The 54,541-nt window shown below is 72.5% G+C and carries 55 protein-coding genes and 1 other RNA gene (2 of these 56 only partly in view); 33 read left to right on the forward strand and 23 right to left on the reverse strand.

Going from position 1 to position 54,541, the window contains the following annotated elements:
• From pyrC to ACLBYG_RS06145, 11 genes are all read left to right on the forward strand, one after another.
• Positions 1 to 207, forward strand: partial view of a dihydroorotase gene (pyrC, locus tag ACLBYG_RS06095; protein ID WP_447680889.1) — the final stretch only. The gene continues 873 nt to the left of window position 1, outside the view; 207 of the gene's 1,080 nt are visible here — the last part of the coding sequence; its start codon lies off the left edge, out of view; it ends in the stop codon at positions 205 to 207.
• Positions 208 to 380: 173 nt separating this feature from the next.
• On the forward strand, positions 381 to 1,826 hold the full coding sequence (locus ACLBYG_RS06100) for an amidase (protein ID WP_091977794.1): 1,446 nt from the start codon (positions 381 to 383) through the stop codon (positions 1,824 to 1,826).
• A 435-nt stretch (positions 1,827 to 2,261) separates the two neighbouring features.
• Positions 2,262 to 4,037: an acetolactate synthase 3 large subunit gene (locus ACLBYG_RS06105; RefSeq protein WP_100250623.1), complete on the forward strand. Its 1,776-nt coding sequence runs from the start codon at positions 2,262 to 2,264 to the stop codon at positions 4,035 to 4,037.
• 82 nt (positions 4,038 to 4,119) lie between these two features.
• A complete protein-coding gene (ilvN, locus tag ACLBYG_RS06110) occupies positions 4,120 to 4,662 on the forward strand; it encodes an acetolactate synthase small subunit (protein ID WP_020090724.1) in 543 nt (180 codons plus the stop codon).
• A 53-nt stretch (positions 4,663 to 4,715) separates the two neighbouring features.
• Positions 4,716 to 5,012, forward strand: a complete 297-nt coding sequence (locus ACLBYG_RS06115; RefSeq protein ID WP_447680890.1) for an AbrB/MazE/SpoVT family DNA-binding domain-containing protein — start codon at positions 4,716 to 4,718, stop codon at positions 5,010 to 5,012.
• Positions 4,990 to 5,349: a type II toxin-antitoxin system PemK/MazF family toxin gene (locus ACLBYG_RS06120; RefSeq protein WP_447680891.1), complete on the forward strand. Its 360-nt coding sequence runs from the start codon at positions 4,990 to 4,992 to the stop codon at positions 5,347 to 5,349. Before ACLBYG_RS06115 ends, ACLBYG_RS06120 begins: the two co-directional genes overlap by 23 nt.
• Positions 5,350 to 5,393: 44 nt before the next feature.
• Positions 5,394 to 6,038: a glutathione S-transferase family protein gene (locus ACLBYG_RS06125; RefSeq protein WP_447680892.1), complete on the forward strand. Its 645-nt coding sequence runs from the start codon at positions 5,394 to 5,396 to the stop codon at positions 6,036 to 6,038.
• Positions 6,039 to 6,120: 82 nt separating this feature from the next.
• Positions 6,121 to 6,777: a TetR/AcrR family transcriptional regulator C-terminal domain-containing protein gene (locus ACLBYG_RS06130; RefSeq protein ID WP_091977791.1), complete on the forward strand. Its 657-nt coding sequence runs from the start codon at positions 6,121 to 6,123 to the stop codon at positions 6,775 to 6,777.
• A 12-nt stretch (positions 6,778 to 6,789) separates the two neighbouring features.
• Positions 6,790 to 7,809: a ketol-acid reductoisomerase gene (gene ilvC, locus ACLBYG_RS06135; protein ID WP_056531609.1), complete on the forward strand. Its 1,020-nt coding sequence runs from the start codon at positions 6,790 to 6,792 to the stop codon at positions 7,807 to 7,809.
• A gap of 166 nt (positions 7,810 to 7,975) precedes the next feature.
• Positions 7,976 to 8,629, forward strand: a complete 654-nt coding sequence (locus tag ACLBYG_RS06140; RefSeq protein ID WP_020090721.1) for a pyridoxamine 5'-phosphate oxidase family protein — start codon at positions 7,976 to 7,978, stop codon at positions 8,627 to 8,629.
• Positions 8,630 to 8,850: 221 nt separating this feature from the next.
• On the forward strand, positions 8,851 to 10,926 hold the full coding sequence (locus ACLBYG_RS06145; protein WP_447680893.1) for a methyl-accepting chemotaxis protein: 2,076 nt from the start codon (positions 8,851 to 8,853) through the stop codon (positions 10,924 to 10,926).
• A 21-nt stretch (positions 10,927 to 10,947) separates the two neighbouring features.
• Here ACLBYG_RS06145 and tam read toward each other — a convergent pair whose 3' ends face one another.
• The 5 genes from tam to ACLBYG_RS06170 form a co-directional block, all read right to left on the reverse strand.
• On the reverse strand, positions 10,948 to 11,730 hold the full coding sequence (gene tam, locus ACLBYG_RS06150) for a trans-aconitate 2-methyltransferase (protein WP_447680894.1): 783 nt from the start codon (positions 11,728 to 11,730) through the stop codon (positions 10,948 to 10,950).
• 22 nt (positions 11,731 to 11,752) lie between these two features.
• Positions 11,753 to 12,454, reverse strand: a complete 702-nt coding sequence (locus ACLBYG_RS06155; protein ID WP_447680895.1) for a haloacid dehalogenase type II — start codon at positions 12,452 to 12,454, stop codon at positions 11,753 to 11,755.
• Entirely contained in the window at positions 12,451 to 13,515 is a 1,065-nt protein-coding gene (gene trpS, locus ACLBYG_RS06160) for a tryptophan--tRNA ligase (protein WP_020090717.1), read from the reverse strand. The genes ACLBYG_RS06155 and trpS overlap by 4 nt, the downstream gene beginning before the upstream one ends.
• A gap of 93 nt (positions 13,516 to 13,608) precedes the next feature.
• Complete coding sequence (locus ACLBYG_RS06165; protein WP_447680896.1) at positions 13,609 to 14,370, reverse strand: endonuclease III domain-containing protein; 762 nt, start codon at positions 14,368 to 14,370, stop codon at positions 13,609 to 13,611.
• A 161-nt stretch (positions 14,371 to 14,531) separates the two neighbouring features.
• The gene (locus tag ACLBYG_RS06170; protein ID WP_447680897.1) at positions 14,532 to 15,299 is read right to left on the reverse strand and encodes a GyrI-like domain-containing protein; all 768 of its coding nucleotides are present in this window, start codon (positions 15,297 to 15,299) and stop codon (positions 14,532 to 14,534) included.
• Positions 15,300 to 15,494: 195 nt separating this feature from the next.
• On the opposite strand from ACLBYG_RS06170, the gene dapF reads away from it, so the two are divergent.
• Complete coding sequence (gene dapF / locus ACLBYG_RS06175) at positions 15,495 to 16,382, forward strand: diaminopimelate epimerase (RefSeq protein ID WP_091679253.1); 888 nt, start codon at positions 15,495 to 15,497, stop codon at positions 16,380 to 16,382.
• A complete protein-coding gene (gene mtaB, locus ACLBYG_RS06180; protein ID WP_447680898.1) occupies positions 16,382 to 17,608 on the forward strand; it encodes a tRNA (N(6)-L-threonylcarbamoyladenosine(37)-C(2))-methylthiotransferase MtaB in 1,227 nt (408 codons plus the stop codon). Before dapF ends, mtaB begins: the two co-directional genes overlap by 1 nt.
• 182 nt (positions 17,609 to 17,790) lie before the next feature.
• On the opposite strand, the gene ACLBYG_RS06185 is transcribed toward mtaB, so the two are convergent.
• Positions 17,791 to 18,465: an RluA family pseudouridine synthase gene (locus ACLBYG_RS06185; RefSeq protein WP_091679246.1), complete on the reverse strand. Its 675-nt coding sequence runs from the start codon at positions 18,463 to 18,465 to the stop codon at positions 17,791 to 17,793.
• A gap of 57 nt (positions 18,466 to 18,522) precedes the next feature.
• Between ACLBYG_RS06185 and ftsY the strand changes: the two genes are divergently transcribed.
• Positions 18,523 to 19,923 carry a signal recognition particle-docking protein FtsY gene (gene ftsY, locus ACLBYG_RS06190; RefSeq protein WP_447680899.1) on the forward strand — a complete coding sequence of 467 codons (1,401 nt, stop codon included), beginning with the start codon at positions 18,523 to 18,525 and terminating at the stop codon, positions 19,921 to 19,923.
• 131 nt (positions 19,924 to 20,054) lie between these two features.
• Entirely contained in the window at positions 20,055 to 20,669 is a 615-nt protein-coding gene (locus ACLBYG_RS06195; RefSeq protein ID WP_091679240.1) for a septation protein A, read from the forward strand.
• 3 nt (positions 20,670 to 20,672) lie between these two features.
• Here the strand turns inward: ACLBYG_RS06195 and ACLBYG_RS06200 are convergent, their stop codons facing one another.
• The 3 genes from ACLBYG_RS06200 to ACLBYG_RS06210 are packed head-to-tail and all read right to left on the reverse strand — an operon-like array spanning position 20,673 to position 22,235.
• On the reverse strand, positions 20,673 to 21,287 hold the full coding sequence (locus tag ACLBYG_RS06200; protein ID WP_447680900.1) for a DsbE family thiol:disulfide interchange protein: 615 nt from the start codon (positions 21,285 to 21,287) through the stop codon (positions 20,673 to 20,675).
• Positions 21,284 to 21,427 (reverse strand): heme exporter protein CcmD, encoded by a 144-nt coding sequence (gene ccmD / locus ACLBYG_RS06205; RefSeq protein WP_447680901.1) that lies wholly within the window; start codon positions 21,425 to 21,427, stop codon positions 21,284 to 21,286. Before ccmD ends, ACLBYG_RS06200 begins: the two co-directional genes overlap by 4 nt.
• Before the next feature lie 10 nt (positions 21,428 to 21,437).
• Entirely contained in the window at positions 21,438 to 22,235 is a 798-nt protein-coding gene (locus tag ACLBYG_RS06210; protein ID WP_026604551.1) for a heme ABC transporter permease, read from the reverse strand.
• Positions 22,236 to 22,640: 405 nt separating this feature from the next.
• Between ACLBYG_RS06210 and ACLBYG_RS06215 the strand changes: the two genes are divergently transcribed.
• Positions 22,641 to 23,315, forward strand: coding sequence for a trna delta -isopentenylpyrophosphate transferase (locus ACLBYG_RS06215; protein ID WP_091977781.1), 675 nt, complete (start codon positions 22,641 to 22,643; stop codon positions 23,313 to 23,315).
• Positions 23,316 to 23,347: 32 nt separating this feature from the next.
• Complete coding sequence (locus tag ACLBYG_RS06220) at positions 23,348 to 23,659, forward strand: hypothetical protein (RefSeq protein WP_056531638.1); 312 nt, start codon at positions 23,348 to 23,350, stop codon at positions 23,657 to 23,659.
• Positions 23,660 to 23,668: 9 nt separating this feature from the next.
• Here the strand turns inward: ACLBYG_RS06220 and ACLBYG_RS06225 are convergent, their stop codons facing one another.
• Positions 23,669 to 24,427, reverse strand: coding sequence for a tRNA1(Val) (adenine(37)-N6)-methyltransferase (locus ACLBYG_RS06225; protein ID WP_447680902.1), 759 nt, complete (start codon positions 24,425 to 24,427; stop codon positions 23,669 to 23,671).
• The gene (locus ACLBYG_RS06230) at positions 24,424 to 24,648 is read right to left on the reverse strand and encodes a putative signal transducing protein (RefSeq protein WP_026604550.1); all 225 of its coding nucleotides are present in this window, start codon (positions 24,646 to 24,648) and stop codon (positions 24,424 to 24,426) included. Before ACLBYG_RS06230 ends, ACLBYG_RS06225 begins: the two co-directional genes overlap by 4 nt.
• Before the next feature lie 168 nt (positions 24,649 to 24,816).
• On the opposite strand from ACLBYG_RS06230, the gene ACLBYG_RS06235 reads away from it, so the two are divergent.
• A complete protein-coding gene (locus tag ACLBYG_RS06235) occupies positions 24,817 to 25,836 on the forward strand; it encodes a polyprenyl synthetase family protein (protein WP_091679233.1) in 1,020 nt (339 codons plus the stop codon).
• Between the two features lie 74 nt (positions 25,837 to 25,910).
• On the opposite strand, the gene ACLBYG_RS06240 is transcribed toward ACLBYG_RS06235, so the two are convergent.
• Positions 25,911 to 26,339, reverse strand: a complete 429-nt coding sequence (locus ACLBYG_RS06240; RefSeq protein ID WP_020090701.1) for a MarR family winged helix-turn-helix transcriptional regulator — start codon at positions 26,337 to 26,339, stop codon at positions 25,911 to 25,913.
• 136 nt (positions 26,340 to 26,475) lie between these two features.
• On the opposite strand from ACLBYG_RS06240, the gene ACLBYG_RS06245 reads away from it, so the two are divergent.
• Together ACLBYG_RS06245 and ACLBYG_RS06250 are read left to right on the forward strand one after the other, a co-directional pair.
• Positions 26,476 to 28,293: a chloride channel protein gene (locus ACLBYG_RS06245; RefSeq protein ID WP_447680903.1), complete on the forward strand. Its 1,818-nt coding sequence runs from the start codon at positions 26,476 to 26,478 to the stop codon at positions 28,291 to 28,293.
• Positions 28,290 to 28,769 carry a hypothetical protein gene (locus ACLBYG_RS06250; protein WP_447680904.1) on the forward strand — a complete coding sequence of 160 codons (480 nt, stop codon included), beginning with the start codon at positions 28,290 to 28,292 and terminating at the stop codon, positions 28,767 to 28,769. The genes ACLBYG_RS06245 and ACLBYG_RS06250 overlap by 4 nt, the downstream gene beginning before the upstream one ends.
• A 19-nt stretch (positions 28,770 to 28,788) precedes the next feature.
• On the opposite strand, the gene ACLBYG_RS06255 is transcribed toward ACLBYG_RS06250, so the two are convergent.
• Positions 28,789 to 29,661 carry a 4-(cytidine 5'-diphospho)-2-C-methyl-D-erythritol kinase gene (locus ACLBYG_RS06255; protein ID WP_447680905.1) on the reverse strand — a complete coding sequence of 291 codons (873 nt, stop codon included), beginning with the start codon at positions 29,659 to 29,661 and terminating at the stop codon, positions 28,789 to 28,791.
• A gap of 344 nt (positions 29,662 to 30,005) precedes the next feature.
• Between ACLBYG_RS06255 and ACLBYG_RS06260 the strand changes: the two genes are divergently transcribed.
• A complete protein-coding gene (locus ACLBYG_RS06260) occupies positions 30,006 to 31,148 on the forward strand; it encodes an aminotransferase class V-fold PLP-dependent enzyme (RefSeq protein WP_447680906.1) in 1,143 nt (380 codons plus the stop codon).
• A gap of 132 nt (positions 31,149 to 31,280) precedes the next feature.
• Positions 31,281 to 32,618, forward strand: coding sequence for a hypothetical protein (locus tag ACLBYG_RS06265; RefSeq protein WP_447680907.1), 1,338 nt, complete (start codon positions 31,281 to 31,283; stop codon positions 32,616 to 32,618).
• Between the two features lie 12 nt (positions 32,619 to 32,630).
• Here the strand turns inward: ACLBYG_RS06265 and ACLBYG_RS06270 are convergent, their stop codons facing one another.
• Positions 32,631 to 33,629, reverse strand: coding sequence for a lipid II:glycine glycyltransferase FemX (locus ACLBYG_RS06270; RefSeq protein ID WP_447680908.1), 999 nt, complete (start codon positions 33,627 to 33,629; stop codon positions 32,631 to 32,633).
• Between the two features lie 359 nt (positions 33,630 to 33,988).
• Entirely contained in the window at positions 33,989 to 35,248 is a 1,260-nt protein-coding gene (locus ACLBYG_RS06275; RefSeq protein WP_447680909.1) for a glycosyltransferase family 4 protein, read from the reverse strand.
• Between the two features lie 106 nt (positions 35,249 to 35,354).
• On the opposite strand from ACLBYG_RS06275, the gene ACLBYG_RS06280 reads away from it, so the two are divergent.
• Both ACLBYG_RS06280 and ACLBYG_RS06285 read left to right on the forward strand, forming a co-directional pair.
• Complete coding sequence (locus ACLBYG_RS06280) at positions 35,355 to 36,539, forward strand: DUF1972 domain-containing protein (protein WP_447680910.1); 1,185 nt, start codon at positions 35,355 to 35,357, stop codon at positions 36,537 to 36,539.
• Positions 36,533 to 37,777 carry a glycoside hydrolase family 5 protein gene (locus ACLBYG_RS06285; RefSeq protein ID WP_447680911.1) on the forward strand — a complete coding sequence of 415 codons (1,245 nt, stop codon included), beginning with the start codon at positions 36,533 to 36,535 and terminating at the stop codon, positions 37,775 to 37,777. Before ACLBYG_RS06280 ends, ACLBYG_RS06285 begins: the two co-directional genes overlap by 7 nt.
• 35 nt (positions 37,778 to 37,812) lie before the next feature.
• Here the strand turns inward: ACLBYG_RS06285 and ACLBYG_RS06290 are convergent, their stop codons facing one another.
• A complete protein-coding gene (locus tag ACLBYG_RS06290) occupies positions 37,813 to 39,111 on the reverse strand; it encodes a VpsF family polysaccharide biosynthesis protein (RefSeq protein WP_447680912.1) in 1,299 nt (432 codons plus the stop codon).
• Positions 39,108 to 41,213, reverse strand: a complete 2,106-nt coding sequence (locus ACLBYG_RS06295) for a GumC family protein (RefSeq protein ID WP_447680913.1) — start codon at positions 41,211 to 41,213, stop codon at positions 39,108 to 39,110. The genes ACLBYG_RS06290 and ACLBYG_RS06295 overlap by 4 nt, the downstream gene beginning before the upstream one ends.
• Before the next feature lie 434 nt (positions 41,214 to 41,647).
• Between ACLBYG_RS06295 and ACLBYG_RS06300 the strand changes: the two genes are divergently transcribed.
• The 7 genes from ACLBYG_RS06300 (at position 41,648) to ACLBYG_RS06330 (ending at position 46,490) form a co-directional block, all read left to right on the forward strand.
• On the forward strand, positions 41,648 to 41,902 hold the full coding sequence (locus ACLBYG_RS06300) for a hypothetical protein (RefSeq protein ID WP_020090689.1): 255 nt from the start codon (positions 41,648 to 41,650) through the stop codon (positions 41,900 to 41,902).
• A gap of 69 nt (positions 41,903 to 41,971) precedes the next feature.
• Positions 41,972 to 42,128: non-coding RNA, 6S RNA (gene ssrS / locus ACLBYG_RS06305), on the forward strand.
• Entirely contained in the window at positions 42,118 to 42,735 is a 618-nt protein-coding gene (locus tag ACLBYG_RS06310; RefSeq protein WP_447680914.1) for a 5-formyltetrahydrofolate cyclo-ligase, read from the forward strand. The genes ssrS and ACLBYG_RS06310 overlap by 11 nt, the downstream gene beginning before the upstream one ends.
• Before the next feature lie 3 nt (positions 42,736 to 42,738).
• Entirely contained in the window at positions 42,739 to 43,557 is an 819-nt protein-coding gene (locus ACLBYG_RS06315) for a TIGR00282 family metallophosphoesterase (RefSeq protein ID WP_012322254.1), read from the forward strand.
• Between the two features lie 207 nt (positions 43,558 to 43,764).
• The gene (locus ACLBYG_RS06320; RefSeq protein WP_447680915.1) at positions 43,765 to 44,751 is read left to right on the forward strand and encodes a flagellar motor protein MotA; all 987 of its coding nucleotides are present in this window, start codon (positions 43,765 to 43,767) and stop codon (positions 44,749 to 44,751) included.
• On the forward strand, positions 44,751 to 45,764 hold the full coding sequence (locus ACLBYG_RS06325; protein WP_020090686.1) for a peptidoglycan -binding protein: 1,014 nt from the start codon (positions 44,751 to 44,753) through the stop codon (positions 45,762 to 45,764). The genes ACLBYG_RS06320 and ACLBYG_RS06325 overlap by 1 nt, the downstream gene beginning before the upstream one ends.
• Before the next feature lie 279 nt (positions 45,765 to 46,043).
• Positions 46,044 to 46,490: a methyl-accepting chemotaxis protein gene (locus ACLBYG_RS06330; protein WP_447680916.1), complete on the forward strand. Its 447-nt coding sequence runs from the start codon at positions 46,044 to 46,046 to the stop codon at positions 46,488 to 46,490.
• 72 nt (positions 46,491 to 46,562) lie between these two features.
• Here the strand turns inward: ACLBYG_RS06330 and ACLBYG_RS06335 are convergent, their stop codons facing one another.
• On the reverse strand, positions 46,563 to 48,407 hold the full coding sequence (locus ACLBYG_RS06335) for an ABC transporter transmembrane domain-containing protein (RefSeq protein ID WP_020090684.1): 1,845 nt from the start codon (positions 48,405 to 48,407) through the stop codon (positions 46,563 to 46,565).
• Between the two features lie 240 nt (positions 48,408 to 48,647).
• On the opposite strand from ACLBYG_RS06335, the gene rpmE reads away from it, so the two are divergent.
• Both rpmE and ACLBYG_RS06345 read left to right on the forward strand, forming a co-directional pair.
• Positions 48,648 to 48,896, forward strand: a complete 249-nt coding sequence (rpmE, locus tag ACLBYG_RS06340; RefSeq protein WP_012322259.1) for a 50S ribosomal protein L31 — start codon at positions 48,648 to 48,650, stop codon at positions 48,894 to 48,896.
• Positions 48,897 to 49,251: 355 nt separating this feature from the next.
• Complete coding sequence (locus ACLBYG_RS06345; protein ID WP_447680917.1) at positions 49,252 to 50,034, forward strand: MetQ/NlpA family ABC transporter substrate-binding protein; 783 nt, start codon at positions 49,252 to 49,254, stop codon at positions 50,032 to 50,034.
• A 55-nt stretch (positions 50,035 to 50,089) separates the two neighbouring features.
• On the opposite strand, the gene rcdA is transcribed toward ACLBYG_RS06345, so the two are convergent.
• The 5 genes from rcdA to ACLBYG_RS06370 all read right to left on the reverse strand — a co-directional run.
• Positions 50,090 to 50,620 (reverse strand): protease adaptor protein RcdA, encoded by a 531-nt coding sequence (gene rcdA / locus ACLBYG_RS06350; RefSeq protein WP_020090682.1) that lies wholly within the window; start codon positions 50,618 to 50,620, stop codon positions 50,090 to 50,092.
• Between the two features lie 179 nt (positions 50,621 to 50,799).
• Positions 50,800 to 52,935 (reverse strand): TonB-dependent receptor family protein, encoded by a 2,136-nt coding sequence (locus ACLBYG_RS06355; RefSeq protein WP_447680918.1) that lies wholly within the window; start codon positions 52,933 to 52,935, stop codon positions 50,800 to 50,802.
• Between the two features lie 44 nt (positions 52,936 to 52,979).
• Positions 52,980 to 53,312, reverse strand: a complete 333-nt coding sequence (locus tag ACLBYG_RS06360) for a hypothetical protein (protein WP_447680919.1) — start codon at positions 53,310 to 53,312, stop codon at positions 52,980 to 52,982.
• A 145-nt stretch (positions 53,313 to 53,457) separates the two neighbouring features.
• Entirely contained in the window at positions 53,458 to 54,432 is a 975-nt protein-coding gene (locus ACLBYG_RS06365) for a copper chaperone PCu(A)C (RefSeq protein ID WP_447680920.1), read from the reverse strand.
• A gap of 42 nt (positions 54,433 to 54,474) precedes the next feature.
• Positions 54,475 to 54,541: the end of a hypothetical protein gene (locus tag ACLBYG_RS06370; RefSeq protein WP_447680921.1), read on the reverse strand. It continues 311 nt past the right edge of the window; the window shows 67 of its 378 coding nt (coding positions 312-378); its start codon lies off the right edge, out of view — the gene reads right to left on this strand; it ends in the stop codon at positions 54,475 to 54,477.

Raw genomic sequence — 54,541 nt, forward strand, 5'->3', positions numbered from 1 at the left:
GTGCAGGTTTTTGACGAGGAGGGGGCGCTCGACAAGTTCGAGGCTTTCGCGTCGCTCAACGGCGCCCGCTTCCACGGGCTGGAGCCGAATGCCGGGACCGTCACTCTCGAGCGGCGGCCGGGCCGGATCGCAGAGGCGGTCGCGGTCGACGACACGGCAGTCGTCGTGTTTCGCGGCGAGGAGACGCTGCCCTGGTCGGTGGTGTGACCGCCTAGGCTGAGGTCAGCGCACCGTCATCGCGAGCGGCGCGAAGCGACCCAGGGCCGCGCGACTTCGCAAGACGTATCGCTGCTGGATTGCTTCGCTGCGCTCGCAAAGACGGTCTCGGATCCCGCATCGCGGTGTAGCGCTGCAGCCCGCCAGATCGAAGGAGTGGTACGATGCAGGACGCGCGACAGGACGGCATCACCGCCATGGGCGCGGTGGACCTCGCGGCCGCCATTCGCGGTCGGGTCGTCTCCTGCGCCGAGGTGATGCGCGCCTATCTGGAACGCATCCACAGGATCAACCCGCAGGTGAACGCCCTCGTGGGCCTCGCCGACGACGCCGCGCTCCTGCGGGAGGCCGAGGCCGCCGACGCCGCGCTGGCGCGGGGGGACGCCGTCGGGCCGCTGCACGGCTTCCCGCTGGCCGTGAAGGATCTCGATCCGGTCCGCGGCCTGCGGTTCACGCAGGGCTCCCCGATCTTCGCCGACCGGGTCGCCGACACCGACTCGATCATGGTGACGCGCCTGCGCGCCGCCGGGGCGATCTTCATCGGCAAGACCAACATCCCCGAGTTCGGCCTCGGCTCGCACAGCTTCAACCCGGTCTACGGCGCCACCGGCAACGCTTACGATCCGGCCAAGACCGGGGGCGGGTCGAGCGGCGGCGCCGCGGTCGCAGTCGCCTTGCGGATGCAGCCGGTCGCCGACGGCAGCGACCATGCCGGCTCCCTGCGCAACCCGCCGGCCTTCAACAACTGCTACGGCCTGCGCCCGAGCTGGGGCCGGATCCCCGCCGAGGCCAAGGACGTGTTCAGCCCGAACCTCGGCGTGCTCGGGGCGATCGGGCGCACGCCCGGCGATATCGGCCTGATGCTCTCGGTGCTGGCGGGCTACGACCCGCGCTGCCCGAACGCCATTCGGCAGGACCCGTCCGCCTTCGCGAGCCCGCTCGCCCGCGACTTCCGCGGGACCCGGATCGCGTGGCTCGGGGATTGCGGCGGCCAGATCCCGTTCGATCCCGGCGTGCTCGACGTCGGGCGTTCGGCGCTCGCCACCTTCGCGGAGATCGGCTGCACCGTCGAGGAGGCGATGCCGCGCTACGACATGGAGACCCTCTGGCAGGACTGGCTGGTGCTGCGGGCCTTCACCGTCGCGGCGAACCTCCGCCCGTTCTACGACGAGCCCCGCCACCGGGCCCTGCTGAAGCCGGAGGCGGCCTGGGAGGTCGAGCGGGGGCTGGCGCTCGGCGCCGACCGGATCATCGCGGCGCTGGAGGGGCGCACCCGCTGGTACGAGACCCTGCGCCGCTTCATGGAGACCTACGACTACGTGGTCATGCCCAGCGCCCAGGTCTTCCCGTTCGACAAGGGCCTGCGCTGGCCCGAGACGGTGGGCGGACGGGCGATGGACACCTACCACCGCTGGATGCAGATCACGATCCCCGCGACGATGTCGGGCCTCCCGTCGCTCGCCGTGCCGGCCGGCTTCGGCGAGGCCGGTCTGCCCACCGGCATCCAGATCGTCGGCCCGAACCACGGCGAGCTCGCCTGCCTGCAGCTCGGCGCCGCCTACGACGCGGCGAGCGGCTGGGTGCGCCGCTACCCGCCGCCGCTGCAGTGAGCCGCGGCTCCGGCACTCAACCGGCGCGGAACCAGCGCGATTGCACGCACGGACGCGTTGACCGGCTCCGCGCTCTCCGCTAAGAGGCCCGACACTTCGCGCGCCGACCATGAGCCAGTTCCGGATCATGGGGCCGCCGCGGGGCAGTTTCGGGTTTCCGATGACGACGGTCCTTATTGTAGCGGTAGCGTCACCGACGGGGCGGCCCTGAACGAGGGTCGCGATCCGAGCGGTGGCGCATGCAGGGTCCCTCGGGGCCCTTTTTTGTTGCCCGCTTCAGGGCGGCATGGGATCGGCGCAGACGGGTGACCGAGGCGAGAGGCACTTTCGGGCGAGGCGGAGACCGCCCCGCGTGACGGGGGTGCCGGGAGAGAGGACGGGGCAGGGCGGCGATCATGGGATCGCGGTGGCCTCGGAGAGCGCGAGGAGACGAGCATGGGCGGCGAGGTCATGACCGGGGCCGAGATGGTCATCCGGGCCTTCCAGGATCAGGGTGTCGACACGCTGTTCGGGTACCCGGGCGGCGCCGTACTTCCGATCTACGACGCGCTCTTCCACCAGAACGCCGTCAAGCACATCCTCGTCCGCCACGAGCAGGGCGCCGTCCACGCCGCGGAGGGCTACGCCCGCTCGTCCGGCAAGGTCGGCTGCGTCCTCGTCACCTCGGGCCCCGGCGCGACCAACATCGTCACCGGGCTCACCGACGCGATGCTGGATTCGATCCCGCTGGTCTGCATCACCGGCCAGGTTCCGACGCACCTGATCGGCACCGACGCGTTCCAGGAATGCGACACGGTCGGCATCACGCGCCACTGCACGAAGCACAATTACCTGGTCAAATCGATCGACGACCTGCCGCGCATCCTGCACGAGGCGTTCTACGTCGCGGCGAACGGCCGGCCGGGCCCGGTCGTCGTCGATCTGCCCAAGGACATCCAGTTCGCCTCCGGCCTCTACGAGCGCCCGGAAATCGCGAGCCACAAGACGTACCGCCCGGCCGTGAAGGGTGACGCCGACCGGATCCGCGCGGCCGTCGAGCTCATGGCGACCGCACGGCGGCCGGTCTTCTACACCGGCGGCGGCGTGATCAACTCGGGCCCGGAGGCCTCGCGGCTGCTGCGCGAGCTCGTCCGCGAGACCGGTTTCCCGATCACCTCGACGCTGATGGGGCTCGGCGCCTATCCGGGCACGGACGAGAAGTTCCTGGGCATGCTCGGCATGCACGGGACCTACGAGGCCAATCTCGCGATGCACGAGTGCGACGTGATGATCTGCGTCGGCGCGCGGTTCGACGACCGGATCACCGGCCGGCTCGACGCGTTCTCGCCCTTCTCCAAGAAGATCCACATCGACGTCGACGCCTCCTCGATCAACAAGGTCGTGAAGGTCGATGTCGGGATCGTCGGCGACTGCGCCTCGGTGCTCGGCGACATGCTGGAGGCGTGGCGCGCCCTGCCGTCGCGGCCCGACAAGTCGAACCTCGATCCGTGGTTCCAGAAGATCAGCGCCTGGAAGGCGCGGGACTGCCTCGCCTACTGGCCGTCGGGCACGATCATCAAGCCGCAATACGCCGTGCAGCGCCTCTACGAGGCCTGCAAGGACCGCGAGACCTACATCACCACCGAGGTCGGTCAGCACCAGATGTGGGCCGCCCAGTACTTCAAGTACGACGAGCCGAACCGATGGATGACGTCGGGCGGCCTCGGCACGATGGGCTACGGCCTGCCGGCGGCGATCGGCACCCAGCTCGCGCACCCGAACGGGCTCGTGATCGACATCGCCGGCGAGGCCTCGATCCTGATGAACATGCAGGAGATGTCGACGGCGGTGCAGTACCGCCTGCCGATCAAGGTGTTCATCCTGAACAACGAGTACATGGGCATGGTCCGCCAGTGGCAGGAGCTGCTGCACGGCTCGCGCTACTCGCAGAGCTACTCGGAGAGCCTGCCGGACTTCGTGAAGCTCGCGGAGGCCTACGGCGCCAAGGGCATGCGCTGCGAGAAGCCGGGCGACCTCGACGGCGCCATCGCGGAGATGCTCGCCCATGACGGCCCGGTGATCTTCGACTGCATCGTCGACAAGACCGAGAACTGCTTCCCGATGATCCCGTCGGGCAAGGCGCACAACGAGATGCTCCTGTCCGATTACCTCGGCGAGACCGGCGTCGAGCTCGGCGACGTGATCTCCGAGGAAGGCAAGATGCTGGTGTGAGGGCGGGCGGCCCGGCGTCACCGCCGGGCCGCGATCCGCCGCTGCGGCGGCGATGGGTCGAACGACGAGGACGAGGCCGGCGATGAACGCGATGAACACCCACTACCCCGATGCCGTCCGCGTCGAGCCGGTGAACCGGCACACGCTGGCGGTGATCGTCGACAACGAGCCCGGCGTGCTCGCCCGCATCTCGGGCCTGTTCTCCGGCCGCGGCTACAATATCGAGAGCCTGACCGTCTCCGAGACCGAGGAGGCGCGCCACATCTCGCGCATCACCATCGTGACCACCGGGACGAACGCCGTGATCGAGCAGATCAAGGCGCAGCTTGACCGGCTGGTTCCGGTGCACCGGGTCGTGGACCTCACGCTCCAGGGCAACGCCATCGAGCGCGAGATCTGCCTCGTGAAGGTGAAGGGCGAGGGCGAGCACCGCAGCGAGGCCCTGCGGCTGGCCGCGGCCTTCGGCGCGAAGACGCTCGACGCCACGCTCAACTCCTTCGTGTTCGAGCTGACCGGCGCCACCGAGGATGTCGACCGGTTCGTGCGCCTGATGAGCGTGATCGGGCTGGTGGAGATCTGCCGGACGGGCATCTCCGCCATGGGGCGCGGGGCGGAGCCGCTGTAGGATCCGGCGGCCCGCATCTGCTAGGATGCGCCATCCCCGCAGGAGGCGGAGCGATGGAAGCCAAGGTCATTCGCTGGGGCGACGATCTCGCCGTGCGGCTGAGTAGTGCGGAGGCCGAGGAACTCGGCATCCGCGAGGGCGAGACCGTGGAGATCGTCTCGAAGCGCTCGCCGCAGCCCGAGCCGACGCAATGGGCCGGGCGTCGGTACGTCGATGGGCTGCCTGTCTACACCCTCGAAGAGATGATCGCCGAGGCCCGGCGTCTGGGCCCGAAGGCCGAGCCACCGACGGTCGATTGGGGACCGGATCGCGGGTCCGAGATCATCGATGACGACAACGACCCGTACTGACTGGCAGCCGAAGCCGGGCGAACTCCTGCTCGTCGATCTTGAGCCGGTTCGCGGCACGGAACAAAAGGGTATTCGGCCCGCGCTTGTCGTGTCGGATCCGAACATGAACCAGTTGACGCGTCGCGTGATTGTCTGTCCGATTACGCGCAATCCGCATCCGTGGCCGACAAAAGTGTTCCTGCCGGCGGGCCTTTCCGTCACTGGCGCTGTCTTGGTGGATCAAGTCCGCTCGATCGACAGGGCTACACGCATCCTGAGGAGTCTTGGCAGCGCGCCCGATGAGATCGTGGCCGACGTGCGCGGCAAGCTCAGGACGCTGCTCGGCCTTACGGTCTGAGATACGCGCGCTCTTCGTATGCTTTCCACAGCAGACAGGCTTTCATGACCGCCCGCACCCTCTACTACGCCCCCGGCGCCTGCTCGCTCGCCGCCCACATCATCCTGGAGGAATTCGGGCTGCCCTACGAGGGCCTCAAGCTCGATCTCGCCGCGGGCGACCAGCGCCGGCCGGAATACCTCGCGATCAACGATCGCGGCCGCGTGCCGGCGCTGACCGAGGACGGCTGGGTGCTCACCGAGTGCGCGGCCATCATGCGCCACGTCGCTCGTCAGGTGCCGGAGAAGGGGCTCTGGCCCACGGATCTCCGCGAGCAGGCCGCCGCCGACGAGTGGCTCGGCTGGCTCGCCTGCAACCACCACGTGACCTACGCCCATGTCCGCCGGCCCGAGCGCTACACCGAGGACGAGAGCGCCTTCGAGGGCATCAAGGCGAAGGCGGCCAACACCTACGCGGACCTCGCCACCATGACCGAGGTGCGCCTGTCGCACGGCGGCTGGGCGGTGGGCGACCGGTTCAGCGTCGTCGACGCCTACCTGACGGTCTTCTGGTTCTGGGCCAACGGCCCGGTGCTCCGGTTCGACATGGCCGGGCGCTTCCCGGCCTGGACCGCCCATGCGCGCCGGGTCGCCGAGCGCCCGGCTGTCCAGGCCGTCTTCGCCCGCGAAGGGCTGCCGCTCCCCCGCTAGCAGGTGCGGGCACGGCACCCCCTTGCCGCGCCCTACGAATCGGCCTAAAGCGCGTACCGTACGGTACGGTACGCCATTCGAGATGATGCAGGCCAGCGCGACAGCAGAGCGGGAAGAGCCGTCGGCACGCCAGCAGGCGGTGCTGAACGCCGTGCTCGGCCTCATGGTCGAGGACGGCGAGCAGCTCACCATGGACGCGGTCGCGCGCCGGGCGAGCTGCTCGAAGGAGACGCTCTACAAGTGGTTCGGCGACCGAGACGGGTTGCTGACCGCGACGGTGCGCTGGCAGGCCTCCCGGGTCCATGCCGGGAACGACAGCGCGCAGGTGCTCGACGGCGCGACCCTGCGGGAGCGCCTGCAGGACTTCGCCGTGACGTGGCTTGAGGTCATCACCGGCCCGACCTCGGTGGCGCTGAACCGCATCGCCATCGCGCATGCGGGCTCGCGCAAGAGCAATCTCGGCGGCATCGTCCTGGCGAATGGGCGCTTCGCGATCGGCGAGCGGGTGAAGCCCGTGCTGGAGGCGGGGCGCGCCGCCGGCCTGCTGAGCTTCGCCGACAGCGAGGCTGCCTTCCGCACCTTCTTCGGCCTCGTCGGCCGGGATATCCAGATCCGCCTTCTGCTCGGCGAGACCCTCGACCTCGACGGGGCCGAGATCCGGCGCGACGCGGGCCGCGCCGTCGAGCAGTTCCTGGCCCTCTACGGCCGGGCCAAACCCGACCCGAAACACCAAGTCTAAGAGGAGACAGACATGCGGGTGTATTACGATCGTGACGCCGACCTGAACCTGATCAAGGGCAAGAAGGTCGCCATCGTCGGCTACGGCAGCCAGGGCCACGCCCACGCGCTCAACCTGCGCGATTCCGGCGTGAAGGACATCGTCATCGCGCTCCGCGAGGGCTCCGCCACCGCCAAGAAGGCGGAAGCCGAGGGCTTCAAGGTCCTGTCGGTCGCCGAGGCCGCCAAGTGGGCCGACGTGGTGATGATGCTGACCCCCGACGAGCTGCAGGGCGACATCTACCGCGAGTCCCTCGAGGGCAACATGAAGCAGGGCGCCGCGCTCCTGTTCGCCCACGGCCTCAACGTCCACTTCAACCTGATCGAGCCGCGCAAGGACCTCGACGTCCTGATGGTCGCCCCGAAGGGCCCCGGCCACACCGTGCGCTCCGAGTACCTCCGCGGCGGCGGCGTGCCGACCCTGATCGCCATCGCGCAGGACGCGAGCGGAAACGCCCACGACCTCGGCCTGTCCTACGCCTCGGCGAATGGCGGCGGCCGCGCCGGCATCATCGAGACGACCTTCAAGGAGGAGTGCGAGACCGACCTGTTCGGCGAGCAGGCCGTGCTCTGCGGCGGCCTCGTCGAGCTGATCAAGGCCGGCTTCGAGACCCTGGTTGAGGCGGGCTACGCCCCCGAGATGGCCTATTTCGAGTGCCTCCACGAGGTGAAGCTGATCGTCGACCTCATCTACGAGGGCGGCATCGCCAACATGAACTACTCGATCTCCAACACGGCCGAGTACGGCGAGTACGTCACCGGCCCGCGCATCGTGACGCCCGAGACCAAGGCCGAGATGAAGCGCGTGCTCAACGACATCCAGTCGGGCACCTTCACCCGCAACTGGATGCTGGAGAACAAGGTCAACCAGACCTCGTTCAAGGCGACCCGCGCCAAGCTCGCCGCCCACCCGATCGAGGAGGTCGGCGCCAAGCTCCGCGGCATGATGCCGTGGATCTCCGAGAAGGCGCTGGTCGACAAGACCCGCAACTGATCCGCATCCGCGCGGTCGGGCCCGGCCCGTCCGCGCACGCGCGGGGCCGGTCACGCGGAGGCGTGGCCGGCCCTTCGCGTTCCGGGTTGCCCGACACGGGGTGTCCCGGCCATAAGCCCGCCAGCGGTCCCGCGCGTACGAGGACCGGCAAGCGGAGAGGACACGCATGGCATCGCTCTATTCCGACGCGCACCGGGCGCTGCAGGAGGAGTTCGGCACCACCAAGCTCGCCGTGCGTCTCGACGAGGACTGGGTCCACGAGACCGTCCAGCCGGACGAGGCCGCCTTCATCGGCTCCCGCGACATGTTCTTCCTCTCGACCGTCGACCCGGACGGGATGCCGACGGTCTCCTACAAGGGCGGTCCCACGGGCTTCGTGAAGGTGCTCGACGACAAGACGCTCGTCTTCCCGGGCTTCGACGGCAACGGCATGTTCTACTCGATGGGCAACATCGAGGGGCAGGCCAAGGTCGGCCTGCTGTTCATCGACTTCGAGACGCCGCACCGCATCCGCGTGCAGGGCCACGCGACGCTGCTGCGCGACGACGCCCTCTTGGCCGCGTACACCGAGGCCAAGTACCTGGTGAAGGTCGCGGTGACGAAGATCTGGATCAACTGCCCGCGCTACATCCACAAGTACCAGAAGCTCGAGCAGAACAAGTACGTGCCGCGTCCCGGCCGCGAGACCCCGCTCGCCGCCTGGAAGCGCCTCGACCTCGCGGGCGACGTGATCAGCGATGCCGACAAGGCCCGCGTCGCCCAGGAGGGCCGGCTGGAAGTCGCGGAGTACGAGGCGCTGATGGCCCGCGGCGAGGCCTGATCGTCCATTCCGGCCGCCTCGCAGTCCCGGGCGGCCGGTGCGGAACTCAATTTTCGTCAAATAAGATGATGTTGAGTATAAAGCTGCCGCATCACACATTGATAAAAAAAGCTTTTGTGTTTGATAGTATCATGGTCTAGAAAATTCTTGACGATGTGAGTGTGGGGCCATAAATTTCGTGCAAATTTGCCGATCGCATCTTTGCTCGGACCGTTAAGACCATGGTTTCGCTCCCGCTGCGCGTCGCATTGATCTGCAGCATCCTGATCGCTGCGGTGTTCGCGGGTGGAACGACTTTTCTCGCCCGCCGAATCGACGCGTCCTTCGATGAGCAGGCCGCAGAGATACAGTCGGAGACGCTATCGAACGAGGCGCGCGAGGTCCGCTTCCGCCTCGCGGTAGCGGCCAAGACTGCCGAGAGCATCGCGGCCTCCGCGTCGGCCCTGCGCGCCGGCCGCATCCAGGACCGGGACATCTACGACGCGCTGCTGCGCGAGCTTCTGCGCGCCAACCCCGAGCTGATCGCGACCTGGACGGGCTGGGAGCCGGACGCCCTGGACGGGCGCGACCGCGCGTTCGCCGGCACGGCCTCCTCGGACGCGAGCGGCCGCTTCATGCCTTACTGGAACCGCGGGAGCGGCACGATCAAGCGCGAGGTCCTCACGGGCTACGAGGCCGAGCCGGACGGCGCCTATTACCTCCGGCCGAAGCAGCTGAACCGCTTGGTCGCCATCGAACCCTACATCTACCCGGTGGCCGGGAAGGACGTCGTCATGATGTCGTTCGGCGCACCGATCACCGTGGACGGCACGTATCGCGGCACCGCCGGCGTCGACATCGATCTCGGGTCCCTGAATGCCGTCCTCGGGGCGGTGAGGCCGTTCGGGACCGGCTACCTCGCCGTGGTCTCGGCGAATGGAACGACCGTCGCGCATCCGACCGGCGCGGCGGCCGGGAAGCCGATGCACGGCTTCGACGCGTCGGCGGCGGACGCGGCCCGGCAGGCGATCGCGGCGGGAGCCGTGGTGGTGACCGACGCGCCGGGCCCGGACGGGGCGCCGTGGCGCTACATGGCGCAGCATATCCAGGCGGGCGAGACGCCCGACCGCTGGGCGATCGTCGTCGCGGTGCCGGTGGCGACGCTCACGGCCGCCGCCGATCGGGCGCGCGCGACGCTGATCGGCATCTCGGTCCTCTGCGTGCTGATCGGGTGCGCGGCCGTCTTCGGCGCGCTGCACCGCCTCGTCGGGGCGCCGATCCGCGGCCTCGGCCGGACCATCGGCGACATGGCCGCGGGCGATTACGGGGCGGATGTGCGCGAGGCGCGGCGGCGCGACGAGGTCGGACTGGTCGGGCGTGCCGTGCTGAAGCTGCGCGACGGCCTGCGGGCGCAGGCGGAGGCCGACGCGCGGACGCGGGCGGAGGCTCAGGCGGCGGCCGACCGGGACCGCAAGCGGGTGACCGCGGACCTGGCGAACAGCTTCGAGCAGGCCATCGGCGGCATCGTCGCGACGGTCACGGACGCGGCCACGGCGCTGCAGGCCACGGCCGGGGCGCTGGCCGCCACGGCGTCGGAGACCGCCGGCCAGTCGACCACCGTCGCGGCCGGGGCCGAGGAGGCCGCCGCCAACGTCCGGGCCGCGGCCTCGGCGGCCGAGGAGCTCGGCAGCTCGGTGCAGGAGATCGGGCGTCAGGTCCAGGGATCCGCGCAACTCGCGCGGGCCGCGGCCGACGAGGCCGGGCGCACGGTGCGGCTGGTGGAGGATCTGAGCGCGGCGGTGATGAAGATCGGGGATGTTGTGGCGCTGATCAGCGGCATCGCCGGCCAGACCAACCTGCTGGCCCTGAACGCCACCATCGAGGCGGCCCGCGCCGGCGAGGCCGGCCGGGGCTTCGCGGTCGTGGCCGCCGAGGTGAAGGCGCTGGCCGAGCAGACCGCACGGGCCACCGAGGAGATCGCGGGCCAGATCGCCCGCGTCCAGGCCTCGACCGAGCAGGCGGCCTCGGCGATCGGCAGCATCACGACGCGCGTCGACGAGATCAGCGGGGCGGCCACGACGATCGCGGCCGCGGTCGAGCAGCAGGGCACGGCAACCCAGGAAATCGTCCGCAACGTGACCCAGGCCGCCGCCGGCACGGGCGAGGTGACGACGAACATTGCCCGCGTGGCCGAAGCCGCCGACATGACCGGCTCTGCCGCCGGTCAGGTGCTGGAATCGTCCGCGGACCTGTCGCGGCAATCCGCGCATCTCCGGGCGGAGGTCGGCCGCTTCCTCGGAACGGTGCGCGCGGCCTGACGGTCGCCGTGCCGGCCCGCGCTACGGCGCCTTGCGGGCGACGATGAACACGCGCGGGAAGGCGAGCAGGCGCCGCCCGTCGCTGCGCGGCGGGTAGGCGGCGTCGATCGCGCGGGTGTAGGCCGCCAGGAAGCCGGCCCGCTCCTCCGGATCCAGCGGGTCGAGGAACGGCCGGAGCCCGGTCGCGCTGACCCAGTCCACGATGGCGGCCGCGTCCGCCATGCGGTGGTGGTAGGTGGTGCGCCAGACATCGACCTCGGCGGCGCGCGGCGCCAGCAGGTCGTAGTAGGCGGCGGGTTCCAGCATCCGTCCGAGGCGGCCGGCCACGGCCGGATCGCCGATCGCGGCCGCCCAGGGACCGTCCGCCGCGACCGCGCGCATCAGGCGATGGGTCGGCTCGGCGAGGTTGTCGGGCATCTGCACGGCGAGCACGCCTCCCGGGGCGAGCAGACCGAACAGCCGCGGCAGCAGGCTCGCGTGGTCCGGCAGCCATTGCAGGACGGCGTTGGCGTAGATCAGGTCCGGGGCCCGCTCGGGCACCCAGGTGGCGGCGTCGGCCAGCGCGAAGGACAGGCCCGGCAGGCGCGCGCGGGCGCTTTCCAGCATCGCCGGGGAGGTGTCGAGGCCGATCACCTCCGCGTCGGGGAAGCGCGCCGCGATCAGCGCGGTGGAATTGCCCGGCCCGCAGCCGAGATCGACGGCCAGACGTGGCGCGTCGAGGGGCACGCGGGCGAGGAGCTCGGCGGCGGGGCGGGTCCGCTCGTCCTCGAAGCGGGTGTAGAGGGCGGGGTTCCAGTCGGCCATGGCACCCTTCCGTGAAAAGTCCTCAGCAGCCGAGCTGGTCGGCGAGGTCTGCCAGATCCCGCGCCGCGTGGGTCACCGGCACCGTCGGCGCGGTTTCGCCGCCGGCCGGCCCGTGCTCGTGCGGGCGGGCGATGTGGGCGGTGGCGAGCCCGTGGCTCGCGGCCGCCGCGAGATCGTTCGAGTGGGCGGCGACCATCATGGTCTCGCCGGCCGCGGAGGCGAAGGCCGCGACCGCGTCGCGGTAGAGCGCCGGCTTCGGCTTGTAGTCGCGGGAATAGCCGGCGCCGAGCACCGCGTCGAAGATCAGGCCGTTGCGGCGGGCGAGGTCGGCCATCAGCCGGACATGCCCGTTGGAGTTCGGTGCCAGGAGGTGCTTCTCGCGCAGGCGTCGCAGCGCGTCCGGCACCTCGGGCCACGCGTCGAGCCGGTGCCACGCCTGGACCAGCTCGCCCCGCACGGCCTCGGAGACGCCCGCGATGCCGAACTGCGCCAGCACGTCGGGCAGCGACTCGGCCTGGAGCGTGTCGAGGTCGACGTAGGGTCGGGCGCCGGAGCGCACCGTCTCCATCGACGGGTTGTAGCGTGCCCGCCACGCGTCCGCGAAGGCGCCGGCATCGAGGTCCGGCGCGACGGGCGCGAGCAGCCGCGCCGCCTCGCGGGCGACGCCGGAGCGCCAGTCGACCAGCGTCCCGAAGACGTCGAAGACCAGCGCCCGGACGGTCACCGCACCGCCTGCAGGCTGGGACCGCGCCGTACGAAGCCGACGATGTCCTTGACCGCGTCGAGGGTCTGCGCCGCGATGGTCTCGGCCCGGGCGCCGCCGTCGGCCAGCACGGCGTCGATATGGCCCGGATCGGCGGTGAGGCGGCGCATCTCCTCGGCGATCGGCGCGAGGCTCGTCACCGCGAGGTCGGCCAGAGCCGGCTTGAAGGTCGAGAACTGCGCCCCGCCGAAATCGCGCAGAACGTCCTCGCGGGTGATCCCGGCGAGCGCCGCGTAGATCCCCACGAGGTTGTCGGCCTCGGGCCGCTCCTTCAGGCCCGCCACCTCGGAGGGCAGGGGCTCGGGATCGGTCTTGGCCCGTCGGATCTTCTGCGCGATGGCGTCCGCGTCGTCCGTGAGGTTGATGCGGGCGTTGTCGGACGGGTCCGACTTCGACATCTTCTTGGTGCCGTCGCGCAGCGACATGACCCGGGCGGCCGGGCCGCCGATCAGCGGCTCTGTGATCGGGAAGAACGCGTCGCCGTGGCCGTGCGCCGTGATCGACCCCGAGAAATCGGTGTTGAACTTCTGTGCGATGTCCCGGGTCAGCTCCAGGTGCTGCTTCTGGTCCTCGCCGACCGGCACATGGGTCGCCCGGTAAGCCAGGATGTCGGCCGCCATCAGCACCGGGTAGTCGTAGAGGCCGATCGAGGCGTTCTCCCGGTCCTTGCCGGCCTTCTCCTTGAACTGGGTCATGCGGTTCAGCCAGCCGAGACGGGCGACGCAGTTGAACACCCAGGCGAGCTCGGCGTGCTGCGGCACCTGGCTCTGGTTGAACACGATCGAGCGCTTCGGATCGATGCCGGCGGCGAGGAAGGCGGCCGTGACCTCGCGGATCTGGCCGCGCAGGGCCTCGGGATCCTGCCAGACGGTGATCGCGTGCAGGTCGACCACGCAGTACAGGCACTGCGCGTCGCGCTCCTGCATCTCCACGAAGCGCTTCACCGCCCCGAGATAGTTGCCGAGGTGCAGGTTGCCGGTGGGCTGGACGCCCGAGAAGACCAATTCGGTGAACGCGGCCATCGGCGCCGATCCTGAGCGAGGGAAGACCGGGGCTCCGCGCCGTCCGGGCGCGCGGTTACTCGCACCCGTAGGCCGGAATGGTCAAGGACGCGCTCACGGCTCCCGCGTGGGCAGCTTCGCGCTGGGGCAGAGGTCGACCAGGACGCAGCGCCCGCAGGCCGGGCGATGATGATGGCAGACCTTCTGCCCGTGCAGCATCAGGATTTCGTGATTGTCGTAGAGGTCCTGCGCGCTCCAGTCCGCGGGGAGCTGCGCCCGCAGGATCGGGTGCGACGGGCCGACATCGACCCGCCTGCCGATCAGCCCGAGGCGCTGAGCGACCCGGTGATGGTGGCTGTCGACCGGCAGCGCCGGCATCCGCAGGGTGGAGAAGGACAGGACCGCCGCGCTGGTCTTCGGCCCGACGCCCGGGATCGCCTGCAGCCATTCCCGCGCCGCCTCGACCTCCATGTCGGCCAGGAAGGCGAGGTCGAGGCTGCCGTGCCGCTCGCGCAGGGCGCGGAGCACGTCGCGGATACGCGGCGCCTTCAGCTCCGGCCAAGTCACGCCCGTGATGGCGGCCTCGATCTCCGGCACGTCCGCGTCGAGCATCGCGTCCCAGTCGGGGAAGCGCGCCCGCAGCGCCTTGAAGGCCCGGCCGGATTCGGCGTTGCGGGTCCGGTGCGACAGGAGCGACGAGACGAGCTCGCTGACCGGATCCAGGCTGTGGAAGTACGGGATCGGGCAGCCGTAGACCGGGCACAGCCGCGCGTGGACGGCGAGCGCTTTCTCGGCCAGGGCCGGATCCGCGACGGCGGGGACCGCCTTGCGGCGTGAACGCGGGACGGTCGCGGATCTGAGGTCGGCGGCGGGCATGTCGGGCGAATCCGCCAGCCGCCGCCCCTGTTCCTGCCGGTACGGGGCAGCGGCGATCTGTCCGCCTCGTCGGGTCCGCGCGCTTCCAGCGGAGAGCAGGGCGCGCTCGATTCCGAGGCGGTCGTCGCGACCGAAGGGCGCCGCCGCCGGCCCGCGCTCGCCTACTTCACCAGCGCGTAGATGTTCACGTCGAGGCTGTCGTCGGTGCTGTCCTTGAGGTCGGTGGCGTACTCCTCCACGAACCGGTCCTGCACGACGATGTCCTTGGCATCGAGGTAGGCGGTCAGCGTCTCGTAGGTGCTGTCGATCGACTCGTAGGAGCCCTTGTGGGCGAAGCGCAGCGCCTTGCCGGAGGGCGTCGTGCCGAAGCGCAGGCCGTCGGTCTCGGCCGGTGCCGGGCTCGGCGCGGCCGCCACCGGGACCATCGCCTCGAACTCGAAGCCGTCGTCGTCCGTGCGGGTGAAGACCGCGAGCGGCCGGCCGGCCGGCGCGACGCCGAGCTTGGCGAGGTCGGCCTCGATCCGCGCGAAGGCCTGCTTCAGGTTCGGCACGGCCTCCTCCCACTTGGTCTTGCCGGACAGGATCGCGGCGGCCTTGGCCGGGAGGGTGACCTCGTCGACGTCGCCGGGCTCGCCGGCCTTCTCGATGAGCGTGGGCCGGCCGGGTGTCCCCGTGCTCGTGGCCGGGGGCGTTCCCGCCGCAGACTGGCCCGCAGGCGGGGGCGCCACCGATTGCTGCGGGGCCGGGGCCGCGCTCTTGTCCGGGTCGGCGACCGGGTTCGGCGCGGTCGTGGTCGGCAGCGGGTTCGTCTGGGCCGGCGCGGGCGCCGTGGAGGGCGGCGGCGCGGGCTGCTGCTGGGCGGCGATCGGGCCGGCCGACGCGAGCACGAGGGCGGCCGAGAGGGCGACGGGCGGACGAAGGCGGATCACGTAGGGCGCTCCGGTCGAGGCCCGCGGATGATCGCGCGGGCTCCCGCGGCGTAACCTAGTGGTGAACGGGACGGCCCGCGAGGGCGCCGCGGACGAGAGCCGCGGGTGCGGCGCATCTGCCACGCCGTGGCACCCCTCGCGCCGGGCGGCGGCTTTTGCGATATAGCCCGCGCCTTCCTCCAACCGCGGGACCGCATGAGCGCACTCGCCCACAGACGCTTCCTGAAGATGCATGGCGCCGGCAACGCGATCGTGGTGCTGGACCTGCGCGGCTCCGCGGCGAAAGTCCGGCCCGAGGAAGCGCGGGCGATCGCCCAGGATCCCGGCTCGACCTTCGATCAGCTGATGGTCCTGCACGATCCCGTGAGTCCGGGCACGGACGCGTTCATGCGCATCTACAACACCGACGGTTCGGAATCGGGCGCCTGCGGCAACGGCACGCGCTGCGTCGCCTACGCGATGCTCGACGACCCGGCCATGGCGCGGCCGGCCGAGGGCGGCCGGCTCACCCTGGAGACCAAGGCCGGCCTGCTCGGGGTGCGCCGCGTCTCGGAGCGCGCCTTCACGGTCGATATGGGCCGGCCGCGGCTCGCCTGGGACGAGATCCCCCTGTCCGAGCCGTTCCCCGACACCCGGCGGATCGAGCTGCAGATCGGCCCGATCGACGACCCGATCCTGCACTCGCCGGGTGCCGTGAACATGGGCAACCCGCACGCGGTGTTCTTCGTGGAGCAGGATCCGGACAGCTTCGACCTTGCCCGGATCGGCCCGATGCTGGAGAACCACCCGCTGTTCCCGGAGCGCGCCAACATCTCGGTGGCGCAGGTGACGGGCCGCGAGACGATCAAGCTCCGCGTCTGGGAGCGGGGGGCCGGGCTGACGCTCGCCTGCGGCACCGCCGCCTGCGCCACCGTAGTGGCCGCCTCGCGCCTGCGGATGATCGGCCGGCAGGCCAGCGTCGCGCTGCCGGGCGGCGAGCTGTTCGTCGAGTGGCGCGCCGACGACCACGTCCTGATGACCGGTCCGGTCGCGCTCGTCGCCGAGGGGACCCTGGCGCCGGAGCTGTTCGACAGCGCGGCCTGATGGCGGTCGAGACCCTCACCTTCGGCTGCCGCCTCAACACCGTCGAGTCCGAGGCCCTGCGGGCCCACGCGGCTGCGGACGGGCGCGACCGGGTGGTGGTGAACACCTGCGCGGTGACCGCCGAGGCCGGGCGGCAGGCCCGCAAGGCGATCCGGCGCATCGCCCGGGAGCGGCCCGGCGCCGAGATCGTCGTCACCGGCTGCGGCGCCGAGGTCGAGACGGAGGCCTACGCGGCCATGCCGGAGGTCGCGCGCCTCGTCGGCAACGCCGAGAAGCTGCGGCCGGAGGGCTGGTCTGCGGCCGCGACCGGCCCGGGCGCCGTCATGGCGGCGCGAACGGCCGAGCCGACGCGGGTCGAGGCGGTCGCCGGGCACACCCGTGCCTTCGTGCCCGTGCAGAACGGCTGCGACCACCGCTGCACCTTCTGCGTGATCCCGTTCGGGCGGGGCGTCTCCCGCTCGGTGCCGGAGGCGGACGTGATCGCGCAGGTCGAGACCCTCGTGGCCCGGGGCGGGCGCGAGGTGGTGCTGACCGGCGTCGACCTCACCGCCTACGGCCGCGACCTCGCCGGCCCGGCCCCGACCCTCGGCGGTCTCGTGCGGGCGATCCTCCGGGCGGTGCCCGACCTCGCGCGCCTGCGCCTCTCCTCGATCGATTCCGTCGAGGCCGACGGCGCCCTGCTGGCGGCGATCGCCGAGGAGGAGCGGCTCATGCCGCACCTGCACCTATCGCTGCAGGCCGGCGACGACCTGATCCTCAAGCGCATGAAGCGCCGGCACCTGCGCGCCGACGCGATCCGCTTCTGCGAGACGGTGCGGCGGCTGCGACCCGACATCGTGCTCGGCGCCGACCTGATCGCCGGCTTCCCGACCGAGACGGAGGCGCAGTTCGCCCGCTCCCTCGACCTCGTGGCGGAGTGCGGGCTGACGCACCTGCACGTCTTCCCCTATTCCCCACGTCCCGAGACGCCGGCCGCGCGCATGCCGCCGGTTGCGCCGGACGTGATCCGTGCGCGGGCGGCGCGGCTGCGCGAGGCGGGTGCGGGTGCCCTGCGGCGGCACCTCGACGCGCAGGTCGGGCGCCGCCTGACGGTCCTGGCCGAGCGAGGCGGCGTCGGGCGGAGTGTGGATTTCACGGCCGTGCGGCTGGCGGCCGATGAGGCGCCCGGGACGTTTCACAGCATCGCCATCGCCGGGCACGACGGGGCGCGGCTGATCGGCGCCTAGCGCCCGGTCTTCCTGGCCTGTCACACTCCGTGCCGGCCCCGAAAGGACGGATGCGGTCCAGGCGCATGTTCAATCGTGCCCGGCGCCGTCTTTGCGAGCGGAGCGAAGCAATCCAGCGGCGCCAGGTCTCCCGATGTCGCGCTGCCCTGGGTCGCTTCGCTGCGCTCGCGATGATGCGAGGCTCACGCGCCCATCGTCGCCACGGCTTCGGCGATGTGCGGTGGGGGCGGCGCCGTCACCGTGATGGCCTCCCGTTTAGGATAAAGCGGGATCGACAGCGCCCGCGCGTGGAGGTGCAGCGCGCTCCCGCGGGGCGCGCCGCCGTAGACCGCGTCGCCCAGGATCGGCCAGCCGGAGGCGGCGCAGTGGACCCGGAGCTGGTGGGTCCGGCCGGTGACCGGCTTCAGCTCCAGCCAGGTCCGCCCGCCGGCGCGGCCGAGCACCCGCCAGTGCGTCAGCGACGGGTCCCCCGCGGGGTCGGCCTTCATCCACCACGAGCGCGGATCGTCCGAGCGGCGGGCCAGCGCCAGGTCGATGCTGCCTTCCTCCTCGGCGGGACCGCCGGCCACGATCGCCCAGTAGGTCTTGTCGACGGCGCTGCCGGAGAAGAGCTTTCCGAGCCGCGCCAGAGCCTTGGCGTGGCGGCCCAGCGCGAGGCAGCCGGAGGTGTCGCGGTCGAGCCGGTGCGCGGCCTCCGGCCGGCGGGGCAGGCCGAACCGGAGCGCGTCGAGGTGGTCGGTGAGCGTCTCGCCGCCGCGGGGGCCCGGATGGACCGGTAAACCCGCCGGCTTGTCGATGACGAGCAGCAGGGCATCGCGGTAGAGGAGGCGCGCGCCTATGTCGAAGGCGTTGGACATCCGGATCGGCTAGAGGGTCGGTGTCGGCGGGGCAAGGTGGGGCGAGGACGCGATTTCATGGCGAGCGAGGAGAAGCCCGGCTGGTTTGGACGCCTGTTCGGGCGCAAAGGCCAGCCCGCGCCCGAGGACAGAGCCGAGGATCAGGCCGAGGACAAGCCCGAGGCCGAGCTTCCGGCCGGGGCGGCCTCGCCCTCCGAGGGGGAGCCGGACTTCGCCACCGCCGCGGAAGATGTCACCCACGTCCCGCTGCCGCCCGAGGAGACCGGGGAGCCGGTCCCGGACGCGGTCGAGGGTGCGGACCTGCTGCCCGTGGAGGGCGAGCCGGAGCGTCCGCCGGCCGGCACCGCCGGTGACGATCCCGCGCACGGCGCCGACCCGGTCGATACGGGTGATATGAACCGCGAGCCGGTGGTGGAGCCGGCTGCCGAAATGCAGCCCGAGATTCAATCCGATTCCCAGCCCGACATCCAGCCGGTCGACAGCGCCGCCGCCCTCGCGCACGACGCCGGCGCCGGGCCGGACCGCGAGCCGGAGGCCAAGGGCTGGTGGAGCCGTCTCACCTCCGGGATGAAGCGGACCTCGTCGGCGCTGTCCGACCGGGTCACGGGCCTGTTCACCAAGCGCAAGCTCGACGCCACGACCCTGGAGGACCTGGAGGACGCCCTGATACAGGCCGATTTCGGCCTGGAGACCGCGATGCGGGTCTCGGAGGCCGTCGGCAAGGGCCGCTACGAGAAGGGCATCTCGCCCGACGAGGTCCGGGCGATCCTGGCCGCGGAGGTGGAGCGGGCGCTGGAGCCGGTTGCGGTGCCGCTGACGATCGACGCCGCCCGGAAGCCCTTCGTGATCCTGACGGTCGGCGTGAACGGCGCCGGCAAGACCACGACGCTCGGCAAGCTCGCCTCGAAGCTCCGGGCGGAGGGGCGCACCGTGATGCTCGCGGCCGGCGACACCTTCCGCGCGGCGGCGATCGACCAGCTCAAGGTCTGGGGTGCGCGCACCGGCACGCCGGTGGTGAGCGGCGCGCAGGGGGCGGATGCGGCGGGCCTCGCCTTCGACGCCCTGAAGCAGGCGGGCGCCGCCGGCACCGACGTGCTTCTGATCGATACCGCCGGCCGGCTCCAGAACAAGGCCGGCCTGATGGCCGAGCTGGAGAAGATCGTCCGCGTCCTGCGCAAGCAGGACCCTGAGGCGCCGCACGCCACGCTCCTCGTCCTCGACGCCACGGTCGGCCAGAACGCGCTCAGCCAGGTGGAGCTGTTCTCGCAGGCCGCGCCGGTCTCGGGCCTGGTGATGACCAAGCTCGACGGCACTGCCCGGGGCGGCATCCTGGTGGCACTGGCGGCGAAGTTCGGCCTGCCGGTGCACTTCATCGGCGTCGGCGAGGGCGTGGAGGATCTGGAGCCCTTCGCGGCCCGCGACTTCGCCCGGGCGATCGCCGGGCTGGAGAAGGATTAGGCGGCGGCCGCTCGAAGGTCTCAGGTGCGCGATGTCATGGACATCGCGCGCTCCGCGTTCCACACACCCCGGCGAATCCCGTCCGACGCTCTCAGCCGACCGTGAGCGCCGCAGCCGAGCCAACCGAGCGTATGCAGATCGAATCCGTCCCCCCGCACCGCCACCTGCCGCCGCTCGTGAAGCTGGCGCTGGAACTCGGGCCGCTGGTGCTGTTCTTCCTCGGCAACGCCTATTCCGAGAAATTCGGCGTCGCCCCGGACCAGAAGCTGTTCGTGGCCACGGGCGTGTTCATCGCGGCGACCGTGGTGGCTCTGGCGATCCACTACGTGATGGTGCGCCGCCTGCCGATCATGCCGCTCGTGTCCGGCGTGGTGGTGGTGGTGTTCGGCGGCCTGACCCTGGCGCTGCAGGACAAGACCTTCATCATGGTCAAGCCGACCATCGTGAACGCCCTGTTCGGCACCGTGCTGCTCGGCGGCCTCGTGTTCGGGCGCTCGCTGCTGTCGGTGGTGCTCGACTCGATGTTCAGCCTCACCGACGAGGGCTGGCGGAAGCTCACCTTCCGCTGGGGCGTGTTCTTCTTCGTGCTGGCGGCGCTCAACGAGCTGGTCTGGCGGACCCAGACGGAGGATTTCTGGGTCAACTTCAAGGTGTTCGGCATCATGCCGATCACCGTGCTGTTCGCCCTCGCGCAGACGCCGCTGCTCACCCGCTACGAGCGCAAGAAGGCGCAGCCGGAGGCGTGACGCCTACTGCGCCGCCGCGACCTTGCCGGCCGCGCGGATGCGGGTGAGCACGCTGGAAAAATTCTCCGGCGTGAGGATGCCGACCAGCTTGTCGCGGATCACGCCGTCGGGCCCGATGATGAAGGTCTCGGGCACGCCGTAGACGCCGAAATCGATCGCCGCGCGGCCGCCGGCATCGGCCCCCACCGCGCTGAACGGCACGCCGTGCCGGGTCAGGAAGCGCTGGCCGGCCTCGGGGTTCGGCTCCTTGTAGTCGATCCCCACGAGCCGGATGCCGGGCTCCTTCGCCAGCCGCATCAGCATCGGATGCTCCACCTGGCAGGGCGCGCACCACGAGGCGAAGACGTTGAGCACCGTGATCTGGCCCTTGAGGTCCGCGCTCGACAGGCCGGGCACGGGCGCGCCGTTGGCGGTCAGCCCCGGCACCGCGGGCAGGTCGAAGCGCGGCACCGGCTTGCCGATCATCGCGGAGGGGAGGGCGGCCGGGTCGGCGCCGGAGCGCAGGCGCAGGAACAGCACGGCGGCGAGCGCCGCGAAGACGAGCGCCGGCAGGATCAGCAGCAGCGAGCGGCGGACCGGCGGTGTCCGGCCGGCGGTGTCGTCGAGGGGCGCGCTCATCGCCGGTCCTCGCCGAAGCCCCTGAGGGCGCGCTGCTGCGCCCGGCGGTCGCGCAGGGCGTTGCCCACGAGGGCGACCATCACCACCGCCGTGAACGCGTAGGCGGCCAGGATGAAGCCGCCGTGAGACCCGAGATCCATCGCGGTCCTCCTAGACCGGCTGCCCGACCGGCATCGCGGCCGGTGTCGGGGTGAGGCGCGGCTGGGCGCGGTCGAGGCGCTCGGCCTCGCGGATCGTCAGCGTCCGCACCCGGCGGCGCATGATCTCGGTGCGCATCGCGTAGAGGTGCAGGGTCGTCCCGCCGAGGGTCGCGGCGGCGATCATGACCAGCAGCGGGTGGAGCATCGAGGGATCGATGGTGGAGCCACCCATGCGCAGGATCGAGGCCGGCTGGTGAAGGGTCGACCACCAGTTCACCGAGAACTTGATGATCGGCAGGTTCACGGCACCGACCAGCGTCAGGATCGCGACCGCACGGGCGGCGCGGTTCGGATCCTCCAGGGTCCGCCACAGGGCGATGATGCCGCAGTAGATCAGCAGCAGGATCAGCATGGAGGTCAGGCGCGCGTCCCAGACCCAGTAGGTGCCCCACATGGGCTTGCCCCACAGCGAGCCGGTCACGAGGCAGATCAGCGTGAAGGCGGCCCCGATCGGCGCGGCCGCCCGCTGGGCGACGTCGGCCAGCGGGTGGCGCCAGACCAGGGTTCCGATCGCCGACACGCTCATCGCGCCGTAGAAGAACACGCCGAGCCACGCCGCCGGGACGTGGATGTACATGATCCGCACCGTCTCGCCCTGCTGGTAGTCGGGCGGCACCACGAAGAAGGTCTGGTACAGGCCCAGGGCCAGCACGCCGAGGGACAGGGCCGTCAGCCACGGCACGAGCGCCCCCGACCACCGCATGAAGTGGCTGGGGTTCGACAGGCGGGTCCAGAGGGAAGGCGTCATCGCGGCAGCTGTCTCGGACATCGTGGAAGCGGTCTAGCCTAGGGTGCGGTGCAGCAACAATGCGGGTCGGCGGCGCAGGCGGCGGGGGTGCCGCAATGGCATCGTGCGCCGGGCCGGAACCCGCCGAACCTTCGGATCCGAGAAGCTGCTGTACGACTGCGCCGACAACGAGCCGTCTTCCTGAGACATCCGCGACGCACGCGCTCTCCCGCACGGGAGCGGGGACCCGCGCCACGCCCGCACGTGTCCGACGATGACGCACGTCCGCGGCCGCAGCTTTTCGCGTCCGAGCCTTGCGCATCGCGGGCGAATTGCGCATATAGATGTGAACAAAAAGAGAACGAAAGAGCGTCCCCGATAAAAGCTGTGGACGACGCGACCTCACCCTGACGGACCGAGCGCCCCATGCGAACCGCCGACAAGCAGATCGCCGACATCCTCGTCCGCTACGGCGAGCCCTTCGGGGGCAACGTCTGGCGCGTCCAGGGGACCGCCGTCATCTACCACAAGACCCTGGAGCGCATCGCCGCCCAGGCCGGCATCGTCTTCGAGCCGCCGACCGTCATCCGGGCCGAGCGCGACGAGGCCGTGATCCTGGTGACCGGCCGGCTGCCCGGCGCGAAGCCCGGCAGCGAGCGGGTCGAGTGGTCCATGGGCGAGGCGCTGGTCAACGTGAACTACCGCGTCTCGGGCAAGCAGGCGGCCTACGTCTACGCCATGGCCGAGAAGCGCGGGAAGGACCGCGTCATCCTCAAGCTCATCGAGCTGCACGGCCTCGTCTACTCCGAGGAGGAGGCCGACGAGTTCCGGGCCCATCAGGTCCCGGTCCGGGCCGTCGACGAGGATTTCGAGGAGGCGCCCGCCTTCGACGAGGTAACCGAGGCCGAGGGCGACCTCAAGCGCCGCATCGACGAGGCCGAGACCATCAACGCGGTCACCGACCTGATGCTGGACGGCGCCACCCAGGCCGTCCTGGCGACGATGCCGCCCGGCACCCGCGACGAGGTGCGCGACTACGCCAAGGCCCGCCTCGTGGCGCTGGGCTGGCCGAAGCGCGCCGGACGCCGCAGCGCCGCCTGATCCCGCTTCCACCCCCACCGAAGGAGACCGCCATGCATCGCGCGACGAGCCGCCGCACCATGAAGGCCCGCCGGGATTCCCACCGCGGCTGGAGCATCGAGACCCTGTCGTACAGCCCGACGCGGATCGTCCGCCTCGGCGCCGAGAAGGTCGCGATCCTATTCCCCCCGGTCGAGCCCGGCGCGGCCTGGCAGCTCTACCCGCATCCCGACACGTTCCCGGGCCTGAACTTCGAGGGCCTGCCCGAGCCGCTGCGCCCGGAATTCCTCGCCTTCCCGGACCTTCCGGAGGTCGAGCGGTTCCTCGGCATCCGCGACGCCGAGCCCGCCGCCCTCGCGGCGTGACGCGGGCGATCAGGGCGCCGGCCACGGCGCGCCGCGATGGAGCGCCTCGGCCTCGTCGGTGAAGGTGCCGTCGGGGCTGTGCAGGACGAGGGGCGGCGGCAGGCTCGGCAAGGCGCGGCTGCCGCGGGTCGCCGCGATCAGCACGCGGATCGCGGGCACGTCGCCGCGGGGATGGACCGGGCGGATCGCCAGCCCGCCGTAGCGGCCCCGGAGCGCGTCGAGGCAGGCCGGGAGGGCGTCCGCCCGGTGGATGAGGCCCAGGCGCCCGCCGGGCCGCAGGATCGCCGTGCAGGCGCGGATCCAGGCGTCGAGATCGCCGCCCGCGAAGGTGTGGGCGGCGGCGCGGCCCGGATGCGGCGAGGCGCGGTGATCGCCGGCAGCGAAGAACGGCGGGTTGGTGAGCACGACGTCGAAACTGTCCGGCAGCAGACCGGCGGCGCGGCGTTCCGCCGCGGGGGCCAGCACGTCGGCGACCACGATCCGCGCGTCGATGCCGTTGAGGGCCGCGTTGGCGCGGGCCAGATCGGCGAGCGCCGGGTCGCGCTCGACCAGGGTCGGCCGGAGGCCCGGCGCCAGGGCCGCGCAGGCGAGGCCGACGGCCCCGGTCCCGGCGCCGACGTCGCAGAGCCGGTCCCCGGCCATCGGCGCGAGCAGCCGGGCGAGCAGCACCGCGTCGGTCCCGGCGCGGTGCGCGCCCCGCGGCGGCTGGTGCAGGCGCAAGCGGCCGCCGAGGAAGGGATCGGCGCCGCTGTCGGCCTCGGCGGTCACGGCTGGCGCAGCTCGTGGGCGATGCCGGCATCGGTCAGCAGGCGGCGGGCCTGGGCCTCGTGGTCGCGCGGCACGAGGAGGCGCTGGCCGAAGACGCCGATCGACCCCTCCATCAGGCTCATGTGACTGTCGGCCACGAGGACCGGGATCTCGGCCGCCTCGAGGACCGAGCGGGCGAACCCGATCAGCACGACGTCGTTGGCCCGGATCAGCTCGATCATCGCGGCGCGGCTCCGGAACGGGCGGGGATCGGCGGTTTCGTCGCGTGAGATCCGCGCTGGCGACACCCCATATCCGGCCGGCGACGATGTTGCGGCGCCGCGGGGCGCGTGCGAAGGGATCGCCCGCCCCCTGCGGGGCGACCGGTCTGGAGGTCTCGGATCTTGGATATGGCCCTCTCCATCGAGAATCCGAAGCCCGAGGCGGAGGCGGGGCTCAACGACCTCGTCGCGCTGGTGGCCGACGGCATGGCGCGGGTCAACACCACGATCCTGTCGCGGACGGGGTCGGACGTGGCGATGATCCCCGAGGTCGCCAACCACCTGATCGCCTCCGGCGGCAAGCGCCTGCGCCCGATCCTGACCCTGGCCTGCGCCCGGCTCTGCGGCTACGCGGGCGCCGCCGACGGCGACGTGAAGCTCGCCGCCAGCGTCGAGTTCATGCACACCGCGACGCTCCTCCACGACGACGTGGTCGACGAGAGCGACATGCGGCGCGGCCGCGTCGCGGCCCGGATCAAGTGGGGCAACGAGGCCTCCGTGCTGGTCGGCGACTTCCTGCTCGGCCAGGCCTTCCGGATGATGGTCGAGGTCGGCTCGCTCAAGGCGCTCGACATCCTCTCGGCCGCCGCCACGGTGATCGCCGAGGGCGAGGTGATGCAGCTCACCAACGCCAAGAACCTGGAGACCGACGAGGCCGCCTACCTCGCGGTGATCCGCGGCAAGACCGCCGAGCTGTTCGCCGCCGCCTGCGAGGTCGGGCCGGTGCTCGCCGGTCGGCCCGAGGCCGAGCAGGCGGCCGCCCGGTCCTACGGGATGAATCTCGGCATCGCCTTCCAGCTGATCGACGACGTGCTCGACTACGGCGGCACCTCCGCGGAGCTCGGCAAGAACGTCGGCGACGATTTCCGCGAGGGCAAGATCACCCTGCCGATCGTGCTGGCCTATCGCCGGGCCAGCGAGGGCGAGCGCGGCTTCTGGCGGCGCACCCTGCAGCAGGGCGAGATCGGCGAGACCGACCTGGAGACCGCCCTCGACCTCCTGCAGCGCCACGGCGCCCTGGAGGAGACCGTGGCCCGCGCCCACCATTACGGCGCCGAGGCCCGGGCCGCCCTCGACATCTTCCCGGACGGGCCCGTCAAGGCGGCGCTCCTCGGGGCCGTCGAGTTCTGCGTGGCGCGGGCGCGCTGAGGGTGAGGGCGGGCGCTCTCGGCTCCCGCGTCGACGGCCACCGACCTCCGCTAGCTTGACGGCGCGCGTCGGCCTCACCGCGTCACGGGCCCGAGGGCCTCGGTGAGGGCGGGGGCGAGGTCGCGCAACTCCGCGAGATGCGCGTCCGTGAGGGTCCGCAGCAGGGCCTCGGCGCGCGGCGTCAGCGACAGCTCGCTGCGCCGCCTGTCCTCGACGGCGCGGGTCTTGGTCAGCAGGCCGGCCTCCACCATGCGGGACACCAGTTCGGCCGCGCTGTGGGGGGCGATGAGCAGCTGCTCGGCCAGCAGGCCGACCGTGGCGGGCGCGCGCCCGACGTGGCCCGCGAGCGTCAGCAGCGCCTGATGCTGCTGCGGCGGCAGCCCCGCCCGGGCCGCCGCGGCCTCGCTGAACGCCAGGAAGCGGCGGAGACGGAAGCGGAAATCCGCCAGCGCCGCGTACTGCTCCCGCGACAGTGCCGCCGTTCCGGGGGCATCGGCCTCCATGATCGCCTCCGTGGTGAATCGTCCGAGCCGCCGATGCTGCGTCGTATCGGCAGTCCTGTCCCGGCTGCAACGGTCGAGCCATTGCCAAATATATCGGATCACGACATAAGTGCCGCCGCGAGGAAAGGAGGCCCTGATGATCGGCGGGACTGGGAGCGGGAGCGGGGACGGCAGGCCGTCGCGGCGGGCGCTGGGAGATTTCAGCGCGGACCGGCGGGTCCTGACGCTGGCCGGCATGGCGGTCGTCACCGGGACCGCCGCCAGCGGCACCGCCTGGATCCTGCTCACGCTGATCGGCCTCGTGACCAACCTCGCGTGGTACGGCCGGCTCGACGCCGACCTGACCTCCCTGGCCGGCGCGGCGCCGGGGCCCTGGATGGTGGCGATCCCGGTGATCGGGGCGCTGATCGTCGGCGCCATGGCGCGCTACGGCTCGGAGAAGATCCGCGGCCACGGGATCCCGGAGGCGATGGAGGCGATCCTGATCGGCAGCAGCCGGATGTCGCCCAAGGTCGCCGTGCTCAAGCCGCTCTCCTCGGCGGTGGCGATCGGCACCGGCGGCCCGTTCGGCGCCGAGGGGCCGATCATCGTGACGGGCGGCGCGGTCGGCTCGCTCTTCGCCCAGTTCTTCCATCTCAGCGCCGCCGAGCGGAAGACCCTGCTGGTGGCGGGCGCGGCGGCCGGCATGACCGCCATCTTCGGGACGCCCGTGGCGGCCGTGCTGCTCGCCGTGGAGGTCCTGCTGTTCGAGTGGCGGCCGCGCAGCCTCGTCCCGGTGACCGTCGGGGCGGTCACCGCGGCCTGCTGGCGGCCGGCCCTGTTCGGCGCCGGCCCGCTCTTCCCCTTCGCCGACAATCCGGCCCTGCCCTGGTGGGGGCTGCCCGCCTGCGCGCTGCTCGGGGTCGCCTGCGGCCTGATCTCGGGGGCGCTGACCCGGGCGCTCTACGCGCTGGAGGACGGTTTCGGGCGGCTTCCGCTGCACTGGATGTGGTGGCCCGCCCTCGGCGCCGTCGTGGTCGGGCTGGGCGGCCTCGTGGAGCCCCGGGCGCTCGGCGTCGGCTACGACGTCATCCACGACCTGCTCTCCGGCCACATGCTGGCGAGCGCCGTCGTGCTGATCCTCGTGGTGAAGGCGGTGATCTGGCTCGCCGCCCTGTCGTCGGGCACGTCCGGAGGCGTGCTCGCGCCGCTGCTGATCCTCGGCGGCGCCGTCGGCTGGCTGATCGGCCTCCTCCTGCCCGGCGCCCACGGCTTCTGGGCGCTCATCGGCATGGCGGCGATGCTCGGCGGCACCCTGCCGGCGCCGCTGACCGGCGTCGTCTTCGCCGTCGAGGTGACCGGCGACGTCGCCGCCCTGGCGCCGCTGCTCGCCGCCACCATGGCGGCCTACGCGGTGACCGTGCTCCTCCTCAAGCGCTCGATCCTGACCGAGAAGATCGCCCGGCGCGGGCAGCACGTGACCCGGGAATACGGGATCGATCCCTACGAACTCGCCCGGGTCGAGGCGGTGATGACCCGCACGGTCGAGACCCTCGACGCGGACCTGCCCCTGGCCGAGGCCCTCGCGGCGATCGAGACCGGTGCCCACCACGCCTATCCGGTGGTCGACGGCGCGGGCCGGCCCGTGGGTCTCGTCTCGCGCAGCGACGCCCTGCGCTGGACCCTGGAGGAGCGCGACGGCGGGGACGAGGCGGGCACCCTCGGCGAGCGCGTCTCTGACGCCGATCTCGCCGTCGTCCATCCGGGCGACGTGGTCTCGCACGCCCTCGACGTGATGCTGTCGGCCGGGCAGGGGCGCCTGCCAGTCACCGATCCGCGCACCGGCGGCCTCGTCGGGCTCCTGACCCGCAAAGACCTGCTCCAGGTGCGCGCCACCGTGGTTCGGGCCGAAGCCGAGCGTCGCGCGTTCTACCGGAAGGGGCGGGGTGAGCGGCGCGCGCGGATGGAAGCATGACCCTGGACCTGCACCGTCCTGGCCGGACCACCCGCCTCGATCGGCTCGCGCCGGGCAGCGTCTACCTGATCGCCGGCCGGGACGGGCCGGATCTCGCCCTCGTCGTGCAGCGTGAGGGACGTCGGGAGGCCCTGCTGCTGAACCGCCGTCACGCGGTCGATGGCCACCTGCGGGTCGCGTCCGAGATCGCTCCCGAGGCCGACGTGCTGGCGCTGCCGGGGGCCGTCCTGGCGCCGAGCGGCGCCCTCGCGGACGTCGCCCTCGGCGTCACCGCCGCTCCGGCCGCGCTCCACCTCGGCGACGGCCGGGCGTATCTGCGCGGACGCATCTCGGACGGCCGGCTCGCGACCTTCGATGTCGGGACCGGTCGGGCCAGCGCGATCGATCCCGGCGACCTGCCGCGGGCGCGCGGCTGGCGCGTGATGGTGCCCGAGGGCCGCGGCGTCGTGACGGTGTACGAGGCGGAGTCCGGCTGAACGCCGCCCGCGGGCCGGGTCAGCGCAGGAAGGTCGGCGCCACCCACCATCCCGGATGGGCGGCGCGCAGGGCGGCGGCGGCCCGGACGGCCGCGCGCCGGTCGGCGAACAGCGCGAAAACGGTCGCGCCGGAGCCCGACATCCGCGCGAGGCGGCAGCCCTGGGCGCGGAGGGCCGCCAGCGCGTCGCCGATCACCGGCGCCACGGTCAGGGCCGGCGCCTCCAGATCGTTGCGGGCCCCGGCCAGGGCCCGGAGCAGCGGGTCGCTCGCCATGGACCGCGGGATCGTCGGGTGCGGCGCGCCCGCGAGATCCTGGCCGACGCTCAGGCCCAGCGCCTTGAAGACCGGGGCGGTGGGCACCGGAACGCCGGGATTGATCAGCACCGCGGGCAGCGGTGCGAGGCCGAGGGCCGGCCCGATCGCCTCGCCCGCGCCGCGCATCATCCGGGCCCGCGGGTCGAGGCAGACCGGCACGTCGGCGCCGGTCTCCCGCGCCACCGCGCCGACGGCCTCGTGGTCGAGGGGCAGCCCGTTGAGGCGCGCCAGCAGGCGCAGGGCCGCGGCGGCGTCGGAGGAGCCGCCGCCGATCCCCGCCGCGACCGGCAGGCGCTTCACCAAGTGGAAGGCGCCCACGCGCAGGCTCGGCACTCGAGCGGCGAGCCCCCGGGCGGCCCGCAGGACGAGGTTGTCGTCCGTCGGGCCGGCGGGGCCGGCGGTGGGGCCGCTGACGGTCAGGCTGAGCGGTGCCGCGGGATCCAGCGTCAGGCGGTCGGCCGTGCCCGCGAAGGCGACGAGGCTCTCGAGCACGTGGTAGCCGTCACCGACGCGGCGGCCGAGGACGTGGAGCGTCAGGTTGACCTTGGCGGGGGCGCGATCGGCGAGCAGGGTCACGGGGTCTCGGTCGGGTCGTGGCGATGTGTCCCGAGGCTCTACAGGCTCACGGCCCGGAACAACAGCTCAGCTGCCGCCCCCGCCGAACACCCGGCGCGGCCGGTCGGGCCGGGCGTCGTTCGGGCGGATCACGGTCAGATCCTCGGCGAGTCCACCAGCCCGTCGCGTCCGGCGAGGCTCGACAGGGCGCCGGAGCGTCGGAGCCCCAGGATGCGATGGTCCGCCAGGGGGCACGCCGCCGCCGACCCGCGCGGACCGGGCGCGCCGGCTTGCGGCCTGGGTGCCGCGCGATGGAGTCCGGGCCGTGGTGCCGGCGGATCCGATCCTCTAGGCTGTCGCGCATCATGGCGTTCACCGAATCCGTCGCCGCGGCGCTCCCGTGCCAGCGCCATCTCTTCGAGATGCCCGCCGACGTCAGCTACCTCGACGCCGCCGCCTGGTCGCCGCTGCCGCGGGCCGTGCGCGCGGCGGGCGAGGCGGGGATCCTGGTCAAGAGCCGTCCCTGGGACCATCCCCGCACGGCGGTCCCGCCCTGGGCCGAGCGGGCGCGCGCTGCGGCCGCCCGGCTGATCGGCGCCGGCGCGGACGAGATCGCGATCGTCGGCGCGGTCAGCCACGCCATGGCGGTGGCCGCCCGCAACCTGACCCTGAGGCCGGGCGGGCGCCTGCTCCGCGTGGCCGACGAGTTTCCGTCCCTGCGCTTCGCCTTCGATCGGCTGGCCGACCGGCAAGGTCTGGTGGTGGAGGAGGTGCCGCGCCCCCTGGACGGCGACTGGACCGCGGCGGTCGCGGCCGCGATCGACCGGCCGGGCGCCCCGCCGCTCGCCCTCGCCACCCTGACCCCGCTGCACTGGACCGACGGCAGCCTGATCGACCTCGACCGGCTCGCTCCCGCGGTCCACGCCGCCGGCGCGGCCCTGGTGATCGACGCCACGCAGGCCGTGGGCGCCGTGCCGGTCGACGTCGCCCGGTGGCGCCCGGACTTCCTGGCCTTCCCGACCTACAAGTGGGCTCTCGGACCGTACGGTCTCGCCTTCCTGTACGCAGCGCCGCACCGGCAGGACGGGGCGGCCATCGAGGAGAATATCGGGAACCGCCCGCCGGCCGCCGGTGCCCGCCGCTACGACCGGGGCGAGCTCAACGATCCGGTCGCGCTGTTCATGGCCGTGACCGGGCTGGAGCAGATCGCCGAATGGGGCGTTCCGGCCGTCGCCGCCCGGCTGCGCGGGCTGACGGACCGCTTGGCGGACGGGGCCGCCGGCCTCGGCCTGGCGCCGTTGCCGGCGTCCCTGCGGGCGCCGCACATCCTCGGTCTGCGGCCACCCGCGGGTCTGCCGACGGGCCTCGTCGATCGCCTGCAGCGGGACCGGGTCTACGTGAGCGAGCGCTCCGGCGCGCTGCGCATCAGCCCGCACGTCTGGGCGGACGAGGACGACCTCGCGCGCTGCCTTGCCGCACTGTCCGGGGCCTTCCGGGGGATCACCTGAGACGGTCCGGAAACGGACGCTCCGGCATGAGCGCCGGGCCGGGAGCGAGTCGCGAGACCATGCCGCGCCGCCGACTGCTTCCCGGCGCCGGCGCCCGGACCGCGCGCCCACACGGAGACCGTCCACCCCCACATGACCGATTCGATGCCGCGTCCCGGTGATCGGCTCCGGCTCCCGGGCGCCGGCCGCCTCCGCCTGCCCGGACCGATGCGTGCCGTCCTGTCGGGGCGGTTCGCCGTGATCCTGTCGGGCGAGCTGACCCAGAGCCTGTTCCACTTCCTCCTCAACATCCTGCTGGTGCGCGCGCTCGGCGCGCACGATTACGGCCTGTTCGCCATCGTCTTCGCGGTCGGGGCGGTCGGCATCACCTACATCCGGGCCCTGGTGGCGGTCCCGGCGACGATCCACGTCGCCCGGAGCCTGGGACGTCCGGCGGCGCTCGGCTACGACGTGATGTTCGGCTCGGGCGCGGTGCTGGTCTCCGGCCTCATGGCGGCCGCCGTCGGCCTTCTGCTGATCCCGGTGATCGGCCTCGGCGCCCTCGCGGCCGGGGCCTTCGTGGGCCTCTACGCCTTCCGCAGCTACCTGCGGATCGTGCTCCTCGCCCGCGGCCGGCCCCGGATCGCTGGCCTGAGCGACCTGGTCTACGCGGTCTGCGGCGGTCTCCTCGTCGCGCGCTGGCTGAACGGGGAGGGCACGGCCCTTCTCGATCGGGCCTTCGCGGCGATCGCGCTCGCGCACGCGGTCGCGATCGGGGTGGCCTACGCGGCGCTGCGCGAGCGGATCCGCTTCTCGCTGCACGCGCGGGCGCGCGCCCGCTACCGGGCCATCTGGCGGACCCTGGCGTGGTCGCTCGCCGGCGTCACCAGCCTGACGGTCCAGGGTCAGGGGCTGACCCTGCTGCTGGCGCTCCTGGCCGGGCCCGCCGCCTACGCGCCGATCGCCGCCACGATCGTGCTCTACGCGCCGCTGCGCATCCCCGCGAGCGCGCTGCTGAACATGATCCTGCCCGAGATCAGCCGGCTGCTCGCGGCCGGGCAGGTCGACGCCGCCCGCCGGCTCGTCGTCCGCAACGGAATCCTGCTCGGCAGCGCCTGTCTCGCCTACGGGGCGGTGATGGCGGCCGCCCTGCCGCTGGTCGAGGACATCCTGTTCAAGGGTCGGTTCGCCGCGCAGCCGATGGGCTGGATCGGGCTCGGTGTCTGGGCAGTGGTGACCGTGTCGCTGCTCTACGCGATCCCGCGGGCCTATCTCGAGGCCTCGGCGGCGTTCCGGACCATCACGGCGGGGGCGGTGGCGAGCGCCGCCCTCGGGATGGCCGTGATGGTGCCGGCGCTGCTGCTGCTGCCGCCCGCCACCGCGCTCGCCGGCCTGCTGGCCTCCGAGGTGGCGACGCTGGTCTGGTCGGTCTCGGCCTTCCGGACCCTGGCGCGGCGCCCGGGACCGGCGCGACCCCTCGGCGCCGCGTGACCGGCCCGTCGCTTAGCGCAGCGCGAGCAGGGCCGGCGCCAGTCTGCGCAGCGCCGGCGTCCGGCTGTAGACCCAGAGCGGGTTGTGCTGGACCACGTCGGTGCACAGGCCGCGCTTGAACTCGAAGACGGGCCGGTTCGCCGCCGGATCGATCCCGCCGAAATCGAAGACCCGGCAGCCCTCTTCCTTCGCCCGCTTCACGAAGCGCCAGACCGCGAGGGTCGCGGCGCCCGTCGCGCGGGCCCGCTCGTTCGAGGCCGTGTAGAAATCCGTGCAGCGGCTGTCCGACAGGTGCGCGATCCGCACGAGGACGCGCCGTCCGTTCTCGCGGACGTCGAGGAACAGCAGGCGCTCGTCCTCGGCCGCGATGTCGCGGTAGGCCTCCGGCTGCAGCGTCGTGGCGAAGCCCTTGCGCTCGCGCAGGGCCGCGAACATCGCGGTGAAATCGTCGAAGGCTTCGAGGCGCTCGGCCCTGTCCTCGAGGAAGTGCGTCGTCACCTCGGCGTTCCGCTCGGCCTTGCGCAGGGCCTTGCGCCAGCGCGGCTCCATGCCGGCCTGGATGGCGTCGAGGTCCTGGGTCAGGTCGAGCTCGAGGGTGTGGTCGGGCGCGCCGATCACCGGGGCGAAGCCGTGCATCAGCAGCGCCAGCGTCGCGTCGCGGGTCTCGAACTGCTCGTAGTCGATGGCGAGGACGTCGAGCCGGCCGAGCGCGAGGTGGTCGATGAACGCGGCGAGCACCGCCTCCGCGCGGTGCGCGCCCGCGGCGGTCAGCAGTGGGCCGCCCTGGACGTGGATGAACCGCGCCGGCCCCTTCCGGCGCGTCTGCCACTGGACGAAGGCGAGGTCCGCGCCGTCGCCGGACACGACCGCCCGCCGCACCTCCAGGCCGCGCCGCGCCTTGTAGGTGCCCCAGGGGCTGCCGCAATAGATGTTGGCGCCCGGGCAGGCCCAGACCCGCCGGTCCCAGTCCAGGGCATCCGCGGTCTCCTGAACCGCGAGCTTGGCCGCCATGTCGCTCCTCGTCCTCGCGCCCCGTCCCGGCCGGGCAGGGGTTCCCGCGCCGCACGCCTCATCGGTCAGGCGCCACCGCATTGCATCCTCGCGCGGCCGATCGTCCACAGGGTGACGGTGGCCGCGCGGGTCGGTTTCCGCTGCGTCGTGAACGGGTCCCCGGTGCCCGGGCGGCCGGGGCCGGTGAGGGGACGCGCCCGGGCCGGTCGTTGCGCGGCGCCGGCAGCAGGCCCGACCGCGGCGCTTGGCCACGGACCGCGGGCGTGCAGGAGGTCGTCCCGGTCACGCCGAGGGCGCCCGCGCTCAGGGCGGACGCCCGTTCCGGACCGACGCCGGTCCCGCGGGGACGCGCGGGGATCCTAGGCGGCCGGTCGCGCCGGAGCGTCCGCGGCCCGGGACGGATCCGTCGCCGTCGGGCGGCGCAGCGTCGTCCGGACCATGGCCTCGATGCCCTCCGCCGCCGAGGCCTCCCAGAACAGGCTCAGGTAGCGCGCCCGGGCCGCCCGGCCGAAGTCGCGCCAGCGCGCCGGGTCGGCGACCAGATCCGCCAGCACGGCGGCGATCGGCTCCGGGCCGCCCGGCGGGACGATCCAGCCGGTCTTCCCGTCCTCCACCACCTCGGGCAGGCCGCCGATCGCCGTGACGAGCGGCGGCACGCCGTAGGACATCGCCTCGATCGCCACGCGGCCGAGGGATTCGGGCCGCTGCGACGGCATCGTGACCACGTCGGCCCAGCGGTAGAGGGCGGCGGGATCGGCCACGAACGGCTCGAGCGTGACCTGCGCGGCGAGCCCCGCCTCGGCGATCCGCCCGACGAGGGCCCGCTCGCGGGCCTCGTCCTCGAAGGCGCTGCCGACGATGCGCAGCGCGATCCGCCGACGCACGGGCTCCGGCAGGGAGGCCAGCGCCTCCACGAGGACGTCCTGGCCCTTGATCCGGCTGATCCGGCCGAGCATCAGCACGCGGAGCGGGCGGGAGCCGTCGTAGGCGCTCCGATTCGGCTCGGCGGGACCCGCGATCCCGTTGTAGACGACCCGGGCGGTCGCCCCGCGGGGCAGGGCGTAGGCCCGCTCGGTGGCGCGCGAGTTGAACACCACGTTGGCGCCGCTCCAGCGGATCAGCCCGCGCAGGACCTTCAGCACGGCGCCTTCGGGGATCTCGTGGACGTGGACGATGCTCCGGCCGGGGACCAGCCGGGCGGCCAGCAGGTAGTCGGCCACCACGGTGGTGTTGATGTAGACGAGGTCGCTCGCGCGGATGCGGCGCCACGCACGGATCATCGCGATGGGCAGAGCCATCAGACCCAGGGTTACGAGGCGCGCCAGGTTCTTGCGCCGCAGGATCCAGAGCGGGGCGATCACGATCTCGCTGGCGAAGGGCTCCAGCGCGGCCACGATCGGCCCGCGTCGCGGCAGAACCACGTCGATCCGCGCACCCGGATGGGCGGCCCGGATCGTGCGGACGGTCTCGATGAAGCAGCGATCCGAGCCGTACAGCTCAAATCCCTGGTGGACGCACGTGATCCGAAGCTCCGCCGCGGCGTTGGCGACGGCCCGCAGCGCGGGGGCGGCAGCACGATCGCTGTCGCGCGCCGCTCTCAGTCCGAAATTGTCTACCATAAGATGATTTCTGTATTGAATAAACAACTAGCAGTTGTAGAAGCCGGTCGTCGGGATTGTATCCTTCGGATCTACAATAGGGCCGACACATTGGAAAGGAAGTTTCATGCCTGACCGCGCACCGAAACTACTTATTCTCGGCACGCGCGGTATCCCGGCCGCCCACGGTGGTTTCGAGACTTTCGCGGAACGTCTCGCGCTCTACTTGTTCGAACGCGGCTGGCAGGTCGGCGTGTACTGCCAGAGGGATGTCGAGACGGTGCGGGAGCGCATCGCGTGCAGCACCTGGAACGGCGTCGAGCTGATCACCGTGGAGATCGGCCTGCGCGGCCCCGCGGCGACACTCGTCTTCGACGCGATCTGCGCCCACGATGCCGCGACCCGCGGGGGCGTCTGCCTCGTGCTCGGCTACAACGGCGCCGCGTTCCTGCCCTACCTGCGGGCGAGGGGCGGGCGTATCCTGACCAACATGGACGGGATCGAGTGGCGCCGTCCGAAATGGTCGCTGCCCGTGCGCGCCTTCTTCTACGTCAGCGAGTGGATCGCCGCGTGGTCCTCGCAGCGGCTGGTGGCGGACCATCCCGTCATCGCCGACCACCTCGCCCGTCGCAGGCCGCGCCGCGCCATCGCGACCATCCCGTACGGCGGCGATCCCCCGGCGGCCGATGTCGGGCCGCCGCCCCTCGGCCTCGAGCCCGACCGCTACCTCGTCTCGATCGCCCGCATCGAGCCGGACAACAACATCCTGACGCTCGTCGAGGCCTTCTCGCGCCGTGCCCGCGGCGTGCGGCTGGTGGTGCTCGGCACGCTGAGGGTCGGCAACCCGTACCATCGCGCCGTGGAGGCAGCCGCCTCGCCGGAGGTGCTGTTTCCCGGCGCCATCTACGAGCCCGAGCAGGTCCAGGCCCTGCGGGTCCACGCGCGGGCCTATCTCCACGGCCACACGGTGGGCGGCACCAACCCGTCGCTGGTCGAGGCGCTCTGGGCGGGCAACGCCGTGGTCGCCCACGACAATCCGTTCAACCGGGGCACGGCTGGCGACGGTCAGTTCTACTTCTCGGATCCGGACAGCTGTGCCGCGGCGATCGAGCGTGTGCTCTCCGACGGGGCCGCGGTCGCGGCGGCCCGCGCGGCGGCGCGGGCGCGCGCCGAGCAGTTCCGCTGGGATGCCGTGCTGGCCGCCTACGAGGACGCGCTGCGCCGTGTCGGCGGCTACCCGCCGGCCCCGGACCGCGCGGCGCGCGCCGCCGAGGCCGCGCCCGTCAGCGTCGCGGCCGGTCCGGGATGGTAGGCCCCAGCCGCCGGTCGGTGCTCGCCGGCGCCCTCGCGGCGGGTGCGGGTGTCCGACCCGTCCAGGGCAGTCCCGCGCCGGTCGCCCTGCGCCGGGGCATCGCCCTCTGGCCCTGGTTCTCGCTGACCACCGAGTACCCGCCCCCGCGGACCGACTACGCGTGGCCGCCCTTCCAGGCCGGACGGCCGGTGCCGACCCGCGACGACCTCGCCCGGATCGCCGGGTTCGGCTTCGACTTCGTGCGCCTGCCCCTCGATCCCGGGCCGTTCGTGGCCTTCACGGGGCCGCGGCGCGCCGAACTCCTCGGCACCCTGTCGGAGGCCGTCGACGCGGCGCTGGCGGCCGGGCTGCGCGTCCTGGTCAATGTCCAGGCGAACGCCGCGACCCACCACTACACGCCCGACGCGTTCTACGGCTCGGACCGGGCGCCGCTCTTCGCGGCCTATCGCGACCTCGTCGGAGACCTCGCGCGCCTGTGCGCGCGGAAGGGCACGGACCGCTTGGTCCTGGAGCCGGTGAACGAGCCGCCGCAGGCCTGCGGCGGCGGCGCCTGGAACCGGGTGCAGGACGGGCTCCTGGCCGCGGCCCGCGCGGCCGCGCCGGCGCTCACCCTGGTGGCGACCGGCTCCTGCGGCAGCCTCGTCGCCGGCCTGACGGCTCTGGATCCGGCCGCGCTCGCGCGGTTCGCGCCGCTCCTCTACACCTTCCACTTCTACGAGCCGTACCTGTTCTCCCACCAGGGGGCGACCTGGCTCACCGAGGAGCCGTTCTACCGCTGGCTCACCGCCGTGCCCTGGCCCGGGAGCCGCGGCACGCTGCGCGAGACCCTCGAGGCGGTGCGGGCGCGCATGGAGACGGACCGCACGGTGCCGCAGGCCGAGAAGGCGCGCGACCGCGCGGTGATCGAGGCGAAACTGCACGCGTATTTCGAGGCCGCGCCCGGCCCGGCCTACATCGCCGACGCGATGGCGCCGGTCGCGACCTGGGCGGACCTCTACGGGATCCCGCGCGGGCAGGTGCTGATGGGCGAGTTCGGCGCCCTGCGCACCGACGCCCGTTTCACGGCGTCCCGGGCGCCGGACCGGGCCGCCTACATCCGGGACGTGCGGCTGGCGGCGGAGGCGAACGGGTTCGCGTGGTCGTTCTGGAACCTGTTCGACGGCCTCGGCCTCATGGACGACGCGCACGTCGCCGATCCCGCCCTGATCGCGGCGCTCGGGCTGCGGGCCCGGCCCTGAGGCGGCCCTCGACCGATCCGCGGCACTGCGCCCACTCAGCCGCGGCGCGGAAGGGGCGGGAACAGGACGATGAGCATCAGGGCGAACTTGGCGAGCAGGGTCGTCTTGCCGGCGAGGCCCTCGAACGTGTTCACGAGAATCACGAAGGCCAGGATCGGGAGCCAGATGCCGCGCCGGCAATCCCGCGCGATCTCCGCGAGGTAGAGCCCCACCGCGATCACCAGCACCCCCGTGACCAGGATGCCGTGGTAGAGCACGGCCGAGATGATCGAGTTCTCGATGCCCCATTCCAGGCCGTAGATCCGGCGCAGCGTGTTCACCTGCAGGAAGTCGGGGGCGAGCAGGAGCTGCCGGAACGGGATCGCGTCGAACACCGTGAGCATGTCGACCCGGGCCTGCGCGCTGCCGCCGTCCGAGACGAACCGGTCCAGCAGGGTGTCGAAGAACCCGGCCGAGGCGAGGACCGCGACCAGCACGGGCAGCAGCGTCAGGGCGAAGCACGCGCAGGCCGCCGCCGCCAGCGGGACGCGGCCGGTGCGCAGGGTGCGGTTCAGGGCCACGAGCCCGACTGCGCCGCCGAGGATCAGCGTCGTGACGGTGGCCGAGCGGCCCCCGAACGTGACCAGGGCGACGAGCTGGAGGACGATCATGGCGGCGCGCGGCATCGGCGCCAGGCGGCCGCCGCCCTTTGCCAGCGCTAGGATGTAGCACGCCGTCATGGTCGCGTTGGCCAGCGGGTGGCCCTGAAGGGCCGCCGAGCGGGTGTCGGACTCGAACGCCACGCCGTCGAACCGGTAGGGGAAGAAGCGCTGGCCGCTCGCGAGCTCGAACAGGCCGAGCAGGGCGTTGGCGAGCATCACGAGGTGGAAGATCGTCTCCAGCCGCCCGAGCGTTTCGGCGTCCCGATCCATCAGGAGGATCGGGACGAGGCCGGCGAGCACGAAGGTGTCGATGGAGCCGGCGAGGCCCGCGCCGCCCCGGGCCGCGATCAGCGCGAGGAGCAGCACGCCGCAGGCGGCCAGGAGCACGCTGGCCGGCCGCCGGTTCAGCGCCCCGGCCACCGGGATCACCGGATTGCCCGCGCGCATCAGGGTCCAGCCGATCAGGACGACCGCCAGGTAGGTGGCGGGGTGGATCTTCGAGGCGGCCGAGCCGGTGATCCCCTCGTAATTGAGGCCGAGCACCCACAGGAGGCCGCCCGAGACCCCGACGAGGAGCAGGGCCCAGACCGACAGCGCCACCGATTCCGCCCGCAGCAGGGCGCGCAGCACCGGACCCGTGCGCGCCGCCGGATCGTGGCGGCGCGCGAAGCCGGTCTGCCGGAGGGTCCTCACGCCTTGCGCCGGGTCAGGAGCAGGGAGCCCGAGATCGGCCGGCCCAGCGCCTCCGACGTGTCGACGAGGTCGATCAGGTCGCGCTGGCGCGTCGCGCCGTTGCAGGCGACGAGCAGCAGCCGGTCGGCGGCGGCCGCCAGGGGACCGAGCCGCAGGTTCTCGGTCAGCACGCCGCCGTCGACGAGCACGAGGTCGAAGCGTCCCTTCACGCCCGCGATGAAGCGCTCGACATTGGCGGGGGTCAGGGCATCGCGCAGGGGCTTCTCGGTGTCGCCGAGCCCGACCCGGCGGGCGCCGGAGGCCGGGTCCGTCCGGGTCACGGCGTTGAGGCTCTGCTCGCCGCGGAGCACGTCGAGGAGGCCGCCGGTACCGGAGCCGTCCGCCCGCAGGTCGGCGTCGACGCGCAGGACGCGGTCGCCGCGCGCGACGGCGACCGCTGCGAGCAGCCCGATCACCGCCTGGCGCTCGGCCTCGTCGGATTCGCCCGAGGTGACGAGCAGCGCCAGGGCGTGGCCGCTCTCGCCGGAGGTCGCGGCCAGGTGGTCGAGGGTGAGGCTCGCGGCGCTCGCGCTCGCGCCCCGCGGCCGCAGGCCGGGCAGCACGGCCACCACCGGGGCGTTCGACAGCCGCTCCAGCTGCCGCGGCGAGAGCACGGTCGGCGCCAGATATTCCCGCGTCAGCGCGAGGCCCGCGCCGAGGCCGAGGCCGCCCGCGAGGGCGGCGGCGACCAGGATCAGCCGCGGCGGCCAGCTCGGATCCTGCGGCGGCCGCGCCGCGGTGATGATCCGGGCATTCGAGCTGTCGATGCTGGTCTGCTCCTTGATCTCCCGGGCGCGCACCAGGAAGGCGTTGTAGACCGAGCGCGCCGCGTCGACCTCGCGCTCGAGCTCGCGCTGCTGCACCGACGACTGGGCGTTCACCGCCGACTGCCGCTGCAGGCGCTCCAGCTCCGCCGCGAGGGTCCGCTCGTTGGCCTGGGCGCGCTGGGCCTCGGTCTCCGCCGCGCCCGCGATGCGGTTCAGCTCGGCGTCGATCAGCCGGCGGACGTCCTGCATCTGGGCGCGCACCGCGGCGATGAACGGGTGGCGCTCGCCGAGATTGGTGCGCAGGTCCGCCTCCTTGGCGGCGAGCTCCGCGTACTGCCCGCGCAGGCGCTCGATCACCGAGGACTGGACCGCCTCCGGCATCGCCCCGGACCCGATCGCCTGCCCGCGCGCCTCCCGGATCCCCTGGAGCCGCGCTTTGGCGTCGGCCGTCCGCGCGCGCGCGGCGACCAGCCGCGCGTTCAGGTCGGTGAGCTGCTGCTCGTTCACGAGCCGGCCGCTCGACGCGATCAGGCCGTTGCGCGCCTTGTAATCCTCGAGCTTCTTGTCGGCGGCGTTGACCGCGTTGCGCAGCTCGTCGAGGCGGCCGCGCAGCTCGCCCGCGGCGCGCTTGGCGGCGTCCGAGCGGGCGTCGGTCTGGTCCGTCAGGTAGGCGCTCGCGATGGCGTTGACGATCCGCGCCGAGAGATCGGGATCCGTCGTGGTGACCACGAGATCGATGACGAAGACCTTGTCGGCGCGCTTGACCGCGAGCCGCCGCCGCAGCTGGTCCAGCGCCCGGCCGCGGGCGTCGACGGGCCGCTCCGCCCTCGGCCCGGCCACCAGCGCGCGGAGCTCGCCGAGGACCCGCGTGACGACGCCGTCCTGCGGCGCGCCGAAGCCCGGCGCGGTCGCGAGCCCGACCTGATCGACCGCCCGGCCCAGCACGGCGTCCGACTCGATCACCTTCACCTGGCTCTCGACCTGGGCGATGCCGCCGTCTGGCGACAGCCCGGCGGGGTTGACGTCGTTCGAGACGACCTGGCGGTCGCGGGGATCGATCAGGATCTGCGCGGTGGCGGTGTAGAGGGAGGGCGTGATCAGCGCGTAGGCGAGGGCGAGCAGGCCGAGCAGCAGCGCCGTTCCGAGGACCAGCCGCTTGCGCCGCCACAGGATCCGCCACAGGTCGCCCAGCTCGGCGGTGGTGTCGGGGCGGTTCGGGCCCGGACGCTCGGGATGGGCCGGCTGCACGGGGGTGAGCCACGTCGCGACAGCGATGTTATGGTCGATCTGTGCCACGATCGGTCACCGTCGTCTCAAACCTGGTCGGTCCCTCGCGGGTGCCTTCCCCACTGCAAGAGTCGCGCAGCCTCCTGACAATGGATCGGGACCGCGATCCGCGCCCGAGCGGCCCGGATGACTGGGAGCGTGGTAAATCAAATCCGCGCGGCGCGCTCCCGCGCACGCCTCGTTCATCGCGGTCCCGGAGTTGCTGCAGCGTGTCGGCGACGCGGACGCGGCGTCGCATCGCGGCGGGCCGCCGAGGAATCGTCCGGATATCCCGCACGCTGCGCTGCCGCAGCGCCCGCCGACCCAGACCCATGCGTTCAGACATCGGCGTGGATAACGCCTTCGGGCTGCTCTATTCCCCGATCGTATAAATTGTATTGGCTCTTCCGAGACGCAACAATCGCTTCAAGCTGCGATCTGTACTCTAATTCAGGTGCTCTGCCATGGAAGCGATCGGCGTCGAGGACCGGGGCGGCGGCCGGCGCGACGCCAGCGCCCGCCTGCGTCGGATCGCGGCCGCCACCGGCGTCCCGCTCGCCGCCTTCTTCGGGGCGCCGGCGCCGCGCCCGCTGGCGGAGCTCAGCGAGCTGATCGGCCTGTGGCAGTCGATCGCCGACCAGGAGGGCCGCAACGCGATCCTGGCGGTGGCCCGGGCGCGGGCCGCCGGGACGAAGGACGGGCCGGGCGGGCCGGCCTGACGGACCGGCCCGCTGATTTTGCGGTGCCCGGCCCTGGCGGGAACGCGCCGGGACCGCTACATGATGGGAGCGGGGCTGCAGAGTTCGTCAGGAGCACTATCCCCGGGGCCTTATCGACTCCCTCGGGAGCTGTCCCTGGCCTCGTCCCTGGACTTGGCCAACACGGCGCCCACCTACGCTGTAGGTTTCCCGGGATCGATCCTCCAACGGCTCACGTGGCTCCGCACCCGACCTCTCCCAGAACCGGCACCGAGGCTCCGGACGCCGCCCGCAAGGCGGAACTCCGCGCCGCGGCCCTCGCCTCCCGCGACGCCCTCGATCCCGCGGCCCGGCAGGCGGCCTCGACGGCGATCGGGAACGCGCTCCTCGCGCTGCCCGAACTCGCCCAGGCCCGTCTCGTGGGCGCCTTCTGGCCGATCCGCAGCGAGGTCGATCCCCGGCCCGCCGCCGAGGGCCTGCGCGCCCGCGGGCAGGCCGTGGCCCTGCCGCACGTCACGCCGGACGGCCTGGTGTTCCGGGAATGGCGCGCCGGCGACGCCCTCGTCGCCGGCCGGTTCGGCCTCAGCGAGCCCGACCCGTCGCTGCCGCCGGTGGAGCCCGACGCGCTGATCGTGCCGCTCGCGGCCTTCGACCGGACCGGGCAGCGCATCGGGTACGGCCGCGGCTACTACGACGGCGCGATCGCGCGCCTGTCCCGGACGAACCCCGTCCTGACCGTCGGCATCGGCTTCGCCGCCCAGGAGGTGGCGCGCGTGCCGGCCGAGCCGCACGACCGCCCCCTCCAGTTCGTGATCACCGAAGACGGCGTGATCCGCTGCGACAGGACCGCCTGACCCATGCGCCTGCTCTTCCTCGGCGACGTCGTCGGGCGTTCGGGCCGCACCGTGGTGTGCGAGCACCTGCCGCGGCTCCGGGAGCGCTGGCGCCTCGACTGCGTAGTGGTCAACGGCGAGAACGCGGCCGGCGGCTTCGGCATCTCCGAGACGATCTGCGACGAGCTGATCCAGGCGGGCGCCGACGCGGTCACCCTCGGCAACCACAGTTTCGACCAGCGCGAGGCGATGGTGTTCATCGCCCGCCAGCCGCGCCTGGTGCGGCCGGCGAACTATCCGCCCGGCACCCCGGGCCGCGGCGCCACGGTCGTGGAGACCCAGGGCGGCGCCCGCGTCCTCGTGGTCAACGTGATGGGCCGGGTCTTCCTCGACGCGATGGACGATCCCTTCGCGGCGGTGGAGCGCGAGCTCACCGCCTGCCCCCTCGGCGCGGCGGCGGACGCGGTGATCGTCGACGTCCACGCCGAGGCGACGAGCGAGAAGCAGGCCTTCGGCCACTACCTCGACGGCCGGGCGAGCCTCGTCGTCGGGACGCACACGCACACGCCCACGGCGGATCACCGGATCCTGCCCGGCGGCACGGCCTACATGTCGGATGCCGGCATGTGCGGCGATTACGATTCGGTGATCGGCATGCAGAAGGACGAGCCGATCCGCCGCATGATCCAGAAGACGCCCGGTTCCCGCTGGGAGGTCGCCGTCGGCGAGGGCACCCTGTGCGGCATCGCGGTGGAGACGGACGCGCGCGGCCTCGCCACGCGGGTCGCGGCCCTCCGCCTGGGGCCGAATCTCGAGGAGACCGCGCCGCATTTCTGGGATTAGCGCCCTGTCCGGCCCGGTGGATGCCGGTTTGGCGTAAGGCGGTCGCGGGCCGCTAAGCCTTTTGTGCGGGACTGGTCTCGATCGGCCTGGGCATAGCTCCGCGATGACCTTCCCGAGACTTGATCGCGTGCGGGCCTACCCCCACAGTGCCCCCCGAGGGGCGCCGATGGCCGGCTGCCGCGTGGTGAGATCAGGCTAGAACGATCGATGGCCGCCCGAGAAACCGGCGACGACAAGAATGGGCCGCTGGCACAGCCCGGGATCTATCTCGGGCGGATGGTCATCTTCCTGATCCTTGTAGGCTTCCTGGCCTTCATTCTGTTCCGGCAGATCACACCGGCCTTCCTGGCCAATCCCGGGCTCAACGGGCTCATCCTCGGTGTGCTGCTGATCGCCGTCCTGATCGCCTTCGGGCAGGTCGTCCGGCTGTTCCGCGAGACCGCCTACGTCAACGCCGTCGCGGGCGGCGCGCAGGTCAAGAAGCCGCCCGCCCTGCTGGCGCCGATGGCGCCGATGATCGCCGCGCGGGCCGGCGGAGCCACCCTGCCGGGGACGACCGGCTACCTCGACACGATCGCGGTGCGCCTCGACGAGGGCCGCGAGATCCTGCGCTACATCTCCGGCATCCTGATCCTGCTCGGCCTCCTCGGCACCTTCTGGGGCCTCATCGACACGCTGTCGGCGGTCGGCGGCGTCATCAAGGGCATGCGCGGCGGCGGCGATGCCGGCGTGATGTTCGACGAGCTGAAATCGGGCCTCGCGGTGCCGCTCTCCGGCATCGGTCTGGCCTTCTCGGCCTCGCTGTTCGGCCTCGCCTCGTCGCTGATCACCGGCTTCCTGGAACTGCAGGCGGGCCAGGCCCATGCCCGGTTCCACAACGAGTTGCAGGATTGGTTGATGTCCGGCGCGGCAGCTCCGGAGTCGGCGCCGGTCGCGGCGGCGACCGCGGCGCGGCCGGCCGCCGGCACGCAGGAGCTGAAGGAGGCGGTCGACCGCCTGAGCGCCCTGGTGGCCGAGGGCGGCGGCAGCCGCGCGGCGACCCAGGCGATGACCAACCTCGCCGAGGGCATCCAGGGCCTCGTCCAGCACATGCGCGCGGAGCAGCAGATGATCCGCGACTGGGTCGAGGCGCAGGCGAGCCGCGAGCGCGAGCTGAAGCAGGTGCTGGACCGGCTGGGCCGGGAGCGCGTCTAGTGGCCTCCACGGCGACCCGGACCCGGCGGACGCTCAACGTCTGGCCCGGCTACGTCGACGCGCTGGCCACGCTGCTGCTGTCGGTGGTCTTCCTGCTCACGGTCTTCGTGGTCGGGCAGTTTTTCCTGTCGCAGGAGCTGACCGGACGGGACGAGACCCTGGCCAGGCTCAACCGCCAGATCGCCGACCTCACCGACCTCCTCGCCCTGGAGCGGACGAACCGCCGCAACCAGGAGGAGGAGGCCCGCAATCTCCGCACGACGCTCGCCGGCGTCGAGGCCGAGCGCGACCGGGCCAAGGTGCAGGCCGAGGCCGCGACGGTCAGCCAGGGCGCGGCGGGCACCCTCGACAAGCAGCTGGAGACCGAGCGCGGCGCGACCCGGCGGGCGCAGTCCCAGATCGACCTGCTCAACGAGCAGATCAGCGCCATGCGCCGCCAGCTCGCAGCCCTGGAGGACGCCCTCGCGGCCTCTGAGAGCCGCGACAAGGAATCCCAGGCCCGGATCGCCGAGCTGGGCAGCCGGCTGAACGTCGCCCTCGCGCAGAAGGTCCAGGAGCTGGCCCGCTACCGGTCCGACTTCTTCGGCCGCCTCCGGCAGATCCTCGGCAACCGGCCCGACATCCGCGTGGTCGGCGACCGCTTCGTGCTGCAATCCGAGGTGCTGTTCCCGGCCGGCTCCGCGACCCTCAAGCCCGAGGCCGGGCCGGAGCTCGACCGCATCGCCGGCGCGGTCTCGGAGCTCGCCAAGCAGATCCCGGCGGATCTGCCCTGGGTGCTCCGCGTCGACGGGCACACCGACGCGCGCCCGATCAGCACGTCGCAGTTCCCGTCGAACTGGTCCCTCTCGGCGGCGCGCGCCATCGCGGTGGTGCAGTTCCTCGCCGGCAAGGGGATCCCGCCGCAGCACCTGCTGGCGGGCGCCTTCGGCGAGTTCCAGCCCCTCGAAGCCGGGGCGACCGAGGAAGCCTACGCCCGCAACCGCCGGATCGAGATGAAGCTCACCGAGCGTTAGGGCTGTCGGGCCGTCGCGGCGCCGCAGGGTGTGTCGGCGCGCGGCCCGCGTCCGGTGACCAGTTTCGCGGCGATCTCGCTCCGCGTTCGCAGGTGCATGTGCCGATCAGGCCAGCATCCGATCGTCTTACGAGAGCTTCGACCGCCAGAACCCGGAAGAGATAGGCGGTAATTCCCCCGGCGGGCGCCGATTTATCCTGTGCGCGCCGCAGCTCTGCTGAATTAACGCATCGTTATCCTTGGCGTCCCATGGTGCGGCCGATCCAGGGAGACCGTATCGATGTCGAAGCTCAGCCTGTCCCTGAACGCGGTTCGGCCCGGAGCCGACGATTACCCCCGGCCGCACGTCGCCCTGCGGGACGAGGCCAGCGCGATTGCCGCGGCCGTGCGGGTCTTCGAGGACGGGCTGACGGACCTGCGCGCGGGCGTGCGGGCCGCGGACGACGCCGCGTCCGCCGCGGCGGCGGCCGACGCGGCGACCGGCCTCCTGGCCGGCATCGCCGGTCAGACCAGCCTGATGGCGCTCCGGGCCGCGATCGAGGCGGCCCGCGACGGCGGAGAGGGCCGGGGCTTCGCGGCCGCGGCCGCGGAGGTCAGGGACCTGGCCGGGCAGATGGTGCGGGCGACCGACACGATCGTGGCCCAGGTCGGCCAGATCCAGGCCGCGGCGGAGCGGGCGCAGGATACCGCGACCCGGGGGCAGCGCCAGGCCGCGTCCGCGCACTGAGGCCGCGCACCCCGCACCGGCGATCCGTCGCGCGGACGGGCGCCGCCCTGGGCGGCTCCGGGCGCGGCCCGGCTACTCGGCGACCGGCAGGCGCTCGCCCCGGCTGCGGGGCTCCTTGCCCCGCGCCGTCTCGTCCAGCGCGTCGGTGAACTGCAGGTTCGCGAGCTGGGCGTAGAGCGCGCCCTGGGCCAGCAGGCTCTCGTGGGTTCCGGTCTCGACGATGCGACCGTCGTCGAGGACCAGGATGCGGTCCGCGGCGCGGATCGTGGCGAGCCGGTGGGCGATCACCAGGGTGGTCCGGCCCTGCATCAGCGTGGCGAGGGCGGCCTGGACGGCGCGCTCGGACTCGGCGTCCAGGGCCGAGGTGGCCTCGTCGAGGAGCAGGATCGGCGCGTCCTTGAGGATCGCCCGGGCGATGGCGATGCGCTGCCGCTGGCCGCCCGAGAGCGTCACGCCGCGCTCGCCCACCTGGGTCGCGTAGCCCTGCGGCAGGGCCGAGACGAAGCCGTGCGCGTTGGCGAGCTCGGCCGCGCGCCGGACCTCCGCCTCGCCGGCCTCCGGGCGGCCGTAGCGGATGTTCTCGGTGACGGTGCCGGAGAACACGACGGGGTCCTGGGGCACCAGGGCGATGCGGGCGCGCAGGCGCTCGGGATCGACCTGGGCGATGTCGGCGCCGTCGACCAGGATCCGGCCGCCCTGCGGGTCGTAGAAGCGCAGCAGCAGCTGGAACACCGTCGATTTGCCCGCGCCGGAGGGGCCCACGATGGCGATGCGCTCGCCGGGCGCGGCCGCGAAGCTGAGGCCGCCGAGGGCGGCGTGTTCCGGGCGGGTGGGGTAGGCGAAGCGCACGTCCTCGAAGGCCACCGCGCCCCGGGCCGGCTCGGGCAGCGGCAGGGCCGGGGACGGCGCGCGGATCGCGGGCTCGGCGGCGAGGATCTCGGTGAGCCGCTCGGCCGCACCGGCCGACATGGCGAGGTCGCCGTAGACCTCGGAGAGCTGCCCGAGGGCGCCGGCGCCGAACACGGCGTAGAGCACGAACTGCGAGAGCTCGCCGCCCGTCATGGTGTGGTTCAGGACGCCCTGGGCGCCGTACCACATCACCCCGACCACCGAGGCCGAGATCAGGAAGATCGCGACGCCGGTGAGCAGCGCGCGGGCCCGGATCGAGGCCTGGGCGGCGCCGTAGGCCTCCTCGGAGGCCGCGGCGAACCGGGCCGCCGTCGAGTCGGAGCGGCCGAAGGCCTGCATCGTCCGCACCGCTCCGACCGCCTCGGCGGCGTAGGCCGAGGCCTCGGCGAGCCGGTCCTGGGCCGCCCGGGAGCGCCGGCGCACGCCGCGGCCCGACACGATCAGCGGGAAGACGATGATCGGGATCGCGGCCAGCACCATCACCGACAGGCGCGGGCTCGTCACCACCATCATGGCGGTGGCGCCCACGAACAGGAACAGGTTGCGCAGCAGGATCGAGACCGAGACGCCGAAGGCCGACTTGATCTGCGTCGCGTCCGCGGTGAGCCGCGAGACGATCTCGCCGGACTGCGCCCGGTCGAAGAACGCCGGATCGAGCTGGGTCAGCCGCGCGAAGACGGCGCTGCGGAGGTCGGCGACGACCCGCTCGCCCAGCGTCACCACCGTGTAGACGCGGGCCGCGCTCGACAGCGCGAAGGCCGCGACGACCCCGAGCAGGGCGAGGAAGTAGGCGTCGATCACGTTCGAGCCGTCGGCGGTGAAGCCGTGGTCGATGACCCGGCGCATGGCGATCGGGACGACCAGCGTCGAGGCCGACGCGCAGATGAGGGCGACGAGCCCCGCGGCGATCCGCGCGCGGTAGCGCAGCGCGAAGGGGAGGAGCGGCCGGAGGGCGCTCAGCGGGGCTCTGGGTCGGCCGGCCGCGGCCGCCTTGGTCTTACGGGCCATCACGCCTCACGTGTTGTCGTTCTCCCGGTCCGCGGCGCTTGTGACCGGGGAGCGGCTGCGGTATAGGCCGCCGCTCATCCGATTGCGTGTGTTCAATGGCCGCGGGCCGCCACCACGGTCGGCTTGGACGTGCCGTTGCCACGAACCCATGGTTCGGTGCAACCGGTGACATCTTCCGCATTCCGGGCCGGGCGGCGCCTCCTGCGCTTCCCGCCGGCGTGCCAGACAGGGACCAAGGTCATGGCGAAGGACGCGGCCGCGAAGGCCAAGGGGACCGAGCACCCCGATTACCACTTCATCAAGGTCGTGATGACGGACGGTACCGAGTACCAGACCCGTTCGACCTACGGGAAGGAGGGCGACACCCTCAATCTCGACATCGATCCGCTGACCCATCCGGCCTGGACCGGCGGTGAGCAGAAGATGCTCGACCGCGGCGGCCGCGTGTCGCGCTTCAACTCGCGGTTCGGCAACCTCGGCAAGCGCTGAGCGCCGCAGCCGTCACGGCGACGCTGTACGAGACGGGCGGTCCCTGGCGGGGCCGCCCGTTTTCGTGCGCGGCGTCGCGCGGTCGCGCGCGTTATCCACAGGACGGGTTTGCGAAGATCGCCCGGACCTTGGCGCGAACCGCGCGTCCGGGCCGGCGGGCGGAAACGCTTCTTCTCGGTCGGGGCGCACCCGCGGCCTCCGCGGCCGGGTCCGGCCGCCGCCGGCGCATTCAAAGCGCGGCCGGGCCGTCGTATCCTTCCCCGGTCACCCGCGGTTCGCCGGAACTCCGCCGCGCGGGCGGCCCGCCTGTCCGGGGGCCGAGGCTCTCCGGACGCACTGCTAGGATCGAGATCCGATGAGACGTCTGCTGCTGCTGTTCCTCGCCCTGGTCGGTCTGGCCGCCGCGCCGGCCCTGGCCGCGGACAAGATCAAGGTCGGCATCATGGGCGGGGATGCCGAAGTCCTCTGGGCGAAGGCCAAGGAGATCGCGGCCCGCGACGGGCTCGACATCAACCTGGTGGTGTTCTCCGACTACCTGCTGCCGAACGAGGCGCTCCAGTCCGGCGACCTCGACGCCAACGCCTTCCAGCACAAGCCGTTTCTCGCCAACCAGGTCAAGGCGCGGGGCTACAAGATCGTCCCCGTCGGCGAGACGATCGTGACGCCGATCGGCCTGTATTCGAAGCGGATCAAGGCCGTCGGCGACCTGAAGGACGGGGCCCAGATCGGCATCCCCAACGACCCGTCGAACGGCGGTCGGGCGCTCCTGCTGCTGCAGGCCGAGAAGCTGATCCGCCTGAAGGACGGGGTCGGCCTGCTGCCGACAGTCTTCGACGTCGTCGACAATCCCAAGCGCCTGAAGTTCCAGGAGGTCGACGCCGCGCAGCTGCCCCGCAGCCTCGAGGATCTCGACGCCGCGGTGATCAACACGAACTACGCCGTCGATGCCGGCCTGATCCCCGGCAAGGACTCCATCGCGATCGAGTCCAAGGTCGACAACCCCTACAACAACGTCATCGTGGTCCGCGAGGCGGACACGGGGAAGCCCTGGGTGCCGAAGCTGGTCCACGCGTTCCAGAACGACGCGATCCGGCAGATCCTGAAGGAACAGTTCCCGGGCCAGTTCCCGGCGTTCTGAGCGTCGGGGCCGGAACGCCGGCCTCGCGCGGCGGCGACGCTCCGGGGAGCGCCGCTCAGCCCTCGCTCATGCGGAAGGCCATCCGCAGCAGGCCCTGCTGCGCGGCGACGGGGCTCTCCACCGGCTGCGGCGTCGGCCGGTCCTCGGCGATCAGCGCGTCGAGGTGCAGGATGCGGCTGTGCAGGCGACGGGCCCGGAGGATCAGCTGCTGCAGGCGCATCGGCAGCAGGTTGAAATCCTGCTGCTTCGGCGGCTCGGCCGTGCCGAGCTTGACCCGGTGCTTCTCCAGGAGGGCCTCGGCCGGGGTCATCTCGCCCTCGGCGACGGCGCGCTGCACCAGGAGCCACGAGGCGATCTGCATCAGCAGCGTGGTCAGGCGCATGCTCTCGGCCGCGTAGCTGAGCGTCGCGTCCCGGGACACGAGGCGCGACTCGTCGCGGCCCTCGCCGTCGAGATAGGCGGCCGTCTCCTCGACCAGGGTCATCCCGTCGCGGAACAGCGCCTTGAAGGCTTCCGAGTTGACGTAGGACCTGCCGAAATCGACCCAGTCCTGATCGTCCCGGAACGTGACATCGAAGCCGTTCATCTGCCTCTCCTGTGCCGTCCGACGGCCCGGCTCGTTCCGATCCGGGACGCTCCGTCCGTGGCTTTCGGACGACGCCGCAATCCTAGCGCCGATTGGCCCGGACAGCAGGGTTCATGTTTTTTTAACCTTAACCCGCCGCCCGGGATCTGGAGAAGTGCCGCGGATGGCGGCACCCGCGCTCAGAACGAGGCGCGGATACCGCCGAAGACGCTGCGGCCGCTCCCGGGATAGAAGGCGGCCAGTGCGGCCGGGCCTCCGGCCGTCGCGGCGGCGTTCGCCACCACGGCGATGTCCGAGACGTAGCGGGCGTTCGTGAGGTTGCGGGCATCCACGAACAGGGCGACGCCGTCGGCGAGATCGAGGCCGGCCTCGACGCCGAGCAGGGTGTAGCCGGGCACCCGCAGGGTGTTGGCGTGATCGGCGAAGGCGCCCTGCGGCACCCAGTCGAGCGACGGCGCGACGTGGAAGCCGCGCGGGTGCCGGTAGCTCAGGACGGTGCGCAGCACGTCGGCCGGGATCCCGGCGATGCGGTTGTTGCCGAAGACCGGGTCGCCGACGAACCGGAAGTCGTTGTGGGTCCAGATCTGGGTCACGCTGAGCCCGTCACCCGCCGCCGCGAGGTCGCGGACGAGGTCCAGGGTGAGCGCCGCCTCGACGCCCTGGTGGACGGAGCGGGGGGTGTTGAAGGTGGCGGCCGGGATGTTGAGGCCGGGATTGGTCGCGAAGTTGATCAGCTCGTCGCGCAGGTCCGACCGGTAGAGCGTCACGTCGAAGGCGAGGCGGTCGACGCGGCCGCGGGCGCCGGCCTCGTAGGTCCAGGCGCGCTGCGCCCGCAGGGGCACGAAGGTGGTGCTCAGGAGGTTCTGCTGCACGAGGTCGGAGAAGTCCGGCACGTCCCGGGACCGGACGACGTCGCCGAAGATCTGGATGTCGGGCCGCGGCTGCCACAGCAGGCCGACCTTCGGGTTGACGCCCGCGTAGGTCACGTCGGCGAAGCGCGGGTTCGGGTTGCCCGGCAGCCCGCCCTTGTCGCTGAAGGTCCGGTTCGACGAGAACGCCTTCGCGCCGGTCATCAGCGCCACGTCCGGGAGGAACCAGAAGCGGTTCTCGCCGTACGCCTCGACGCTCGAGGCGCTCTGCAGGGCGTTGAGCGTCTGCGCCCCCCGCTGCCCGCGGACGTTGACGAATTGCAGCGCGGCGTTCTGGCCCGCGAAGGCGCGCAGGCCCAGCACCACGTCGTCGCGGAAACCCCCGAGATCGAAGGTCCCGGCCCAGTGCGGGCTGATCCCGTAGGTCCAGCCGTCCTGGTCGATCGCCTGGAAGATCGGGTGGTACAGGCTCTTGTGGATCGCCCAGGTGTCGACGTCGAGCTTGCCTACGTCGAGCAGGAACGAGGTGCGGTTCGCGATCCGCTCCGTCTCGACCTTGCGGGACTGGTTGCCGGTGATCGCCGTCGGGTTGGCCAGCGTCGGGGTCGAGAGGCTCTGGCCGAGGGTCAGGGTGCCGGGCAGCTTCTGATCGGTGAGGTAGGTGCCGAGATAGAAGCGGGTCTCGATGTCGGGCGCGATCCGGTAGCCGATATTGGCGTTGAAGTTCTTCGTGGCCTGGGCCTCGTGGGCGCGGAACCCGTCGGAATTGGTCAGCGTCGCGTTGACCAGCCCGTCGAGCGGCCCGTCGATGCGGGACATCTGCGCCTGTTCGCGGATCGTGCCGAAGCTGCCGCCGTCGACCCGCAGGATGTTGGGCGCCAGCGCGGTGTAGGCCGTGGGCGTGACGGCGTTGACGGCGCCGCCGAGCGTCGTCGCCCCGAAGGTGAGGGCGTTGCCGCCCTTGTAGACCTCCACCGAGCGCAGGGCGAGCGGGTCGACCTGATAGAAGTCGCCGCTCCCGTCCGCGAGGTTGAGCGGGATCCCGTCCTGTAGCAGCTCCAGCCCGCGCAGGTGGAAGGCGCGGGCGATGCCCGAGCCGCGGACCGACAGGCGCAGCTCCTGCCCGTAGCGCTCCTGCACGTAGACGCCGGGCACGTCCTTGAGCACGTCGCGGAGCGTGTTGGTGTAGCGGTCCTGGAGCGCCGCGGCGTCGACGAAGGCCACGGAACCGACGGTCCCCGCGAGGGCGGCCCTCTGGCGGTCGACGCTCGGTACCGAGAGCGAGCCGCGGGTCTCGTCCGACGGCGCGTCCGTCGCGGCGGCGCCGACGACGCTGAGTTCGGACAGGGTGACCGAGGCGGCGGACGGTGCCTGGGCCGCGGCCGGCGTCGCGCAGGTGAACAGCAGGAGCGCGGCGCGTCGGCCGGCCCGGAACTGGCGGGGCATGGTGTGGGATCCGTGTCTGGCGATCGAGAGGAGGCGGCGATCGGTCAGACGACGGGCGGGGCGCGGGCTCCGAGGCCGGGACGCGGGGGCGCCCGCGGGAGGGCGACGCGCCGCGGCCGGGCGGCGGCGGCCGCGACGGGTCGGGCGACCGGGACGGCGGCGACGGTCGACGGCGCGGGCAGGGTGGCGGGGCCGGCCGCGTGGCAGGCGACGCAGCAATCCCCGCGATGAGGGGCCGGCAGCTGTTTGCCGGCGGGTGCCGGATCGGTCGGGCCGCCGTCGGCGAGGCAGAGGACATGGTCCGGCCCCGCGGCGGCGGAGACCAGGCCGCCGAGGACGCCCTGGAGCGCCAGGGCGTAGAGGGCGAGGAGCGCCACGATCCGGGCGAGCGCGCGCGCCGGCCGCGCGGGGGCGACCCGAGGGTCCGCGCGGCCGCGACGGCCGGGCGCCGCGGCGGCCCGGCCTCGTGGATCTGCTCGCGTCACGGCTGTCGTCCGGCGGCCGAAGCTCGGTCCCGGGCGGCTAGTGCTGGTGCTGGTGCTGGCCGCCCGGCGCGCCCGCGCCGATCGGCGCCACCGTGAAGGTCACCGGCACGGTGCCGGCGCGCTGGAAGGTGAGCGTCCCCGCGACGGTGTCGCCCGCCTTCGGCGCGCCGGTCAGGTCCTCGAACATGAGGTGATAGCCGCCGGGCTTCAGCTCCACGGTCTCGCCGGGCTTGATGGTCAGGCCGTTCGTGACCGGCGCCATCTTCATGACGCCGCCCTCCATCGACATGGAGTGGATGTCGCTGCTCTTGGCGAACGGCACCGTGGCGCCCGTGAGCGTGTCCGGGGCGCTCCCCGTGTTGGTGATGCGCACGTACCCGCCGGCGACCTTGGCGCCGTTCGGCGTGGCGCGCAGCCACGGCGTCTCGATCGTCAGGTCACCGGCCTTCACGGTCGTCGCGGCCGCGGCCGTCCCCGCGGCCGGCGCGCCGCCCGCCTGGGCGACCTGGACGATCCGGAAGGACGGCGCGGCCGCCTTCAGGTCGTGGGCGTCCTGACCGGCCTTGGGGATCTCCGACCAGGAATAGCTGCCCTCCGCGCAATCCTGCTGGACCGGGACGTAGACGGTCGCGCCGGGCTCGAAGGTGCCGGCGACCTGCGCCAGGAAGGTGAACTCGTCGACCTGATCGTCCGGAAGGGAGCCGCCGCTCCACGTGATCGAAGTCACGCCCTCCGCGGCCGTGCCGTGATGGGTCGCGTAGGTCTTGGCGTAGGGTCCGCGCGTCGTCGCGAGGGTCCAGCCGGGTTTCGGCATCGGCTTGGCGCCGATCAGGCCCTCCGGGATGGTGACGCTCACGCGGGTCGTCGGCTTGCCGTTGCAGCCGTGCATGATCTGGACGACGCCGCGATACGAGGCGCCGGGGCCTGCCTGCTTGCGTTCCAGCACCGCGTGGGCCTGCGCCGCGGAGGCGAGCAGCCCGAGGCCGAGGGCGGCCGAGACAAGGGTCTTCATGGGAATACATCCGTCCTGAGGGATCCGAGAGGTGGTGATCGCTCAGGCGGTCGGCGGCCCCCTCGGGGACGCGATGGTGCCGGGCGGCGCGCGGGCGCCGACGCTCCGG

Source organism: Methylobacterium sp. D53M (genome assembly GCF_053345625.1).

Excerpts from the sequence above, each read along its gene's own strand:
- ACLBYG_RS06120 (WP_447680891.1), top strand. The coding sequence starts at position 4,990 with ATGACGACAACGACCCGTACTGACTGGCAGCCGAAGCCGGGCGAACTC.
- ACLBYG_RS06300 (WP_020090689.1), top strand. The coding sequence starts at position 41,648 with ATGGAAGCGATCGGCGTCGAGGACCGGGGCGGCGGCCGGCGCGACGCC.
- ACLBYG_RS06215 (WP_091977781.1), top strand. The coding sequence starts at position 22,641 with ATGCGAACCGCCGACAAGCAGATCGCCGACATCCTCGTCCGCTACGGC.
- ACLBYG_RS06200 (WP_447680900.1), bottom strand. The coding sequence starts at position 21,287 with ATGAGCGCGCCCCTCGACGACACCGCCGGCCGGACACCGCCGGTCCGC.
- ilvN (WP_020090724.1), top strand. The coding sequence starts at position 4,120 with ATGAACGCGATGAACACCCACTACCCCGATGCCGTCCGCGTCGAGCCG.
- ACLBYG_RS06125 (WP_447680892.1), top strand. The coding sequence starts at position 5,394 with ATGACCGCCCGCACCCTCTACTACGCCCCCGGCGCCTGCTCGCTCGCC.
- ACLBYG_RS06330 (WP_447680916.1), top strand. The coding sequence starts at position 46,044 with ATGTCGAAGCTCAGCCTGTCCCTGAACGCGGTTCGGCCCGGAGCCGAC.
- ACLBYG_RS06220 (WP_056531638.1), top strand. The coding sequence starts at position 23,348 with ATGCATCGCGCGACGAGCCGCCGCACCATGAAGGCCCGCCGGGATTCC.
- dapF (WP_091679253.1), top strand. The coding sequence starts at position 15,495 with ATGAGCGCACTCGCCCACAGACGCTTCCTGAAGATGCATGGCGCCGGC.
- ACLBYG_RS06285 (WP_447680911.1), top strand. The coding sequence starts at position 36,533 with ATGGTAGGCCCCAGCCGCCGGTCGGTGCTCGCCGGCGCCCTCGCGGCG.
- ilvC (WP_056531609.1), top strand. The coding sequence starts at position 6,790 with ATGCGGGTGTATTACGATCGTGACGCCGACCTGAACCTGATCAAGGGC.
- ACLBYG_RS06275 (WP_447680909.1), bottom strand. The coding sequence starts at position 35,248 with ATGGTAGACAATTTCGGACTGAGAGCGGCGCGCGACAGCGATCGTGCT.
- ACLBYG_RS06165 (WP_447680896.1), bottom strand. The coding sequence starts at position 14,370 with ATGCCCGCCGCCGACCTCAGATCCGCGACCGTCCCGCGTTCACGCCGC.
- rpmE (WP_012322259.1), top strand. The coding sequence starts at position 48,648 with ATGGCGAAGGACGCGGCCGCGAAGGCCAAGGGGACCGAGCACCCCGAT.
- ACLBYG_RS06105 (WP_100250623.1), top strand. The coding sequence starts at position 2,262 with ATGGGCGGCGAGGTCATGACCGGGGCCGAGATGGTCATCCGGGCCTTC.
- ACLBYG_RS06210 (WP_026604551.1), bottom strand. The coding sequence starts at position 22,235 with ATGACGCCTTCCCTCTGGACCCGCCTGTCGAACCCCAGCCACTTCATG.
- tam (WP_447680894.1), bottom strand. The coding sequence starts at position 11,730 with ATGGCCGACTGGAACCCCGCCCTCTACACCCGCTTCGAGGACGAGCGG.
- mtaB (WP_447680898.1), top strand. The coding sequence starts at position 16,382 with ATGGCGGTCGAGACCCTCACCTTCGGCTGCCGCCTCAACACCGTCGAG.
- ACLBYG_RS06235 (WP_091679233.1), top strand. The coding sequence starts at position 24,817 with ATGGCCCTCTCCATCGAGAATCCGAAGCCCGAGGCGGAGGCGGGGCTC.
- ACLBYG_RS06115 (WP_447680890.1), top strand. The coding sequence starts at position 4,716 with ATGGAAGCCAAGGTCATTCGCTGGGGCGACGATCTCGCCGTGCGGCTG.
- ACLBYG_RS06130 (WP_091977791.1), top strand. The coding sequence starts at position 6,121 with ATGATGCAGGCCAGCGCGACAGCAGAGCGGGAAGAGCCGTCGGCACGC.
- ACLBYG_RS06280 (WP_447680910.1), top strand. The coding sequence starts at position 35,355 with ATGCCTGACCGCGCACCGAAACTACTTATTCTCGGCACGCGCGGTATC.
- ACLBYG_RS06230 (WP_026604550.1), bottom strand. The coding sequence starts at position 24,648 with ATGATCGAGCTGATCCGGGCCAACGACGTCGTGCTGATCGGGTTCGCC.
- ACLBYG_RS06100 (WP_091977794.1), top strand. The coding sequence starts at position 381 with ATGCAGGACGCGCGACAGGACGGCATCACCGCCATGGGCGCGGTGGAC.
- ACLBYG_RS06315 (WP_012322254.1), top strand. The coding sequence starts at position 42,739 with ATGCGCCTGCTCTTCCTCGGCGACGTCGTCGGGCGTTCGGGCCGCACC.
- ACLBYG_RS06260 (WP_447680906.1), top strand. The coding sequence starts at position 30,006 with ATGGCGTTCACCGAATCCGTCGCCGCGGCGCTCCCGTGCCAGCGCCAT.
- ACLBYG_RS06145 (WP_447680893.1), top strand. The coding sequence starts at position 8,851 with ATGGTTTCGCTCCCGCTGCGCGTCGCATTGATCTGCAGCATCCTGATC.
- ACLBYG_RS06345 (WP_447680917.1), top strand. The coding sequence starts at position 49,252 with ATGAGACGTCTGCTGCTGCTGTTCCTCGCCCTGGTCGGTCTGGCCGCC.
- ACLBYG_RS06355 (WP_447680918.1), bottom strand. The coding sequence starts at position 52,935 with ATGCCCCGCCAGTTCCGGGCCGGCCGACGCGCCGCGCTCCTGCTGTTC.
- ACLBYG_RS06250 (WP_447680904.1), top strand. The coding sequence starts at position 28,290 with ATGACCCTGGACCTGCACCGTCCTGGCCGGACCACCCGCCTCGATCGG.
- ACLBYG_RS06240 (WP_020090701.1), bottom strand. The coding sequence starts at position 26,339 with ATGGAGGCCGATGCCCCCGGAACGGCGGCACTGTCGCGGGAGCAGTAC.
- ACLBYG_RS06245 (WP_447680903.1), top strand. The coding sequence starts at position 26,476 with ATGATCGGCGGGACTGGGAGCGGGAGCGGGGACGGCAGGCCGTCGCGG.
- trpS (WP_020090717.1), bottom strand. The coding sequence starts at position 13,515 with ATGGCCGCGTTCACCGAATTGGTCTTCTCGGGCGTCCAGCCCACCGGC.
- ccmD (WP_447680901.1), bottom strand. The coding sequence starts at position 21,427 with ATGGATCTCGGGTCTCACGGCGGCTTCATCCTGGCCGCCTACGCGTTC.
- ACLBYG_RS06195 (WP_091679240.1), top strand. The coding sequence starts at position 20,055 with ATGCAGATCGAATCCGTCCCCCCGCACCGCCACCTGCCGCCGCTCGTG.
- ACLBYG_RS06265 (WP_447680907.1), top strand. The coding sequence starts at position 31,281 with ATGACCGATTCGATGCCGCGTCCCGGTGATCGGCTCCGGCTCCCGGGC.
- ftsY (WP_447680899.1), top strand. The coding sequence starts at position 18,523 with ATGGCGAGCGAGGAGAAGCCCGGCTGGTTTGGACGCCTGTTCGGGCGC.
- ACLBYG_RS06185 (WP_091679246.1), bottom strand. The coding sequence starts at position 18,465 with ATGTCCAACGCCTTCGACATAGGCGCGCGCCTCCTCTACCGCGATGCC.
- ACLBYG_RS06140 (WP_020090721.1), top strand. The coding sequence starts at position 7,976 with ATGGCATCGCTCTATTCCGACGCGCACCGGGCGCTGCAGGAGGAGTTC.
- ACLBYG_RS06270 (WP_447680908.1), bottom strand. The coding sequence starts at position 33,629 with ATGGCGGCCAAGCTCGCGGTTCAGGAGACCGCGGATGCCCTGGACTGG.
- ACLBYG_RS06335 (WP_020090684.1), bottom strand. The coding sequence starts at position 48,407 with ATGGCCCGTAAGACCAAGGCGGCCGCGGCCGGCCGACCCAGAGCCCCG.
- rcdA (WP_020090682.1), bottom strand. The coding sequence starts at position 50,620 with ATGAACGGCTTCGATGTCACGTTCCGGGACGATCAGGACTGGGTCGAT.
- ACLBYG_RS06365 (WP_447680920.1), bottom strand. The coding sequence starts at position 54,432 with ATGAAGACCCTTGTCTCGGCCGCCCTCGGCCTCGGGCTGCTCGCCTCC.
- ACLBYG_RS06320 (WP_447680915.1), top strand. The coding sequence starts at position 43,765 with ATGGCCGCCCGAGAAACCGGCGACGACAAGAATGGGCCGCTGGCACAG.